The organism is Hymenobacter sp. (assembly GCF_036388155.1).
Lineage (GTDB): Bacteria > Bacteroidota > Bacteroidia > Cytophagales > Hymenobacteraceae > Hymenobacter.
In genome coordinates this window covers 1-51,034 of sequence record NZ_DASVSI010000042.1, presented here as the reverse complement: position 1 = coordinate 51,034, position 51,034 = coordinate 1, and the positions used below count along the sequence as shown (strand labels likewise).

Sequence of the window (51,034 nt, the reverse complement as noted above, 5' to 3'; positions counted from 1 at the left end):
AATAAAATGTCCACGCTACTGCCTGCTATTTACACAAAGCCTGAAACCGCTTTAGTAAGGTCCAATCCGAGCTTCGTGAACTTTGAATTGTAGACGAGTTTCTTAAACTAAACAATAGTCAAAACGTCCAGGTGCTGCTGTATAAAGAAGCGTAACAGCCTCTTAGGTTAGGGTTTAAGAAATAGAGCGTTATTAATCTGTTGAGTAATAATAAGCCAGCTGCTGCTTCACGGCCACTACCCCGCCCTGTTCCAGCAGCCACGTGTCCACCGTCTGCAGCCGGCCCGTTCGCGGGTCCAGCACCCACACTCGCCCGTTGGACCGCACGCAATACGCCCCTAAAGAGGCCGTAAAGAACAGGCGAAACAGCCGCTGCTCGTACTGGGCGATTCTGGGCCCGGGTACACTGTCGCACGCGAAGTAAACGCGGGACGTGTCGGGCGACGTGTGGAAGCGCAAGAGCCCAACGGGCCGGCGGCGCTGATAAGCCACGGCTTGGAAATGCAGCGTGTCCCAGTGCCAGTACTGTCCCAGTTCCTCGCCCGGTTGGTAGCGTTGAAACGGCCCGGCCAGCACGTACGCCACCGGGATAATGCGGCAGGTGCCTTGGCGGCGGTACTGCTTCAGAGAGTTAAACCCTCCCTCGTCGGCGTACGTGAAATTTAGCCAGCCCTCTTCGCGAACAACCCGCTCCACCAAGGCCGCCGCTTTGCGCCAGTAGGACGGGGGGGCGCACGTGTCGGGCGGGGGAAGCAACCGCGCGCGTGTTGGCTTCCAAGCGTATCCCAGCGCATCGGAACTGCCAATAAGAAACAGCAGGAGCAACAAACCGAATAGGGTGCGCACAGAGGTCAGCAAGAAAAGAGAGGCTTTACAAGCGGCAAAGTAATGACTAACCAGTAATACCGTTTTCTTGAAGTTCTGCCAAACGGTCCGAAGGTAAACGCGCTCCGTTCACTTGAAGGAGCATTATTTTAGAATACCATTTTCGTGGCAGAGCCGCTGTAAATTGGATGGCAGTTCGGCGTAATGGGCCCGCAGGAATGCCCGTTTGAAGGGGGAATCGGTATGAAACTGCAGCAGCCGGGCTTCGCGGCGGTTCATGGGCATCCAGTCACCCTTCTCGTTGAGCTTGCGGCCGAAGCCCGTAGAGATTATGTTGTTTATGGCTAAGGTGGAGTCAATCAGTCCGTCGCGCTGGTTCACCCATACCTCTACCAGGGGCCGGAAGCCGCCGTTGGGCGGGCCGTACCGAAAGCAGTTGTTCCATAGGCGCCACAACGGCATCCCCGGCTGTTCAACCGGCTGAAAGCGAAAGGAGGTGGTGCCGGTGCCGCGCTCGAGCTTGACCAGGCGCTGTTCAAGGCTCACCAAGCCCTCGAGTGTACGCCACACCGAATCGCCCGGGGGCTGCCAAAATACGGTGCTGTCCAAGAAGCTGGTGGATACGCTCCAGAGCGCCGTTTTGTAACGTTGCTGCTCGCCGGCTTGTACCACCGCTGGCGGGTAAGCAATGGGCGAGGGTTGCTCTGTGCAGCTCATTAGGCACAGACTCGTGCCGACGGTAACGAGTAGTTTATGATAGGTCAAACGGAGCTGTACAAAGGGCAACATAGAAGCTACTCATTCTAACCAAGCGCTGAATCAGTTCACTTAAACGGTTCGAAGAACAGTCCAGCGGCTGCTTCAGCGACCTCTCCCCTAGTTTTTCGAGGGAATAGGCCGGGGGCGGGTTCGGATGTGGTCGGCGGGGCGTCCGGAACGACGAAAGGCGGCGGTGTCCATTTTCACGGCCGACGCCGTGCGCGCTGGAGCGGCGGCCTTTTTGGGAAGAGGTGCGCCTTTCCCGACGGGGGTTTTGGGGGCAGCAGGTGGCGTTGTTTGAGCGGAAGCAGAACCGAATAGCGCCAAGAGGGCCATGCCAAGGAGGAAAGCAGGGACGGGTTTCATAACCGAGGATAGGGTGAAACGATGAAGATACTGACCATAGGCCACATTGACGTTCAGCGAAATGGTAGAATTCTTAGCCTTATGAAGGCAGCTTGCGGTCCATTTCGCACACTGGTTCACGGCTCAATATAGGAAAGCGAATTAGCAACCGACAAAAAAAGCCCGGTACCTTACGGCACCGGGCTTTTTCTAAGGGTTCAGCCGAAGCTTAAGCAGCGGCCTTCTCGCCGTTCTCACGGTCGTCGATGGCTTTGCGCAGCTTGGCGATGGCCTGCACGGCGCGCTCCTCGTCGAGGCGGTTGATGTTAAGCAGCATCTTGGTCTTCTCCGGACGGGTGATGACCGGGTGGTTGAGCAAGCGGATGATTTCCTCTTTCTGGGCAGCCGTAGCGTATTGTACTGGTGCGGCAGCCTGCTCAGCAGCTACGGCCGGAGCCTCGGCGGGCACTACCTGCATGGCGGGCACGGCCTGGGCCACTGCAGCAGCCGGGGCGGGCGCTGCGGCCGGCGTGTTGGTGTTGTAGTCCATTTCCTCGGCAGGAGTGGGCTCGTAGCCGGCGGCGCGGATAATCCAGGCCAGGCAGTTGCGGTAGGCCTTGCCAATGGCACGGGTCTGCGCCATGCTCATGATGGCAAATTCCTGGTAGAATTTCTTGCCGCTCTCTTTATTCGAGCACACGGCGAAGCCAGCGCCCACGGTGGTCTGGTGGCGCAGGTCAAACAAGGTGACTTTGGCCTGGTACTTCATCTCCTCGGCGCTGCTCACGTTGATGACGTGCTCCACGATGGGCACAATGCCCAGGCGCGAGCCAGCGTACTGCCAGCCCTCCACGTTCACGAACTCCTTGCCCTGCACGTTCGTGGTGAGCTTGTTGTCTTTGATGAACTTAGCGAGGTCCTTCGCCAAGTCCAGCGTTTCGTCGGAGCGACTGATGTCAAAGCTCTCAACTTTTACTTTTTTGGTAATGTCCTTGGTGGTTTTGGTGGCCTCGTTCATGGCGATGTTGTTTGTTAATGTGTCCAACTGATGTTCTTTAATACAACCCAAAGGTAGAAAGAAACGTGCCAAAAAAGCCAAAAATATTGGTAAATTTTGTTACTGTAAATCAATTACTTATTAACAATAAGTAAAAATATAAAAACTAAAGCAGTTGGGAAGCTCAGCTTTTGGACAGAACATCACCCGCTTTGCTAAAATTCCAGCGGTTCAGCCATTGTTCCAAGTCGCCTTAGTAGTCGCTTTCCAGGCCTTATGCAAAAGACCAAGCGGCCGAAGCAACCATTTTGCGATGGCCTCCGAGTAGGAGGTAAAGCCCCTGTCCAGGGCTGGGCCGCCCCACCCGGCCCCATATCCTGGCGCGTCGGCTGGTCCGTGCGCGAGCAGCCGGAAGTCGGCGCCGACTTCTGCTGCCCGCGCACCTGCCAACTGTTCCGCATTTCTTCTTTTAGGCCAAGCGCCGCGCATGGCTCCCGCATCTGCACGTCCGGCCCGGGCGGCGGTTGAAACCTGCTGTGCCCAAAAACTTGGGCAAGGAGGCGGCATTCCACTTTTCAGCTTCATCCAATATCAACCCCACATGGCACAATCAGCACCCTCATTTCTATCCCGTTTCTGGTCCTTTGGCCTAAGCGTAACACTCCTCGTTGCGCTGAGCTTCGGCACCAGCGGCTGCGACAAGGATTCGCCCGAAGAAGACCCGGACGCCGTGGCCACCGTGAAACTGGCCACTTCGGCCACCCTGGGCGAGTACCTCACCGATGCCAGCGGCAATACCCTCTACCTCTTCGCCCGCGACGTAGACGGCGCCAACACCTGCACCAGCGCCACCTGCAACCCGCTGTGGCCAATCTACTACGAAGCCAACCTCAAGGTGCCCAAGGCTCTGAAGGCCGAGGATTTCGCCACCAAAACCACCGCCGACGGCCGCCCGCAGACCACCTACAAAGGCTGGCCGCTCTACTACTACGCCCCAGCGTCGGGCGGGGTGTTCACCCGCGAAGCGCCGGGCGTCACCGGAGGCAACGGCATTGGCACGGTATGGCACGTCGTCAACCCCAACTACGGCGTGGTGCTGGCCAGCAAACTGGTGGAGGATAAGACCACCAAAGTCGTGGCCAACCGTTCCTACCTGGTCGACATGAACGGGCGCACGCTGTACACGTTTGCCAAAGACAACAACGCCACGCCCGCTGCGCAGGCCACCAACTGCGTCAGTGGCTGCGCCGCCATTTGGCCAGCCCTGTTTTTGAGTGCGCCCGCAGTACCATCGTCCTTAAAAGGCAGCGACTTCGGTACCATCACCCGCGACGGTACTCGCCAGCAGCTCACCTATAAAGGCCGCCCGCTCTATTATTTTGCCATCGACGCCGCCACCCGCGGCAAAGTAGAAGGCCACAACCTGGACGACTCAGGCGACAAGTGGTTTGTGGCCGCCCCGTGAGGCACGTTTGCTGTTAATAAGGACGGTGGGCTGGGCTTGGCCTGGCAAACCTCACCCCCAGCCCTGCCGGGTACGACCCCTCTCTCGCGGAGAGGGGAGCCTGACGAATAGTAGCGCGGACTTTTAGTCCGCGAGTTGCCTACGTAAATACAGTTCACGCGCGGACTTAAAAGTCCGCGCTACGTCCACGCCGCCGTAGCTCCCCTCTCCGCGGGAGAGGGGTCGTACCCGGCAGGGCCGGGGGTGAGGTTTGCCAGGCCAAGCCCAGCCCAATACTTATTGATTGCTTACCCGCCTTCCAGAATGTGGCCGTCGCGCATCACAATCTTGCGGTCGGCCATGTCGGCCAACTGCTCGTTGTGCGTCACGATGACGAAGGTTTGGCCCAGTTCTTTGCGCAGCAGGAAGAAAATCTGGTGCAGTTCCTGGGCGTTTTTGGTGTCGAGGTTGCCGCTGGGCTCGTCGGCAAAGATGATTTCGGGCGAGTTGATGAGGGCGCGGGCCACGGACACGCGCTGCTGCTCGCCGCCGCTCATTTCGCTGGGCTTGTGGTCGGCCCGGAATTCCATGTTCAGCATGCCGAGCAGCTCGCGGGCCCGTACGCGCACTTCTTTTTCGGAGCGGCCGGCCAGGTAGGCGGGCAGGCACACGTTTTCGAGGGCCGTGAACTCGGGCAGCAGGTTGTGAAACTGGAAGATGAAGCCGATGTGCCGGTTGCGGAACCGCGCCAAGTCGTTGCGGCCCAGCGTGCTCACCGACTCGCCGTCGAACAACACTTCGCCCGAGTCGGGGCTGTCCAGGGTGCCCAGGATGTGCAGCAGCGTGCTTTTGCCGGCCCCCGAGGACCCTACAATGCTCACGATTTCCGACTTTTCAATCGTCAAATCGATGCCCTTAAGGACGTTCAGGGCATTGTAGCTCTTGTGAATGTTAATAGCTTGCAGCAACGGCGGGCAACGATAGACGTGAATGGTGCAGGGGTAGTGGCAAAGCTACGCACAATCTGAGCGCAGGCGAGCCCGAATGGTTGAGAAGCCAATGGATTGGCGTAGACAATATTTTGGCCTTGGCTGCATTTTCTTTCATGACTCCTCCGCTCGTTTCCTGGCGCCGCCGCTGGCCACTGCTCGCCGTGGGTGCAGCCGTGCTGCTGGCGCTGTGGGCCTGGCCTCGCGTCGTTCAACGCCCCGAACCACGTCGGCAGCCATCCGCTTACCCAACCGACATCGAAGCCGAGTTGGAGGGAACCAGCTACACTGAGCAGCGGCCCGCGGCTTACGACAGCAGCCGCCTGCGGGGCGTGAGCTGGGTGGGTGGCGACTCCGTCACGGCCGCCGAGCTAGCGCCGCTCCTAAAAGCCCACGTGACCTGGATAGCCCAAATGCCCTTCGGCTGGCAAGCCGGAGCCGACGAACCGCTCATTCGGGTGCGAACGGAGCGGCGCCCGGGCCGAGGAAGCTACTGGGGCGAGAGCGACGCCGGCCTGCTGCACACGGCCCAGCTGGCCCACCAACACGGCCTTCGCACCCTCATGAAGCCGCATGTGTGGGTGCGGGGCAACGGCACCTGGCCCGGCGACATCAACATGACCAGCCAGGCCAACTGGGACGCTTGGTTTGCCAGCTACTCCCGCTACCTGCTGCACTACGCTCAAGTAGCGGAGCAGGGCAAATTCGACGGGCTGTGCATTGGCACCGAGCTGCTGCACGCCACCGAGCCGGCCCACGAAAAGGCTTGGCGCCGCCTGATAAAGCAGGTTCGGCGGGTGTACCACGGCCCGCTCACCTACGCCGCCAACTGGAGCGGCGAGTACCAGCAGATTCGCTTTTGGGACGCGCTGGACTACGTGGGCATTCAGGCCTACTTTCCGCTCAGCACCGCGGCCACCCCCCCGCTAGACAGCTTGCTGAGCGGTTGGGAGCCGCACTTGCGCGCCCTGGCCGCCTGGCAGAAAAAGGTGAAAAAGCCCGTGGTCTTTACCGAAGTCGGCTACAAAACCACCCCCGATGCCGCCGCCAGGCCCTGGGAGTGGCCCGAGCGCACGGCCGTGCCCGCAGTGCCTGACGAGGCTACTCAAGCCCGTTGCTACGAGGCCCTATTTCGGGCCTGCTGGGGCCAGCCGTGGCTCAAGGGCATGTTTATTTGGAAGTGGTACCCGGGGCTGGCGCCCGATGGCCCGGCTCGACGTCATGCCGATTTTACGCCCCAGCACAAGCCCGCTGAAGCGGTTTTGGCCCGGTGGTACGGGCAATAGCGAAGTAGCGCGAACTTTGTAGTTCGCGTCCCCGCGCCGTTAAAGCCGTTCGGATATCCGCCGGGGACGCGAACTACAAAGTTCGCGCTACTTCCTGCTGGGTGTCGTAATGACGGCCGGACGCCGTACTTTCGTGCCACCAACCGAGTGTGAGCATAGCTAACCCCACCCCTTACCCGTTTTTATGAACATTCACGAATATCAGGGCAAAGAAATCCTGAAAAAATACGGCGTCCGCGTGCAAGAAGGCATCGTGGCCGACACGCCCGAAGAAGCCGTGGCTGCCGCCGAAAAACTGACCGCCGACACCGGCACCAGTTGGCACGTCATCAAGGCGCAAATTCACGCCGGTGGCCGGGGCAAAGGGGGCGGAGTGAAGCTCGCCAAAAACCTGGAGCAGGTGAAGGAAATTGCCGGCAACATCATCGGCATGCAGCTCATCACCAAGCAAACCGGCCCCGAAGGCCGCTTGGTAAACAAAGTGTTGGTGGCCCAGGACGTGTACTACCCCGGCGCTTCCGAGCCCAAGGAATACTACATGAGCGTGCTGCTGGACCGCGCTTTGGGTAAAAACGTCATCATCTACACCACCGAGGGCGGCATGGACATCGAGGAAGTGGCCGAGGCCCACCCCGAGAAAATCCACCGCGAGCACGTGGACCCCGCCGTAGGCCTGCAGGGCTTCCAGGCGCGCAAAATTGCGTTCAACCTGGGCCTGGAAGGCGACGCGCAGAAGGAAATGGTGAAGTTCGTTACCGCTTTGTACAAAGCCTACGACGAAACCGATTCCAGCATGTTCGAAATCAACCCGGTATTGAAAACGTCGGACAACAAGATTTTGGCCGTTGACGCCAAAGTGACGCTGGACGAAAACGCCCTGTACCGCCACAAGGATTTCGTGGCCCTGCGCGACTTCAACGAGGAGGACCCCTTGGAAGTAGAAGCCAGCCAGAACAACCTGAACTACGTGAAGCTCGACGGTAACGTGGGCTGCATGGTGAACGGCGCCGGCTTGGCCATGGCTACCATGGACATCATCAAGCTGAGCGGCGGCGAGCCTGCCAACTTCCTCGACGTGGGGGGTGGAGCCAACGCCCAGACCGTAGAGGCCGGCTTCCGCATCATCCTGAAGGACCCGAACGTGAAGGCCATCCTGATTAACATCTTCGGCGGCATCGTGCGCTGCGACCGGGTGGCCAATGGCGTGGTAGAAGCCTACAAAGCCATCGGCGACATCCGCGTGCCCATCATCGTGCGCCTGCAAGGCACCAACGCCGAAGAAGGCGCCCGCATCATCGACGAGAGCGGCTTGAAAGTATCGTCGGCTGTGCTGCTGAAAGACGCCGCTGCCCGCGTAAAAGAAGTGCTGGCCACGGCCTAATCACGCCTGCCAGCAACGAAAAGCCCCGGCTGGATGTCCAGCCGGGGCTTTTCGTTGCCAGTAATAACCGGTGACGCTACGAATTAGCTGCGACGCCGGCGTTTTCTTCGGCTTGCACCGGAATGGCTTTGCCTTCCACGCGCAGCTCCACTTCCATGTTGCCGCGGGTGCCCACCGAGTAGGGGCAGATTTTGTGGGCGAAACGAACCATCTCGATGGTTTTGGCTTCGTCAAATTTCTTGAGGTCTACGTCCAGAATGGCGCTGAGGCCGTAGGCTTCGCCTTCTTGAAAAAGCGTAACCGAGCACTTCACCGAGCTTTCCTTGTCGAGCGTGTCGCCGTTGCGGGTAGCAGCTACGAGCAGCGCTTGCTGGAAGCACGAGGCGTACCCGGCGGCGAATAATTCTTCGGGGTTGGTAGCACCTTTTTTGCCGCCCAGCCCTTCAGGAACCGACATTTCCATGTCGATGACACCCGTGGCGGAGCGCACGTGGCCGCTGCGGCCACCGACGGCCGAAGCGTCGGCCGTGTACAGGTTCTTTTTCATAAAATCAGGATAGAGAGTTTGAAGTGTTAAACCAGATAGGTTCGATTGCTTAACTGCTTTTCCGGCCCCTGGGTTGTGCACGCCCGAAGAGGAGCTTAGGAAATTGACCCCACAATTTGGTCGCCTTGGCTTTTGAGGCTACTTTTGCAGTCCTATCCAGACCTGGCCACGTCGTACAACGGATAGTATGAGAGTTTCCGAAGCTCTTGATTTAGGTTCGATTCCTAACGTGGCCACTAAAAACCCCGTTTCCAGGCTGGAAACGGGGTTTGTTTTTTATAGGGGACACTATAGGGGAAAACAGCACAGTTTGCTCTTGTTTTATTCCCTCGGTCGCTTCCTCACTGCAGCATGTTTGGTGCAGTTCGCCACAGACTGCTGTCTTAGCATCACGCTCAGCATCTTGTAGGTGTCATTGAAGTCAGCGCTCAGCAAGGCCATATAGACATCTTTTTGGGTAGCGGTGATTTTGCCAGCGCTGATGGCCGAATTCACCTTCTCCTCGATGTTTCGGGTTTGCTCGGAGGCCTAGCCTGACTTCAACTGCTCCACCTCTTTGCAGAGCTTACCGAGTTCGCTCTTGTCGTCCGATTTCGGTACCGGCTCACTGTCTGCTGCCAGCGGTAGAGCACCTTCGGGCTGATGCCCAACTGCTGCGCGGCCGCCTGCGTGCTGCGGCTCTCGCTGGCCAAGCGCAAGGCCTCGGCCTGAAAGGCCGAGTCGCACTTACGTCGTTTGTCGGGCGACGACCCACAGGTTTTGGTTGCCATAACAGAAGAAATATACGTCCTTCTTCTGTCCGCCTTCCCTAGACCACCTCAGGTTCTCTCTACAGGCAAATTAATGATATCCCCTATACTTGTATTGGTCCTCGCAATAATATAGTTCTTTAAGGACTTGCTTGCTCGTTGTCCTTCTGCTTAGCTTTGCTTCACCTTTCCTCGCGAGTGGACCTTCCCTTTTCCACTTGCACGACACTCTTCTTTACCGTGCAGCATTACTTGTTGCACTTCTCAGTGAATCTGCTCCGCTTTCGAGCTTGGGTTGATTTGCAGTGGTGGTAAGAGCCCGTAATACACCGGCTGCAACCATGTCTACCCTCTGCATTGGCTGTCGGCAATGCGACAGTTGCTATCCTTCGATTACTTCATGTGTCCAGGCCCCCTTTTGCAGTTCGCAACTTCGTTTGCATGGCTCGGCCGTGCGCGGCTGTTAGCACAGCCAAGGCCAGCCACCGTCCTTTCCCAGGTTTGATAAGGAGTGCAAACGCATCGCTAGGCCTCTGAAAAAATACTATACCTACGTCATCGTTGCAAGACACCTCTTGCGCGCCGACGCGCCACTGCTCTCGCCCCACGTCCACTACCACCGCCCCCGCATGGGTACATCTTTACACCGCCTGTTTATTCTAATTGCTTTTGTGACCGGCCTCGGTTCAGCGTCGCGAGCACAAGCGCCCTGCGGCAGTTCTCTTACCGGGGGCTTGGTGACGCGTCTCCCGTTCGACGAGCAAGCCGGCAGCGTGGCATACAACGCCATTGGCCCGCAGTATAATGCTGGAATCACGGCCGGAAGCACGTGGTCACCGACGGCCGGCATACAGGGTTCGGGTGCTGTGAACGTGCCAGACGGAGGACATGTAGCGGTGGAACTGCCAGTAAATTGGCAACCGACTGCTTATACGATATCTTGGTGGATTAGGCCCACGGAGCGTTTTGATTATGGACCAGCGGTTTGGGATAGGTGGGGGACTTTTGCATTTCACTCCACTGCAAGCGGGGAAATCTATGTGGGCACAGATATCCCAACCCGGATTCACTTGACCGGCGACATTTTTCCGCTCAATGTCTGGCAGCAGTACATCTTTACATTCGACCAAGGCGTTGGCAGGCTGTACAAAGACGGCCAATTACTAGAAGAGCGTTTAGGCATGACAATGCCTGGCGTGTGGGGAAGTCATGTGTTCTTGGCAGGAGGAGGCCTCTACGACGAGACCCGAATCTATAATCGGGCTTTGACCAGTGCTGAAGCGCGTTACTTGTACGACTACACATGCCCATTTGCCTGTTTGGTGAGCGTGAGCGTGACCCCACCCAGCGGCACCATTGCAGCAAATACCCCTACGGCGCTGCGTGCCACGAGCAACGTAGCTGGCCATTCGCTGGCCTTCGACGGCGTCGATGACATCGTTGCAGTGAACCCCGTTGCTGGCTCGCCACTCGCCACCACCACCGGTACGTTTACCGTCGAAGCGTGGGTCTGGCCCACGGCCACTCACGAAATTGACCCGGAAGGTGACCTCAATACATTCCAAGGGCTCTACGGAGGCATCGCGGGGCAGCGCTACCTTATTTTCCCTGCTAGCGGCGGTCTAAGCAGCACGGAGGCCGGCATGGGGGTGTCCGTGGGCACGAACGGAATAAGTGTGTATGAACACGCCTCGGATTATATGCCCGCGTCATTGGTGTGGCAGGGAGCGTTGGCCAATAGGTGGACTCACCTAACGGTGGTTTATACTAACGGCCGGCCGAGTTTGTACGTGGACGGCGCGCTCGTTCACACTGGCGTAGCGAGCCCTAGAACCGACGTTCGGCCCTCAGTATACATCGGCGGCGGCCAATATGGTCATTACGAAGGTCGACTTGACGAATTGCGCATCTGGAACCGGGCTCGCAACGCCGCCGAGATTGCTTCGGACTATAACCGAACGGTTGCTAGCACATCCTCGGGGTTGGTGGGCTACTGGCGCTTCGACGAAAACAGCGGAGTTGGAGTGGCAGATGCCGCTCTGACACACCACGTGGGTATTTTATCCAACGGGGCCAGTCGTCTATTATCCGGACCGGCCGCGCCGATTGCTTCCGACGACATTCGCTGGTCACCAACCGCGGGCCTTAGCACCAGCACTGGACCACAGGTTACGGCAACCCCAAGCGCTACGACTACCTACGTCGTCACCGCCGCCGGCCCGGACGGGTGCGGCACGGCTCAGGCGACGGCTACCCTGACCGTTACCTCAACACTTCCGAACAATCCCAGCGAGGATTTAAACCGCAATTGGACCATCGCCCGCACATTTGACGGAAATGGCAACGTCATTGCCGAAAGCAAGCAGTTCACGGACGGCCTGGGCCGGGCTACCCAGGCCCAGGCCCGCAACGTCGCCAATGGACATGTCTTTGCGACGCAAACCATCTACAGCAGCGGGGGACAACCCGTGCTGCAAACCCTGGCGGCGCCCATCAACAACCAAAGCTTCCGCTATCAGGAGCATTTTGTAACAGCCACGACTACTCCTCTCGGGGGAGGAACCCCAACCACTCTGGATTACGGGCCCGACAACTTCGAAGGCGCGAAGGCTAGCAGTCCTGACCCGCTGGATGAGGCCACGCCCGGCACCCTGGGCTACTATTACAGCCAGCAAAATCAGTTGGAGCCCCTCACCCCCGCGGCGCACAATCCGTACAGTTTGGTGGAACAATACGAGGGACCCTGGGGTGGCATCAAGCGCGCCGCCGCGCCGGGTGAACATTTCCGCATGGGGTCGGGCCGGGAAGGACGCAGTCGTGAGTTTCCCCTACGCAAAGAGTTTGACCACTATGCGGGCCTGCGGCCCCAGTTTGTGCCGGGGAGCCCACTGAACACGTTGCAATACCAAGGCAGCAAAACAGTGACGGTGGACGCGGATGGGCGGGAAAACATTGTCGTCACCAACAAGGACGGCCAGACCTTAGTTACTTGCCTAAGCGGCGCGCAGTACCCGACCGTGGACGTGTTTGGCTTCATCAGCACCGACCCGGCCAATACGTACGATGCCAATGCCCCGGCCTTTCAGGACGTGCATATTCCGGCCGCGGGACCCGCCTCAGTTACGTTCACCGTGGGGGATTGGGTGCGCATCAAAAACCTGCAAACCGGCGACAGCACCGACTACGAAATCACGCCTCGTGGTCCTTCGCCGGGCATCCAAGTGACTTTGCAGCCGGGCTTCTACCGCTTTATTTCGCTGGGCGGCACTCAGTATTTCTATTACAAAGCGCACTATGGCAATTTCAGCTACACCTATTACGATGATGCCGGCCGGGTCGTGGCCACCGTGGCGCCCAATGGGTTGGCGCAAGGGAACGTAGTCAAAAATCCAAGTTTTGATTTGGACCCCAGTGGGGCGCAGCCGGCGCAGTTTTGGCAAACCGATGGAAACGCAAACGCTGTTCACACTGAAGCCTATGGCGGGGCCCACTCTGGCACCCTCCACGGCACGCACTACGACGGCCCGGGCACTTATTACGCCTTCACCCATCAACTTATTTCCAACCTGCCCAATGGGCGCTACACGCTACGGGCTTGGGTAAAAGGAAGCGGTGGGCAAGACAAGGCCTTGCTGATAGCTCGCAATTACGGTGGCCCTTTAATGAGTGCAACCATTCCATTCACGCCGAATGGACCTACCGGAGCGTGGACGCAACTGGAAATTTTGGGCATAGAAGTCACCAATGGCCAGTGTGATGTTGGGTTTGAGTCAAATACCATCGGTGCTCGTCAATTCATCTATTTTGATGACGTCGAACTGATGCGGGAAACCGATGCTACCGCTCCGGCTTTCGTGACCCGCAATAGCTATGATACCTTGGGAAAGTTGCTCAGCACGGAGAGCACCGATGAGGGCCGCACGGAGTACGTGTACGCCCGCGACGGCCGCATTCGCTTCTCGCAAAGCGCCTTGCAGCGCCCAGCGGGCCGCTACTCGTACTCTAACTACGACGAGTTGGGCCGCGTGGTGGAATCGGGCGAGTATGTCCCCGGTCAAACCGCGGGCCATGTATTCGAAAACCACCTGACGACCAATGCGACCGGTAATAGCGTCTTGCAGCCAAGCATCCTTGAAGACCGGACCCGGTCGGGTGGGCTAGACCCGGTGAGGTGCACCCAGCGTAGCCAAATCTGGTACGACCTGCCGTTTCAGGATGCTCAGTTGAACGGCCGGACTCAGGAGTTTACCCTGGGTGCAGTGGCCAAAACCAGCAACGACCAGGTCACCACTTGGTACAGCTACGACGAGTTGGGCCGGGTAGCATGGGTCGTGCAGAACATCACCGGTGTGGGCGTCAAAACGCTGGACTATACGTACGACTTCAGCGGCAATGTACTGGAAGTGGCTTACCAGACCGGCCAGCCCGATGCCTTCCGGCACCACTACGAGTACGATGCCGCCCAGCGCCTCTACCAGGTGTATACCAGCCCGGACGGGGTGGCCCGCACCTTGCAGGCCAAGTACTTTTACTACCTGCACGGGCCGCTCAAGCGCGTGGAGTTGGCCAATGGCTTGCAGGGCATGGATTACACGTACACCCTGCAAGGCTGGCTCAAGGGCATCAACCACGTCAACGGCCGCCTCGACCCGGGCGGCGATTCGCCCGCTGGCAACGGCCGGCCCAAGGACCTGTTTGCGTTGACCTTGAATTACTTTAGCGGCGATTACCAGAGCCGCGCCCAAGCTGCTGTGAACCTGGCTAGCCCGAGCACGCTCGTGAACCCTTTCCGTTACGACGGCACCATTCGCACGGCCTCGTGGCGCACGGCCGGCAGCCCGGTCCACCGCCAATCCAGCTACGAGTACGACGCCAAGGGCCAACTGACGCAGTCTAACTTCGGCGCACTCACCATCGCGGGGCCTCTGGCCAGTTCCACGTATGTTGCCAGCCCTTCTCAGGCATATCAGGAAGGTGGCCTGAGCTACGACCAGAACGGCAACATTCAGTCCCTGCGCCGCACCAACCAAGGTGGGGCGGTTACGGACAATTTCACTTACAAGTATGCTGCCAACACCAACAAGCTGACCGAGGTCCACGGCGGGGGAGCCACCGGCCCTACGGTGCTCGACTACGATTACGACGCCCTGGGCCAGATGACCCGGCAGCGTGACGAGCAGGGCCAGCGCTACCTGACCTACAACGTGTCCGGTAAAACTACCGGCGTGTACCTCGATGCCGCGCACCAACAGCCGGTCGTGGAGTTCGCCTACGACGACCGGGGCTTTCGGGTCAGCAAAAAGAGCTACGGAGCGGGCAGCAGTGCCGGGCAGGTCCGCACCACGTACTACGTGCGCGACGTAGCCGGCAATGTGCTGAGTGTGTACGAGCAAGGCCCGCAAACTGGCAATGCCGTGCAGCGAAGCGAAGTGCCGCTTTACGGCTCGGCGCGGGTAGGTACCCTTACCCGCCTCGACGATGGCAGCGAAGACTACCGCTACGAGCTAAACGACAACCTGGGTAATGCCCGCGTGGTATTCCACAAGCCCACCACTGAAACCAAAACGGAGACGATGGAGCTGAGCGGCGTATCCAGCCAGGCAGCGTTCCAAAACAACAACTTGTACCGCGCTGCCTTCTCGGGCGCACCGAGCGGCGGCTACGTGGCCCAGTTCTCAGACAGCCAGGCACCCGGCACGGAGTTGAAACGGACGCTAACCGTGGAAAAAGGGGATACCATTACCTTCTCGGCGCAAGGGTTGTTGCAAGACCTAGGCGCCGCGAACTCGAGTGCCCGGATGCAACCCTACTTGTTGCTCGGAACAGCGGCGAACTCCGACGAAGTGCCTGTACGAGGCATCGACGGCCGGCTAATGGCTACGCGTACAACTCCTGGAAAGTGGTTGGGCCGCGTTGCGGCTGGCTTAAGCTTTGCAATTGGTCAGCGTAAAAAAGACAAAGGTGCTGCGCAGTTCCGAACAACTACTTCATTACAGGGCTGGATAAAATACCGGGTGCTGAATGACCAGGGAGTTGAAGTAGGTACGTACACCAACTACCTAGTAGGTAACGGTTCTTGGGAGTCACTGCGCGTAGGCGTGCGTGCTCAACAAAGCGGTACAGTGGAAGTAATTGCTGGCTCGACTGGACAGGGTTCCGCGGTATATTTCGATAATCTGACGGTGGAACAAACCGGCGGCATGATTGTGCAGGAGCAGCACCAATATGCTTATGGTTCGCCATTAGTTGGGCTAAACTACGCGGTGGGCAATAAGCGTTACCGTTATGGCTACCAAGGGCAGTACGCAGAAACGGATGCAGAAACGGGGTTTGAAAGTTTCGAACTACGTTTATACAATGACCGAATTGGAAGGTGGACAAGCTACGACCCTGAAAATCAGTTCTACTCGCCTTACGTGGGCATGGGAAATAATCCCGTTTCGCGAGTAGATCCAAACGGCGGATTTTCTGACCCAGTTCAACTTGCTGAAGTTGTTGTCACGGGTGCTTCACAAGGGTCCAAATTTTTGTCAACTATTGCTTCTAAATTGATTCTGCCTAGCGCAATGGCCTTGCCACGTGTTCTAGCACCCAGGTCAAGAATAGGTAATTGGATTCCAGATAATGCCCTTTCCACTCCTCAGTTCCGTAAGGAAATAGCTACCGCTAAAGCAAATGAATTGTATAGATGGAATCGGAAATACAATCCTGATTATTTGCCGGGTGGCACTAATTACCCTGGAGATGGAATAGAGCCAAGTTTTTTATTGGAAAGCCTTATAATTCCTGTGCTTGCAGAAGCAAGAGTTGCTAATCTCTCAACTAATATTTACAGAGCTGTTTCACAGGCAGAGTTAGAGGATATAGCACAGGTTGGACTTAGAAATCAGAGTAATTATGAAACAGGGAAATTATTTGCTCCTACAGTTACAGAAGCAGCTACTTATGGTAGAAATAATTGGTTATTTAGCAGAGGGATTTATAAGGTTCCACATACAGTAATGAGAGTAAAAGTGCCAAATAGCGTTTTAAGAAACGCAACTTTCTTTGAAGCGGATGGCATGAACGCGATAAGCATATCAGCAGACCAATTAAAGTTGCTCAAAGCAGTTCCTTTAAAATTTAGCCCTGTTCTTAAGCCCCATATTCCATAACCATGTTTGTGATAAAGGCAAAAATCAGGGTGTATTTAGGCGGACGTAAGACACCGTTTAGCTCAGGTTATGGACCGGTATTTAACTTTATTCCAGAGATGAAAAAGTCAGGCGTGATACACCTGATTTCTAGTGATAAATTATACCCAGGTCAAGAAGGAGAAGCAGAAATTACCTTTTTGAATAGAGAATTTCTAGGTGAGCATTTTAGCATAGGAACAAAATTCACTTTTGGTGAGGGGAGAGAGCCATTAGGCGAAGGAGAGGTACAGAAGATATTATCCTGAAATTAATTGAACTTTAATGCAGAGATTATATTTTAAGTCATGTATTGTTCCTCGTAGCGCGAATAAAATATTTACGTGCTCTGACATATGTTAAAAGATTGCCTATTGTGTAGACTCTAAGCATCGTTTCACGTCTGGGTACGGTATTTATAAAACTCTCATATTAATAAGTGCTTAAACTTAATTTCTTGTTTTGAGAAAAATGTATAATTCATTTTGGCTTGTTTTGCTAATTGCGACATCCTGCACTACTAAATTATCCGCCGTTTACATAAACCCTAATAAGCTCATGCAGGGTTATCACGGCGCAACCGCTCAGCATGAGACATTCCAAAGGAAAGCCAAAGTGTGGCAACAGCGTCTTGACTCATTGACCTCGGAACTTCAAGCACTCAATCTCACTTCTGTCGCCATTCGCAGTAGCAAAGAACAGCAACTTCTGCGTTACCGCGAAGCAGTTCAGCAACAGGCAGAGCAAGAGAATCAGCGCTTGACCAAAGCCGTACTAGCCGAGATAAATGCTTATATCAAACAGTACGGCAAAGCCAAAGGCTACACCTTCATCCTAGGCGCCACCGAAAGCGGCAACATCGTGTACGCCGCTGAGGGTACCGACATCACTAGCGACGTGCTGAAAGGATTGAATGAGCAATACGACCGTCAACATCCGGGTTCAATTGTCAAATGAGCCGGCACATTTTCACTTTCCTACCACATCCTAATTTCAGTGTGCTGTCATTTTTGGCGCTACTTACTACTGGATGTAATTCAGCACTTGAGCAGCCTCAGTATTTGGCCTACCTCAATGACTCCAAGCACGGGTTAACTCAAACGCAGGAAATAAACGGCGCCACGGTCACTTGCAGCTACCGCCCCACCGACTTATTGGTTAGCCAGGAGCTAGCCGGACAAGAGAACGAGGCAACAGCGCCCACGTTGGATGCTGTCCGTCGCACTTACCTCGGGAAGGTGTACTGCACCCTGGCGCTGTCGCGCGACGGCGCCGAAATTGAGAATGGAGTCATTCGCGACGAACTGGCCTTTGGGCAAGCCATTAGCTACCTGAGCAACGGCATTGCCCAAAACGTATTCCTACGGGGGGCCGGCCAGGCTGATTCGGTATCAGCTCTGGCGGCGACCTACCCTCGGCAATACGGAAATACGGGGCGTTCTACGGTGCTGCTCGTGTTTGCAGCTCCCAAACTGGATATCACCCGCGGGTTTACCATTTCCTACCGCGACACCCAGTTCAACTTAGGACCGATGCGATTTGCTTTTTCCGCAAACGACATACAAGACCTGCCCGCACTTCAGTTCTAAGCAGGCCACTGTCTTCCGCCTTTTCAAAGTCAACTAGTTCTCGCTCTTATGAAACAATCCTACTTATTGCTCGTGGGCGCGTTGGTAGCCACCAGCTGCGGTAAATCTGATAAAGAAGACCCCAAACCCACCCCGTCCTTCACGGGAACCATCAAACTGGCCGACGAATTCGGCGCCGCTCAAGCCAACCGCAGCGGGGTATTGGTAACCGTGACCGACGTTTCACCCCAAGTGACTACGCAAACCGCCGCGGATGGGACGTTTACCTTGAGTGGGGTGCCCGCCGGCAACCACCAGATTTCGTATACCAAAACGGGGTATGGCACCTATTGGTGGACGTATGTGCCGACAAGCGGTTCGGGCGGGGCGGTGTTGCCCGAAGTGACGTTGGGGCAAGTATCCACCTCGCTGGTAACGGTGCGAGTCACCAAGGTGGGGAATCAATTCCAAATAAATGGCACCGTCAGCCCGACGCCCACCACGTCCCAACCCCGGTATTACCGCATTTACCTGCAAAACTACGATTTGCCGGCACCTCCTCCCATTGCCAGTGCCTATGCGCTCACGCTAGGCGGGCCCACGCAGGCTGACGGAACGTTCACCGAGCTAGTTAGCCAAACGCAATTGTCCGACGCGGGCCTTACCAGCGCGCAAGGCGCCAACGTGCGGGTCCGGGCCACGGGCGACAATCCCGTTGCGACAACCTATGACGACGGCAGCTCCGGAAAGAAAGTGTATCCCGCGGCTAACCTATTGGCCAACACGCGGTCAGTCATCTTCAATTCCAAATAGTCTGCTTAGGCTGCTAAGCTCACCCCAAAACGCCTGACCCATATCTAAACTTCTACCGTTATGTTTTTCGGGAATCGCCCGCTGGTGCGGGGCATCGCCTGCTTCTTACTGCTCGAAACGTTGACGTCTTTGCTCGCGCCCAGCATTGGTTGGGCCATCATGGGTCCGGGCCAGCCGGAGTTCACCAGCTACGAAGCCAGCAGCTCACCGGACCTGGTTGACCTCACCACGGGCAATCTGACGTACAACATTCCCGTGTTGGATGTCCCCGGACCGGACCGCAGCTTTTCGCTGCCGCTAACGTATCGGGCCGGAATTGAATTAGAGCAAGAAGCCTCCTGGGTAGGACTGGGCTGGTCGTTGAACGCCGGCGCTATTGCACGGTCGTTAAACGGTTATCCGGACGATGCGTCGGGTGAGCTAAGCCAGCACACCTACAACCAGCAAATCACCCGCGGGTGGAACGGAGGGGTACCAGGGGTGCTGGAGCTTGGCTGGGATGCAAATACGGGCCACCATGGTTCCGCCAGTCTGATAGGACTTATTGGACTGGGGTGGAGTGGTGGAAACATAAGCTCTGGGGAATTAGTCGGCATTCATGCGGACAGCAAGGGCGTTAGTGTTGACCCGATAGCCATGGCCAGTGCTGCTGTAACTATCGCGACCCTAGGAGCGGCTAGCTCTGTCTCAGCTGTCGCCGCGGTGGCCGCCAAGCAGATTGGAACGGATGTAGTAAGTGCCGTGGCCACGTCCGTGCTACTTGGCAAAGCCAGCAGCACGGGGGGCGCACTGGGGGAACCTACTGTCAAAGAAAAGAAGGGATTCCTCCACACCAACTACTGGGTGTTCTATAACGACGAACGCAAAGAGTTCATGTACGGCTCGCTCTATTTTGACCGCATGAGCCAAAGCGTTAAAAACCAATCCCCCAGAGATAACCCGAGCCCGAACGTACACCAAGGTAGCCTGGCCACCGGTGGGACCCAATCACCAGAATTCGCTACCTCGGCCACCCGAAACGGCGGCGGCTCTTTCCAGTCATCCCCGGCCGCCGACTTGTATCAATACAACGCACCAGGTAGCGACCATTGGAGCAGCAACAAGAACCCTCTGAGCATCGCCCACGATGACTTCTCGGTGATGGGCGGCAGCGTGTCGGGCAACATCCGCCCGTATCGACTGGAAGTGGGCAGCCTGGCTTTTCCCTACAAGGGGCTGGAGAGACACAACAAGTTCGCGGCGGTGCCTTACTTGTCAGATTACAAAGTGCCGTTTCGCTACGAAAACAGCATTTCGAACGGCTACGACTACCACGAATTCACGCCGTCGGCGGCCACCACCTCGGAGCGCACGGGCGTGGTCGCCGTGGAACAACCCTACCCGTCCAAGGGCGTCCTCGTTCTAAAAGACCCCAAAACGTACGTGTACGGGGGCAACGCCCTCACCGACCGCACCGCCCCGGCCCGCAAAGGCATTGTAAACCAATTTTCCGCAAGCTCTGGCGTGCGAGAGCGCAAGTTCGTGCAAGGCAAAAACGTCCAGTGGTTCAGCAACGATGAGATTTTGAGTATGTACAGTGCCTCCCCTGATGGGCCGGGGGATGGCTCGTTTCTGGAGGCTAATCGGCCGACCCCGGCGTGGGTCGCTGGCGAGCCGGTCTTTACCGGCAATTATACCACCTGTCCGGACGTGCCCTATGACCCCTATTCCCAGGAGCCTGCCTGCCAGCCGGAGCCCATCTATGAGCCCGGACCCGACCAGCAACTCAATAACCCATGGCGCCTGACGCTGCCCGGCAAAGGGGTGGGCGCTTTTGCCGTTACGTCGGAAGACGGTACCACGTACCACTACTCCTTGCCGGTATACCACTACGTCCAATTCAGCCGCTCGCGCCAGTTGGTGGCCCCGGCCGGTGCTCAGACCGCGGGCGTGTCCACGCAAACCATGGGGTCGCGCACTCGCGAACGGGGAGGCTACGCTACCACGTGGCTGCTGACGGCGATTACGTCTTCGGACTACGTGGACCGGGGAGGGGAGCACGGCGGCGGCAACGGCACGGTGGACCCCAGTGACTGGGGCGGCTGGGTCCGCTTTGATTACGGCAAGTTTTCGAGCGCCTATAAATGGCGCCAACCCTACAGCGGCGAAAGCTATTCAGAGGACAGCTTTAACGACGTTTCCTTCGCTGAGGGAATTAAGGAAACCTACTACCTCAACTCCATCACCACGCGCACGCACACGGCCTTGTTTGTCAAAAGCCTTCGCAATGATGGCCGGGGGCATTTTCAAGCCACGGAGCCCTCGAATCTGGGCATTGACGAAACCCATCCCGCTTCCTCTCTGCGGTTGGATGAAATCGTCCTGCTCAACAACGACGACGCGGCCAAGCTGAAAACCGAGGACGGCGTCCGCCTCACTGGCGATTCGGGCCCGGTGATACCGGCTTTGTCCGTGAATACCGCCAACAACAACGCCAACCAGGACTGGAGGGAGCTTGGACGCTACGATTCCTACAAAGAAGTATTGGACCAGCACGACCTGAACGCGGATGGTCGCGTCCGCGCTTTTATCAACCAGCGCGCCCTTAAGCGAGTGGTTTTCAACTACAGTTACCGCTTGTGCAACTACGCCCCCAATTCGTTTGCGGCCACCTTTCCCGTTCCCTCGCTGGACGGCAACAATTTCATCTGCACCCGCACCGGTAAGTTGACCCTCGAAAGTCTCTCCACCTACGGCCCGGCCAATACCAAGCTGACCCCCGACTTCAAATTTGCATACGACCACAATCCCTGGTATGACAAAGCGTCTTGGGACGGGTTCGGCATGTACAAAAGCGGGGTTAGCCTAAACACCAACCAAGCCCCCAAAAAGAGCCATCAAGTCAGCGCGGACTTCGCCACGGCCACCCGAGATGCATCGGCTTGGTCCTTGACCGAAATAACCAATCCACTGGGTGGTAAAACGCGGTTTATGTATGAGCGGGACCAATACGCCAAAGTTTCAGAATATCCTTTGGAGCAAACCGCTAATCTGTCAAATACAGATGGCAGCAACATTTTTACGACCGACGTGCCTAATGCCGCGGATTACCTTCGGGTAGGCCAAACGCTGGTGGTGACGTACAGCTACGCTTACGAATGTACCTATCCCACTAATACTGATGACCGCGGGGAGCCGTGTTCCAATTGTACCACGACTTCTACCTCCACGTGCACAACTTCGGCAAACTTGACCATCACGGACATTAGCGGTAGCGTGGTGACGGTTGACCCGAGTAATATTCCGACGGGACCAGACCCGAGTTGCGGCCCTTCCCAGAACTTGCCTCCCGGTGCGACTTGTAGCGGCGTTGGTTTCATCAACGCTGGGGCTACCTTGTCAAGGCCTTTGAACAAAAACGGCGGAGACCTCCGGGTGGCCGCTATTGCTACGGTTGACGAGATGGGCCGGGCTAACCAGGTGCTGTACCGCTACACCACCTCCTTGCCCACCGGAGCAACCAGTAGCGGCGTTATCTCCAAGGAGCCCGTGTTTGTGGAACGCCAAGCCCGCCCTTTCGACAAATTGTTTGATTACCCAGGCACTTCCGTGCTCTACGGCAAAGTGACGGTGCTGCGGGGCGCTTTCCGGGCGAACGCGGCCACAGACTATGATGTGCGGGAGGAATACACCTTCCAGACTCCTTCCTCGACCATGATACAATCGAGCTCTCAAAACGGAGGAGGCGTGCTTGCGCAAAGTGAAGACTCCAAAGACCCTCACAATGATGATAAAAAAGGCTTCCGGGCTTTGGACACGTACAACAACGTGACCACCGTAAACCTTAGCTCCATCGGTCAGCCAATATCCATCAAGAAATTCAATCGACGGGGCGAACTAGAAGCCCAAACGGCCTTTGAATACAGCAACACCATTCCCAACCCGGACGGCATCGCGGGCCAGGGCGTTTACACGGAAGGCGCCATGACCCATGAACTGTTGGATAACGTTTACTACCGCGTCAACCGGTCCACCAAGAAGTACTTGCCCACGGTGCTGGTGGGCACCACAACGACGACTAACGGCATCAGTTCGCGGGCGCACAAAGACAAGTTTGATTTTTATACCGGCATGGTGGTCGAATCCTCGTTTCGCAATTACCTGAACGAGTTGTACCGGTCGAAGATTGTGCCGGCCTATACCCTGCCCAACTACGCGGCCATGGGCCCGGCCAGTGAAAATCTCAGCAACCGCAACATGCTGGGCCAAGAGGCCGCCTCATATACCTATAAGGTGCGTTCCAACGGCACCCAGGCGGTTGTCGCCGCCAACGTGCAAACGTGGAAAGACACCTGGGCTTCTTATCGGGGCTATAATGCCACCACCGACTCGTACACCGACCAAAGCGACGACCCTCGCCCCATCTGGCGCCTCCACGAGAGTTACGTCTGGTCCTCGCCGCGGCTAAACCCCGACGGGACCTACGCTGATGGAGACTTTACCCCCTTCGACTGGGCCCGCCTGCCGTTGAGCGGTCAGCCCAAGGGCTGGCTGAAAGCCGGGGAATTTACCCGGTACGACCATTACTCCAAACCCGTAGAATCAACGGACGTCAACGGCCAATACTCCTCCTCCAAACTGGGCTACAACCAAGCCCAACGCTTGGTAAACGCCGTGAATGCGCGGTACACCGAAGTGGCTTATTCAGGAGCCGAAGACCAAGTTGACCAAGGCAACGGCGTTGTTCACTTCAGCGGAGAAGTCCGCGACGGGGGACGGCGGTCGGCCCAATACCATCACACGGGGCTGTACAGCACCAAGCTGATGCCCCAAGAATTGGGCTTTACTTACAAGGCCCTGTTGGGCAGCGAGGTGCGCGGCGGACGGAAGTACCGGCTAAGCTGCTGGGTACACAGCAACGACGTCGGACAAGGCGCCCAGCTGTATGCCCAGGCGGACGGCGTCCAATTGGGGTACGCTTTCATCGGCTCTCCCACTACTAAGCAGGCTGGAGCGTGGCGTTTGCTGAATCTGCTGGTGGACGTGCCAGCCACGGGCACTCAGCTCACCTTTGGCTGCCGCAATACCGGTTCGCAACCCGTTTACGTGGATGACTTCCGGTTTCAGCCGGTGGAGGGTCCGGCCACTGCCTACGTCTACGACCCGCACACGGCCCAACTAACCCACGTGCTGGACAACGAGAATCTGTACACGCGCTTTGAATACGACGCCGCAGGCAAAATGATGCGGGCCTACAAGGAAGTGCTGACACCCATCGGGACCGGAAACCCGAGCGCAGAACGCATCGTCAAGGAATACGCGTATAATTACGCTCGCATGACCGAAGCCAATTGGTTGCCCACTGGCGTGACTTCATGGGTGCAAGGCACCGGCGGCCCCACCACGCAACGGCAGCGCGAAGAAAAAGACATCAACCCGCGCAGCGTGACATATAATACCGCAAGAATGGTGGCAGATGGTTTCTATCCCAACTGTGCTCCTAAACCTATTGTTTGTGAGTCACTCTACGACCCGCAAACTGGTCGAGTAGTGGTGATGCGAAGACGTTTAATGAACGGATGCGAAGAAGCCTTGGATTTGGGTTGGTCATGCATTGCCGAAAATTCCAACGGAATTGTGGTGTATAGGATAAAGCACGATTGGGTTTGGGACAGCACGAACGAGAAATTTGATACTGATTCCTTTTACAGCAGCGAGGGGTGTTCATCGTCACGTACCTCCAGTAGTCTTCACTTGCCATCAAAAACCGTCAAATGACCGAGCAGCGAACCTGTTTGCCATGCTGTTATATGGTTGGTTCGGCCTTGTCAATCAAGCTGTTCCAAGCCCTGTTGTCCGCAAAATGCGTTTTGAGCACTCAAATGGTAAGGAACGATTATCCAGAGTTGCTTTGAAACAATCAGCTTTGGTTATGAAGCGCTTGTACGCTATCGAAGGAGCGTTGGTGCCTTTGCAAGGCTGCCAATACGTCGGACCGTTTAAGGTAGGTGCGCCCGCCAAGCTTGTGATACGGGAGCAGACCCCTTTTCCAATCGTGTAGCGTTTGCAGGCAGATGTCTAGCATCTTCGCAGCTTCAGGTACCGACAGCACTTGTGCAGCTTCGAGACCGGGAGGGGGGCGACGCTGTGTACCCTTGGTGTATTTCGTAACGGACTAAGGCACGCAAGTCCTCGAGGAGCTGGGCATATGATACGCCCGTTGTAATAATGGTTTGCATGTGGTGATTGGGACAGATTGCATACGGTCTATGTCTCGGGGTGAGGCGGTCTAGGAATGCCGGGCAGAACGTATACTTCTTCTGTTACGACAGCCAAAAAGAGCGGGTCGTCGCCCGAGCAACGACGCAAATACAACGCGGTGTTTAAGGCCGAGGCCGTGCGCCTGGCTTCGGAAAGCCGGAGCACGCAAGCCGCCGCCCGCGCATTGGGTCATACCCGGTAGGGCATCAGTCCCAAGCGGCTCTCCCGCTGGCAGTAGGCCCGGGCGGTGGCCGAAGTCGGCAGCATGGAAGTGGCCCGCGACCCGGAGATTCGGGCCCTGCGCGCCGCCAACAAGCGGCTGGCGCAGGAACTGGGCATTTTAAAAAAGCCTTGGCCATCTTTGCCCAGCCGACCCCGTGAGCGTGTACCAGCACATTGCCCAGCGGGCCAGCAAGGCACCGGTGCGCCAGCGCTGCCACGTCCTTCAGGCCGCGCCCGGCGCGTACTATGCCTGGCACCCACCGGCAGCAGGGACAACCGGCTCCTGAACCGGGCTGGCAAGTCGCCGTGCGTGCGGCGTTTGCGCGCCACAGCCAGCGGTATGGCCCGCGGCGGCTGCGGGCCGTGGGCGCAGCCGCCGCGCTCGTTTGTGCCGCGCACTACCGGTTCCGACCTGCCCGTGCGCGCCGCCCCAACCGCTTGCTTGGCCAGCCGGCCCCCGCTGCCCCAATCGGATGTGGGTGGGTCGTGCCCGGTAGGGCGGCGTCACGTACTTGCCGCGCCAAGGTGGCGGCGGGCTCTACCTGGCCGTGTGGCTCGCCCGCTGCTCGCGCAAAATTGTGGGCTGGGACGTGCGCGATACCATGCCCGAGGACCTCGTGAGCGAGGCCCTGCGCCGCGCCTTGGCCGTGCGTCAGCCCCGGGCGGGGCTCATCGTGCACTCTGACCGGGGCAGCCAGTACACGGCCACCCGCTTTAAGCAACTGCTCCTCCGCTACGGGGCGCGGCAAAGCATGAGCCGGCGGGGCAACTGCTACGATAATGCCCACGCCAAACCCTTTTGGAGCCGCTTCAAAGCGGAATTGCTTGACGACGGCCACTTCCCCGGCCTGACCGAAGCCAGGCTCGACATTAGCCACCACATCGCCTACTACAACGCCGAACGCCGGCATTCCGCGCTCGGCTAGCAATCACCCAACCGTTACGAATCCCAAATCCAAACCACGTCCTTCTTCTGTCCGGCTTAGCTAGAACACCTCAGTGGCTTGGGCATCCAGGGCGTTCTGCGTTCGGTGTGCTGCTTTCACCTCGTTTCCTGGCCGGGTTATTCAGCACGTAAAGCCGCTGTAGAACCACCGGCAGCGTCAGCGCCACCTGGGCCCGCTACATGAGCACGTACTTGCTCACGAGCCCCAAAATATGGCAGGGCCTGGTCGGTGCCGACGGCCGGCTGACGCTCGAAGCCCACAATGAGTGCGCTCAGCGCCACTGCTTGGCTCCATGCTGTTGGCCCGCACCGCCCACCGTCCCCGTGGTGCTGTGAGCCGCGGAGATTTTGCCGGCTACGACCCCCTGCTCGCGCAGGTGCTGGGGCAGCAGGAGGAAAGAAAACGGGAGAACCCCAGGCATGGTGGGGGAGGGCGCAGCAACTTCGGGATGCCTCTGTTCGGCCGTCACGCCGTATTTTGCCCGCGGGCCTACTGGCCCGTGCGTGTTTTCCCTCTAACCTCTCTCGTCTAATGACCTCGCCTCACCTCTTCGTGCACCACGTCCTGTTTTATATGAAGGCAACCGCCAGCGACGCCGACCGGGCCCGCCTCGCGGCCGGGCTGGAGCGGATGCGGGCCATTCCCGCCATTCAGTGGGCGCACCTGGGCACGCCCGCCGCCACCGACCGGGCGGTCATCGACCGGGCCTACGCCTATTCCTGGCTGTGCGTTTTTGCCAGCGCGGCCGACGAGCAGGACTACCAGGAGCACCCCTTGCACGAGGCCTTTCGCCAAGAATGTGCGGACTGCTGGGAACAAGTTGTGATTTACGACGCCGTGGGGCCAGCAGCCTGACGGTATCGGAGTGGGGCGAGCACCGGCCGGTATGGACGTGACCGGCTCGCGGTTGGTGTTCTTCGAAGTGACGGCTGGTCCCCTTGGAGCAGTGCAGGTGGATGGGGCTCTTCGCGGCCGCAGAAAGCGAGCGCGGAGGTGGCTAGTGCACCGGGGCGCTTCCTCTTGGCCCCGTGCCGCAGGCCGTGGCGTCGGCTTTTACTAGTCAAAGCTTGTGGGCTGCTGGTTTGGTGTGGGCATAGATGACGACCTTGCCGCGGCTATCTTTTTCTTAATGCTGCAACTCACCAATTTTAGCAAGACTTACGGCGGGCGGGCGGTCCTGCGCATCGATTCTTTTGCCTTCGGCCCCGGCATGTACTGGGTGCAGGGGGCCAACGGTGCGGGCAAGAGCACGCTGCTTCAAGCCATTGCCGGCGTGACGCCTTTTGAGGGCGACATTCTGCTGGCGGAGCGGTTGAGCGTGAAGAAGCAGGCGGTGGCGTACCGCCGCTTGGTCAACTTCGCCGAAGCCGAGCCCCTGTTTCCCGAGTTTCTGACCGGCCGCGAGCTCATCAATTTGTTTCGAACGGCCAAGAATGGCCCGCCCCAGCAGGAGGACTTCTACCTGGAAAGCCTGCGCATGACGTCCTACGTGCACGAGCCGGTCGGCACCTACTCGAGTGGGATGCTCAAGAAGCTGTCGCTGGTGCTCGCTTTTCTCGGCCACCCGACTTGTATCGTGCTGGACGAGCCGCTGACCACCCTGGACGCCGAGGCCGTTCCGGTGCTGTGTTCGTGGATGGCCCACCAGCACGCCCAGCAAGGCACGAGCTTCCTGCTGTCGTCCCACCAGGCCTTGGCGGCGGAGGTGCTGCCGGCCCTGCAGCCGCTGCTCCTCGAACACGCCACCCTGCGCTACCCCGAATGAAAAACCCCCTGACGCGCGTCTTGCTCAAGGTCGTGGCCCGAGGCTTTTACCAGGAGCACACGGGCTGGCTGATTGCGTTGTTCCTGGTGGTGTTCGTCAACTTCTTCTGGACCCAAGTGCCCAACCAGAACCACCTGACCGAGCAGCAAATTGTCGAGAATGGTTTCCGGCTGGTGCTCCTGTCGGTGAGCGAGCCCCTCGGCGTGGCCGCGCTGCTCGGCGTTGGCTTGCTCTACAGCCTCAAAAGCTGGCACTACGTGGCGGGCCGGTTGAAAAGCGCCGACGTGCGGTTTCTCGCCTACAGCAGCACGGCCTTGCCGTGGCCCCGGCAGCTGGCGGCGTGGTCGGTGGTGCAAGGGGTTATCCTGTTGCCACCGGTGGTGCTGTGCCTATACGCCATGGTTGTCGGCTTGCTTTTTCACCACTGGCTGGTGCCCGCGCTCCTGCCGGTTTACCTGTTGCTGCTCACGGTGACGGGCGCGGGCTACTACACGCGCCTGCTCAACGACGCGGTGGGGAAGCCAGCCCAGCGAGCGGGCCTTTCCTGGGCGCGCAACTGGCCGAAGCCGCTCTTCAGCCTATTTTTATACGAAGTCATTGCAACGAAGCGCGTCACTTATCTGCTGACCAAGGTCGCGTCAGCGGCGAGCATTGCCTTGTTGCTGCTGGCCTTTTCGGACGCCCGCGCCGACGGCCGGTTAGCGGGCCTGCTGGCGCTTTGCTGCGCGGTTGGGCACGCCGTCCTGGTCTTTCTGGCCAGCGAGTTCGAGTTGGTGTACCTGCCCTTCGCGCGCAACCTGCCCTACGGGCGCGGGCAGGCGTACGGCCAGCAAGTGCTGTTGTACGCCGTGCTGTTGCTGCCCGAGCTGGCGTGGCTGCTGGCGGCGGGCGGGTTCCGCGCCGGCTGGCCGGCGGCCGGGTTGCTGCTGGGCGTCACGCTGCTGTTGCGCGCCGTACTGTACCGAACCGGCCAGCGCATGACCGTCTATCTGCGCATTGTCTGCGGCCTGTTTCTGTTCTTGCTCCTGGCCAACTTGTTTGCCCTGACGGGGCTGCTGGCCGTGGGCAGCGCCTTGGCGGCCGGGGTACTGCTCTACCGGTACCGCTAAGCGTCATTCGAGCGAAGACGCCAGTGGCCACACACGTACCCGCCGGCTGTTGCCGGGCCTACAGTTCTTCCGCTGGCCGCAGCCAGCTCATGGCCTTGCCTTCATCCTCAAACAAGGCAATATCAAAGGGGCGGGCCGGGTCGAGGGCGTAGGCCACTTCCCGTTGATGCCCCGGGTCGCTGACGTACTGTTGCATCATGTACGGCGAGCTCAGCACGGCCAGCCGCAGGCGCTGCGGGGCCATGTGTGCCACCGCCTTCGGGTAGAACACCTGGTTCACCCAGGCGCTGAGCTCGGCCGGCGCCTGGTTCCGCCGGCGCACGTCCAGCAGCCAGTCGCTCAGGTCGTGCGCCGCGGCTACTTCCAGCATTTGCCAGTACTCGGCTTTGACGACGTCCACGTCGGCCTCGGTGTGCCAGCGCACCACCAGGACGCGCAAGTCGGGACGAACGAAAAGGGTGCGGGAGACGAGCGTAATCGGGTCGGGCATGGCTTAAAGATAACGGCTGCTTGTCCTGCGTAGCCTCTGCCGCGGTGCCGAATCAGCAGCGCGTGGCGAGTGTGCATTTTTGCAATTGGGCCCAGTCGGGGCGGCTGCTTCCCCGCGCCGGGTTCCGAGCCGTTCGCCGGCCGCAGCGCCAGCCGTCTCACTTCCGTGCACATTGCCGCGCTCGGTGCATTGGGGTCCGTTCGGTCCTTATCCGTTGCCGCTGGCGGCCGCTGGTTGCGTCGGGGCCGTTGCCTCTTCGGCCGGCAGCACGGCCGCGGCCATCGCCTTGAGGTCGAGGTCGTGCACAAAGCCATCGCACACGGTGAGGACGCCGAAAAGGTACCGCTTCAGCATGGCAGGGTCTGGCTGCTCCCCGCGCAGCGCCGCCTGCACCAAGTGCAGAGATAAATCGGCTAGTACAAACCGTTTGCGCGTTTGAGGGTCGTGGGTCGCCACCGCCGCGGACTCCGCCAGGGCGTGGGCCTGCCGGACGAGGTCTAGAATAGCGTCTTGCATGCTCGAATGGATGGGGAAGAAATTGAGGAATGGCGCCGTGCATTGGCGCCGGCGGGTGGCAAAGCTAGTGCCTGTTCGCCGCCGGTGGGGCAGCCGCCGCAGGGGAGGCCACTGCCTCGCTGTGGCGCGCTTGCCGCAGGCGCTGAGAGGTATAAAGCGCCGCGTCCCTTAGAAGTTGTATGAATTAAAAAACGGTCATGCTCATCTGGCGTCCGCGCAGCCGAAGCATCTCGTCTGTGGTGGTAAACCAATCGGTAGGTTTAGTGACCCAAGCAAGATGCTTCGGCTGCGCGGACGCTAGATGAGCATGACCGTTTTGGTTGGCTTTCAGCTAACTCAAACAGCTTCTTAGCCCGCCGGCTCCGTCCCGAAATGCCTGTTCACCAACTCCTGCGGCTTTTCCTTCCGGTGCTTTTTCACGCCATACCTCTACACGCGCCCGGCCCTTGGCCTCTCCCGGACAGTCGCCCACCGCGCCTCAACCAGCCGCTGAAAACGTCACCAGCCTTTGCTGCAGCTGCTCGTTGTGCCTGGTCTGACCAGGCCGCGTGATGAACTAGTACGGTTGAAAAAGCAATTGCCGGCCGGGCCTGTTTAGCTACTTGCAGCTGCACGAAGCCGCTGCGAAAACCACTAATCGCCTTTTGAAATGAACATTGGAATCATTGGGGCCGGCAACATTGGCAGCGCCCTCGCCGTCCGCCTTACCAGCCTGGGCCATACGGTCTACATTGCCAACTCCCGCGGCCCGGAAACCCTACAGGACCTGGCCCAAAAAACCGGCGCCACGCCCGTCACGCCCCAGGAAGCGGCCCGCCACGGCGACATCATCGTGGTGACCATTCCGCTGAAAAACATCCCCGACCTGCCCAAAGACTTGTTCGAAGGAGTGCCCGCCGACGTGCCGGTTATTGACACCAGCAATTACTACCCCCAGCTGCGCGACGGCCAAATTCCTGAGCTCGAAAGCGGCGCCCTGGCCGAGAGCGAATGGGTGCAGCAGCACTTGGGCCGCCCGGTGGTGAAGGTGTTCAACAACATCTACGCCGACCATTTGGAGAAAGCCGGCAAGCCCGCGGGCGCCCCCGGCCGCTTTGGCCTGCCCGTGGCCGGCGACGATGCCGCGGCCAAGCAAAAAGTAATGGCGCTGGTAGAAGAGCTCGGGTTCGATGCCGTGGACAACGGCACCCTGCGCGAGTCGTGGCGGCAACAGCCCGGCACGCCGGCCTACGGCGCCGACCTGCCGCCTGCCCAGCTCCAACAGCAGCTCGCCAGCCTGGGCACCGTGCGCACCGCGGAGCAGCACCAGCAGTTCGCCGCCAACCACGCCGAGCAGGAAAAGGCCATCATCAAGCAGTACGGGTCACAAAAAGCCGACAACTAGGGGCAGTTGTGGCGTAAACAGTAGCTGAAAAAGGAGCATGCGCCGCGCCGCATACTCCCTCTTTCGAGCAGGAGCTGAAACAACACGGGCGGACCAGCTGGTCCGCCCGTGTTGTTTCAGCTCCTGCTGGGGATGTTTAGCGCTGGGCCACGCCGTCGACCTTCGTAATGGTAGTGAAGGTGAGGGCGAAATTGTCGTCGATGGCCTTGTCGCCGCGGCTGTTGAAGAACGATTTCGAGCGGTGGCGGATGTCGTATTTCGTGCGGTCGATGGTAGCGGTGCCGCTGGCGGCGCAGCGGCGGGGGTGAAAGGAGCTTTGTTAAGCGTGCAAAAAAGAAGGTGAGCCAACGAGTTGCCTGACGCGCGGCCTATGCAAAAGCCCTGTCGCCCCCGGACTCGAATCAGCCGAAACGCTGATGGCGTTACTGCTGGCCGTACGCCTTCACCGTTTGGCGAGAGGTGCCCAGGCCGTCGATGCCCAGCTCCACCACGTCGCCGGGCTTGAGGTACACGGGCGGCTTCATGCCGAGGCCTACCCCGGCGGGCGTGCCCGTCGAGATGATGTCGCCGGGCAGCAGGGTCATGAATTGGCTGAGGTAGGAAATCAGGAAGGGAATCTTGAAAATGAGGTTGGCCGTGGTGCCGTCCTGCATCAGTTGGCCATTCACCGTGAGCCAGAGGCGCAGGTTGTCGACGTCCCCGATTTCGTCGGGCGTGGCCAAGAAGGGGCCCACCGGCGCGAAGGTATCGCAGCCCTTACCTTTGTCCCAGGTGCCGCTGCGCTCCAGCTGAAACTCGCGCTCCGACACGTCGTTGTGCAGGGCATAGCCGGCAATGTAGCCGGCGGCTTCGTGCTCTTCGACGTAGGACGCGCGCTTGCCGATGACCACCGCCAGCTCCACTTCCCAGTCGGTTTTGACGGAGTTTTTGGGAATCACCAAGTCGTCGTTGGGGCCCACGTAGGCCGTGGTCGCCTTCAGGAACAGCACCGGCTCGGGTGGGGGCGTGGCCCCGGTTTCGCGGGCGTGGTCGGCGTAGTTCAGGCCGATGCAGAGCAGCTTCGACGGGCGTGCCACGGGCGGCCCCAGCCGCTCCGCCGCGTCGAGTTGCGGCAGCTGGCCTTCGTGCGCTTGCAGGAACCGGGCGAAGCGCACGAGGCCATCCGTCGCAAAAAATGCCTCGTTGTAGTCCTCGCCAAAAGCGGAGGCGTCGTAGCGCTGGTCGTGGAGGATGACGCCGGGTTTTTCCAAGCCGGGCTGGCCGAAGCGAATGAGTTTCATGAGAGAAATGGAAGGTTGGGGCGTTGGGAACAATGCGGCGGCAAGGTCAGCACGAAGTGACCGATTTCTAGGCGTTTCGTTTGGGGAAGCCGGAACCGGTGGTCGCACTTGGTTGCGAAACTGGTTTTGTTCGAACACAAATGCAGGACCATTGCGGCCATTGACAGCGGTTTTGGCATCGATGTACACCGGCTCTGGTCCGACGCCCTAGGCGTCCGACCGGTCGTTGGTTGGACGAAATCGGTCGGTTATTCGGTTATATCGGGCGCGCTACAACCGGTCGGACGCTTAGGGCGTCGGACCGGAGCCGGTGTACTGTCTCCGAGATTGTTCTGCGGGAGAAGCCCTAGCCACGCCGCCGATGGCTCAGCTGCCAGCGACTCGCTCAACCTCCAGGAAACCGGGGATGTCTACCCGCGCCGGCAACTCGCCGGTGCGCGCAAAGTCGGCCCACAGGTGGCGAATCTGCCGGCCGGCTTCGTGCACTTCTTCCCACGGCGCCTGGCCCAGCAAGGGCGCAAAAGCCCAGCTGGCCCGCGTGCCCAACAGCAGCGGCAAATCGATGGTGTGGGCCGCGCCGAAGTCGCTGCCCGGGGGCTGGTACAACACCCTGAACTGGTAGGCGCGGCCACCGGCCCGGGCGTGCCGCTCGGCAAAAGCCGCCGTGCCTTGCCAGTACACCAGCCGCGAGCTCACGGCCACCAGCGCCCGCGACAGGCGCCGGCCGAGCAGGGGCAGGCGGCCGACCCAGCGAAATCTGGGGTCCAGGACGGCGAAAAAACGGGTTTCTTCGGCGGTGGCGCCAATGAGCACGTCTATGCTCGGGGCCACGGCTTCCCAGGCCTTTGCCGCGTCGGCCTCGGCCGGCAGCGGGTGGGCGCCGTATTGCGTGCCGAACGGCATGCCGCCTTTCAGCCCAAACCGGCGCCCGGCTTTGGTCGCGGCGCTTTCGCGGGCCAGCACCTCGGCCACGGGCAGCTCCGGGCCGAGGGGGCCCCGGGCGGCGGCCATGGCCCGGTACATGGCGTGGCGGTTGCGGGCCAGGCCCAGCGGGGCGCTGTGCATGATGACGCGCCGAAACAAGCCCGGCGCGCCTTCGGCCACCATGAGGTGGGCAATGGCGTCGGCCCCCGACGAATGCCCTAACAACGTCACCAGGGCCGGGTTACCGCCGAAGCCCGCAACGTTGCGCTGCACCCAGCGCAGGGCCGCCAGCAAGTCGAGCAAGCCCAGGTTGGGCGGCGTGCCGCCGTCGTGGCCCAGAAAGCCCAGCAGCCCCAGCCGGTACGTCACTGCCACAAACACCACCCGCTGCTCCGCGACCAGGGCGGCCGGGTCGTACACGGCCAGGTCGCCGGCCCCCGTCACGTAGGAGCCGCCGTGCACCCACACCAGCACGGGCAGTTGCTCATCGGGGCGCCACTCGGCCGGGCGGGTCACCGAGAGCCGCAGGCAGTCTTCGTCGAAGGCGAGGCCGGCAAACAGGCTGCCCAGCGCGGGCGCCAGCAGCGGGTCGGGCAGCTGAGGGCAGGCAGGGGCGGGGGCGGTGGCCAGCACCGGCGCATCGGCGTCGGGCTCGGCCACCGGGGGCTGAAAACGCACCGCCCGGGCATACCGGATGCCCGTGGCCCGCACCACGGGGCCATCTTGCCGCCCGCTGAAGGTGCCGGCCGGGGTCTGGAACTGGGGCGGACTAGGAGGCATGTGGTGGGGAGAAGAGGAGCGCAACAACATGCAGCGCCGCCGGGGGGCTGGCCGCCGGCCGGGACGCGGGCTGATTCCGGCAAAGGCGTTTCAAAATCAAAACCGCAGCACGTAGTATTGGCACAGAAAGGATTGGCCGAACTCGTGAATGGTTTTCTGGTACGTGGGCTCGAAGCCGTACCGTTCGTAGAGGCGCATGAGGGCCGGCCGGGTGGCGTCGGTTTCGAGCTGCAGCTCCCGGATGCCGCGCCGCCGGCACTCGGCTTGGCAAAAGTCCAGCAGCGGTTGGAAAAGGTTCTGGCCGGCAAATGCCCGCCGGATGGCCACCTTGTGAATAAATCCCGCCGTGTGGGCCGGCACGTCGCCGAAGTACAGCGGGTCCTGCCATTGCAGCGTGAAGGTGGCGGCGGGCACCGCCGTAGGGACGGGCTCGGCGCGCGTGGCGACGTAGGAAGTGGCTGCTTCGGGCCCCTCGGGCTGCACGTAGAGCACGTAGGCGTGGTCGCGGGTGTGCTCGTCGAACAGGTTGTCGGCCGTGAGGGTGTCGGGGTTCCACAGGGGTTCGCCGCGGTCCACCAGCCACTGGGCCACCTCGCGCACGATGCCCAGAAACTGCTCGGGCTGGTTGTTGTGAAAGCTAAACGTCATGCCGCTAAAAAAGCAGAAAAAAGCGGAAGAAAGCAGCCCGGAAAGACTGCCGGCTACTGCGCCAGCACGATGCTCAGGGCCTGGAGGCGCCGCTGCACCGGCCGCAGCACCGCAAAGGGCACGGGCACCGCCTGGCCGAAAAGCTTGAGCAGCTCACGCACCCGCCGCTGCAACTCGTGCAGGTCGCGGCTCAGCCGGCCCGCCACGCTGGCCCACAGGTCGGGGCCCAGCTCGGGGGTGGCCCGGCACAGGTGGCGGACGGCCAGCCCGAGGCTGGCCACCTGGGCAATGGCTTCGAGGGCGCCTTCTTCGGCGGGGGAGAAGGGCCGGGACGTCGGCCCCATCAGGCACAGCACGCCAATGCAGTTGCGGTCGGGCATGCGCAGCGGGGCGGCGGCGTAAAAGGCCGCGCCGTCGGCCAGGGCCGCCCGAATGGCCGGGGCGTCGACGCCGTCTTGGGCCGCCGCGGCCAGGTTTTCATAGGCCACGGCGTGGGGGAAGAGAATGGCCGTCGAGCACAGCGCGTGGGCCCGGGGCACGGGCGGCAGGTGGGCGGCTCCGTGCAGGGCGGGGAAGCATACCTCGTGTTCGTCGACGATGGCCATAAAAGCCAGGGGCTGGTTGAAGAGCTGGGCCGCCAGCTTTACTAATTCGTGAAACACGTCGTCGAGCGGGGCGCCCAGCACGTCGTAGTGTCGCAACGTCTGGAGGCGTTCGGCTTCGTCGGGAGGGAGCAAGGAAGCGGGCGTATTCATGGGACTGAAGGGACCAAACAAAGCAATTAATGAGGGTATCAAGAAGCGAGCTGGACCTTACTCTTACGCAAGGTTCAGCTCGATGGCCGCCGTTTGCCCGCACTCCGGCCGAAACCAGGGGCCTTTCCAGGCCATGCGGGACCGTGTCGGGCCGGGCTAAACCGCTTGCACAAGCGCCCAGCCAAGGCGCAAAGTTCGGCCATGGCTTCATCTGTTTAGCTGAGCTTACGTATGCAGGGCGTTGCCTTTTCCTGCCCTCCTTCCATGCCCACCCGAGCCGCCGGCCCCGCCGCTTCTTCTACGCAGCCGACCCCGGCAGTGCCGCCGGCCACCGAGGAAGAACTATTGGTGCACCGCCTGCTGGCCCGCGACGAGCGCGCCCTGCAGCTGCTCAGCGAGCGGTACGGCCACAACTTGCTGACGGTCATCCTGCGGCTGGTGCGGGACCGGGAGCTGGCCGAAGACGTGCTGCAGGAAGGCCTGCTGCGGGTGTGGATGAGCATCGGCAGCTACGACGCCACCCGGGGCGGGCTTTTCACGTGGATGGTGCGCGTGTGCTGCAACCGCGCCATCGACGTGCTGCGCAGCCCGCGGCATCGGTTTCATCGCCACAACAAGCCGCTCGATTCGCCCGGCGTCAGTCAGGCGCCTGCGTCGGTCACGTTCAACCCCGAGCACATTGGCCTGCGCGAGCTCACGCGCATGCTGCAGCCCCGGCAGCGGCAGGTAATTGAGCTGCTGTACTTTGGCGGCTGCACGCAGGCCGAAGCGGCCAAGCAGCTGGGCATCCCGTTGCCCACGTTGAAAACCCGCGCCCGGGCGGGCCTGCGGGTGCTGGCGCAGCTGACCCGCGAAGGCCAAGGCCAACCGCCAACCGCAGCTCCCCAGCCAAGGCCCTGAGCTGCCCACTCCACGCCGCTAATTCGACTTTGGTATGCCGGCGCGTCGATGCTGCCTTGAGCCACTGAAGCCGTCCAGAGAGCCGGCTCCGCCCGGTCCGACGCCCTAGGCGTCCGACCGGTTGTCGGTCCACGGCCGTCGCAGTATCGTGCTTGCGGCAACCGGTCGGACGCCTAGGGCGTCCGACCGGCAAACGACATCCTTTTAAACAGCTGCATCAGTTGCACATGCACTAAAAAGCCGTTGGAGCTGATTGCAGGCCTTGGTAAAACGAGGGAGAGGTGCCTACTTGCGTCTCGTCGTTCGCTTTGCAGCCTTTCGGTTGAACCACTGCACTAGCGGCTCCAGCGGCAAGACGCAAGCCTAGCTCAATCCCATGATTTCACTATTGACCACTTGGGGGAAGTGCCTAACGGGCGTCGTGGCCGGCGTGGCCCTGGCGGCGCCGGTGGCGGCCCAGCAAGTCGGGGCCCCGCGCGACACTTCTTTTACGGTGGCCAGCGCCTTTGCCAAAGCCCGAAAAAACAACCCCGCCATCAGCATTGCCCGGCCGGCTGTTCCGGCCTCCATTCAGTCGCGTCCCAACCAAACCTACTGCGCGCTCGGCCCGCGCGAGTTGAAGCTGGACGTGTTTTACCCCAAGGCCAAGCGCCGGAAAGGCTACCCCGCCGTGCTCCTCGTGCACGGGGGCGGGTGGCGCTCCGGCGACCGGTCGCAACACGTGCCCATGGCCCAGCAGCTCGCCGCCAAAGGCTACGTGACCGCAACGGCCGAATACCGCCTCTCCACCGAAGCCCTGTACCCCGCGGCCGTCACCGACCTGAAGGCCGCCATCCGGTGGCTGCGGGCCAACGCCGCGACGTACGGCATCGACACCGCCCGCATCGCCGTGTGGGGGTTTTCGGCCGGCGGGCAGCTGGCGGCCCTGCTCGGCACCACCAACGGCGACCCGCAGTTTGAGGGCAGCGCCTGCTCCACTGGCCATTCCAGCAGCGTGCAGGCCATCGTGGACGTAGACGGCACCCTGGCCTTCATCCACCCCGAGTCGGGCGAGGGCGACGACAGCAAGGGGATTTCGGCCGCCACGCACTGGTTTGGCGCGCCCAAAACCCAGAAGCCCGAACTGTGGCACCAGGCCGGGGCGCTCAACCACGTCACGGCCCACACCCCGCCCATCCTGTTTCTCAACAGCTCGGTGGACCGCATGCACGCCGGGCGCGACGCCATGACCCGCCAGCTCGACGCCTTTCGCATTTACCACGAAGCCCACACTTTTGAAAGCGCGCCGCACCCTTTTCCCTTGTTCAATCCCTGGTTCGAGCCCACGCTCAAGTACACGGCCGCATTTCTAGACCGCGTTTTCAGTGCTGGCCGATGAAGGGTAGGGCCGCCGAATCCGTGCACCGAATTCGTGCACAAGGGCAGCCACTCCGGCCCGGCACACCACCGTGGCAACCGTGCCGCGCCGGAATCGACCCTGGCCTGCTGCTAATTGACCTGGATTCGGACGATGACGCGGAGGAAGGTGCCTTCAGAAACGACGGCGACGGCGGACGAGCGCCTCAGGAGCCGGGCGCCGCGGCTACGGGCTTGAGGAAACTGTCCAGCACGAAGTAAGTACGGCCTTGGTGCTTAATCTGGTACCACCGGCTTTTGTGCCCGATGACTTCCACTTTTTCGCCGATGCCGAGGCCTGGTTTTCCTACCGAGGACGTGGTGCGCTCATAGAGCAGCGCGGCCGGGGAGGTCACGTAAAAATAAGCCGGGTAGCGTACCCCGCTTTCCGCAGCTGGGGGCAGTTCGGTGGTGGGAGCACAGCTGGAAAGTAGCAGCAGGAAGGCTGCCAGGAGAAGCGTGGGTTTCATGGTTCCAAACTACGAAGAACTTAGCCAACGGTGCAGCTGCCAACTTACGGGCCCCCGACCAGCCGGGCCAAAGCGGTACGGAGCCGCCGCGTTTGCTTTACTTTAGGCCGCTTCATCTTACTCGCCACCTTCCATGCCCTTGAAAACCATACTGACGGCGCTGGTCGCCAGCCTCGGCCTGCTGGCCGCGGCGCCGGTCCTGAACACCACCAAAAGCCTCGAAACGGTCAAAGCGCATTTCACCCGCAGCCTCCAAAACCACCCGGACCCCGCGAAGTACCCGCGCTCGAGCAACGCCGACGGCAGCTTCAGCGCCGTGGCGTCGAGCGACTGGACCAGCGGCTTTTTCCCCGGCAGCCTGTGGTATTTATACGAGTACACCAAGGACAAAAAATGGGAAGCCGAAGCCCGCCGCTGGACGGCCGGTCTCGAAAAAGAACAGTTCAACCGGGGCACGCACGACCTGGGCTTCATGCTCTACTGCTCCTACGGCAACGGCCTGCGCCTCACCAACGACCCCGCCTACCGCGCCGTGCTGCTCGCCGGCGCCAAGTCGCTGATGACGCGCTTCAACCCCCGGGTGGGCGCCATCAAGTCCTGGGACACGAAGCAGTGGCAGTACCCGGTCATCGTCGACAACATGATGAACCTGGAGCTGCTCTTCTGGGCCACCAAAGCCAGCGGCGACTCCAGCTACTACAAAGCCGCCGTGACGCACGCCCTCACCACCATGAAAAACCACTTCCGGCCCGACAACAGCTCGTACCACGTGGTGAACTACGACACGCTGACCGGCCGCGTGCTCGCGCGCGAAACCGCCCAGGGCTTCGCCAACGAGTCGGCCTGGGCCCGGGGGCAGGCGTGGGGGCTGTACGGCTACACCGCCACGTACCGCGCCACCAAAGACCGCCGCTTCCTGGCCCAGGCCCAACGCATTGCCGACTTCTTCCTGCATCATCCCGCGCTGCCGGCCGATAAAGTGCCCTACTGGGATTTCAACGTGCCCACGCCCGGCCCCGCCAACGAGCCGCGCGACGCCTCAGCGGCCGCCATTGCCGCCTCCGGTCTGCTCGAACTGAGCCAGTACGCCGGCAAGCAAGGCGCGGAGTACAAACAAGCCGCGCTGCAGATATTGGAGAGCTTGTCGAGCCCGAATTATTTGGCCAAGCCCGGCACCAACAACGATTTCGTGCTCATGCACAGCACCGGCCACAAGCCCGCCAAAAGCGAAATGGACGTGCCGCTGGTGTACGCCGACTATTACTATATCGAAGGCCTGCTCCGGGCCCGGAAGATGGGCATCAAGTAGGCAGCCTTCTTTTAAACAAATCCATAAGGTCCGTTTCCAGCCAGAAAACGGACCTTATGCTATTAAGTAGTGGACGGTTGACGTACCTAAAGCGTCGCGAACAACGGCTTAACTGCCAGCCAACGTTGTGCTTCTCGTAAGTTTTCCCGAACACTGCCGAGTTCGGTGGCTGGCTTCGTATTTGCTTTGCAGTCTTAAAATCATCTGCTTTTCCCGCATGCATTCTTTATATCTCCGGTTAGCCGCCACGTTGGCGGTGCTTTTCACGCTCCAAGCGCCCGCGGTCGCCCAGGCCCGCAACAACGACGGCTTTCACCGCGTGAACGGGCAAATGCACGTGCTGCGCAACGGCCAACTGCGGCCCATGACGCGCGACGCGCGCCTGCCAACCGGCGTGGTGGTCACCAAGGACGGCTTTTTGGTGGCGGCGGACGGCAGCCGCACGGAACTGCGCGAGGGCCAGGGCTGCGACCTGCGGGGCCGGGTGGTGCCCGTTGCTTCCGTGGCCGGCGGGTTGGCGCTGGGGGCGCCGGCCCCGCAACAGCGCGCGGCAGCCAGGTCAAACTCGGCGCAGGTACGCAGCGTGCTGGAAGAACTGCTGGGTGGCCGCCGGGGCGACGACGAGCGCGACGAGGACCGGTACGAAGGCGACAAGGAGTACGACAAGAAAGTAGCCGAGCAGATGCGGGAACAGCGCAAGAAGGAAGAAGAATGGCTTCGCGAGGAAGGCAAGCGCCAGGAGGAACACGGCCGCGGGCGAGACAAAAAATGGAAGGAGAAGGGGAAAAAAGGCAAGAAATGGGACGATTAGCCCGAGCTTCTGCTTCCCACATCAACAACGCCCGCCAGCTCACGGAGAGCTGGCGGGCGTTGTTGATGTGGGTGGTGAGCGAAATGCGTTGGAAACGAGCTTAGTTGCTGTCGATAACCCGGCCCGAGCCATTTGCCGAACCCATTAGGCCCTAGCGCCGCGGAAATAAGATGTCGAGGATGTCGCGCCCAACCGAGCCGGGCCGGCGGCGCTCTTCTTCGCGCCAGTCGTACTCGGAGTCGTAGGCGCGGTCGCCGTGCAGGACAAAGGCGCCTGGCTCCAGGCGCACGCCCGCGAGGCTGCTGCAGGAGCGGGGCGGCGGTTGCTGTCCGGGGGGGCGGTTGGGGTACCAGAGATGCGGCACTCCCCGGGCGGCGGGTAGTGGCCGCGCGGCACGCCTTCTAGGCGGCGCGGGCCCGCGGTGCCGGCCGGAGGCAGCACCACGCGCCCCAGGATGCCGCCCAACACGCCGCCCGTGCGGGTAGTGCGGCCGTTGCCGTTGTCGTAGCGGCCGTCCCGGTCTTTGTACCGGTCGTCGTCTTTGTAGCGCTCCTTGTCGTCCTTCTTCCTGCCCTTGTATTCTTTATATTTTTTGTCTTTGCCGTATTTGTATTCTTTTTTGTCTTTACCCTTATCCTTATCGTCGCCACGGCCTTGGGCGTACACACAATGGTTAGACAAAGCCAATATACCGACGGCAAGAAGTACGGGTATGGCTTTCATATTGGGCAGGAAAAAGTGAAATTTGCAAGCTGTACGGTAGCCTCCTGGCAAAGTTCGGACCAACGCTGTTGTGTGGTCCGCGTATCAAGCCCCCATTAGCCGTCGCTTCGTTGCCCCCATGGTATACCAATCCCTGTTTTCCCCCTTTCCCGATTCCCAACGCCAGCGCCTCTACGAGCAGGTATGGGCGGCCTTAGAAGCCGAAACCGGCGGCCCGGCCACGCTGTTGCTGGGCAACTTCGCGGTGGAAGAAGGCGGCGAAGCGCTCGACGCCGTGGTCATCCGCCCGCTCAGCATCACGCTGCTGGTGCTGGTGCCCGGCGGGGGGCGGCTCAGCATCCCGGCCCTGACCTACGGCGCGTGGAAATTGAACGAGCAGCCCCTGGCCGGCACCGCGCTAAACGCCGACAACCCCTTTGAGCAGTTTCGGCTGCAAAAACAGGTGCTCACCGGCTGGCTCGAACCCCAGCTCAGTCCCGAGCAGGCCAATCTGCAGTTTATCTCCGGCCTGGTTGTTTTCGGCGGCCCGGTTTCGTTCGGCCCAGAAGTAGAGGAGCAGCTGACCCAGCAGCCCGGCGGGCATTTTCAGCCACTGGCCGATGCCGCTCAACTGCCGCGCCGCCTCAAGCAGCTGGCCCGCCCCGAAATTGACCTTACCGACGAAGAGCTGACCCAATGGGCGCAGGAATTGACCGAGGTTCCGGCCCCGCCGCTGGCCTCGGTTGCGGCAGCCACGAGTTCGGGCACCGAGCTGGCGGAAGCCGCCCCGGCCCCGAGCCCCTGGGGCAAGCTGTGGCGGTGGCTCAACGCCGAAGACATTCCGGAGGACACGCCGTACGGCGGCGCCTCGCCCCAGCAAGTGCAAGCCAGCAACGCGGAAAAGCAGCGCCTGGAGCAACTGCAGCGCCAAGCCCAGGCGCAAGTCGACGCCAAGCTGCAGGCCATGGAAGAGCGCGAGGCCGAGCGCGAGCGCAGCATGGCCGAGCTGCGGGCCCAGCTTGCGCAAGCCCCGCCCGTCACCACGGAGGCCCAGGCCTTGCGCGAGCGGCTGGCCGCCGAAACCCAGGAAAAAGCGGCCCTGGAAGCCGCCATTCAAACCTCCCGCGCCGAGGCCGAGGCCCGCAACCGCGACCTGGACGGCAAAATCAACCAGTTGGGCCAGCTCATCGAGCAGCTCAACGCCCGAGCGGCGGAACCTTTGCCGGCGGGCCCGGCGCCAGCCAGTGCCCCCGCAAGCCCTGCCGCCGTGCGCTCCGCACCCAGCATCCCCAGAAGCGAGACCAACCACCGGCAGCTGCGGATATGGCGCCGGCGCCTGCCGCGGGTGGCGGCGGCGGTGGGCGTAGCGGGCCTGATTGGCGCGGTCGGGTGGGGCCTGAGTCACCTGACCACGGGCCCGCCCAAGCCGTACCAGGAAAACGGCAAGTGGGGGTTGGCCGATGGCAGCGGGAAGCCGGTGGTGGCGCCCAAATACTCTTCGGTAAGCGAATACAAGCAGGAGCGGGCCGTGGTGGAAGACAACGGCGTTTACGGGCTAGTCGACGAAGCCGGCCAGGAAGTGGTGCCGCCAGCCTACGACGCGCTGAACCCCTACGCGGGGGGCTACGCCCGGGTCCGGGTGGGCGACGCCTACACCTTTCTGGACGAGCAGGGCCAGGAATTTGCTGACTACTACTTCAACGCGCTGGATTTTTCCGAAGGCTACGCCGCCGTGCTCGACCACCGGGGCTGGTACTACATCAGCGGGCCCGAGCCGCCGGACCCCGCCAAGGCGCCGGTGCTGTTTCAGGAGGCGTACCCTTTCCGCGAAGGGCTGGCCCGGGTGCGCCTGGCCGACGGCTACACCTTCATCACCAAAGATTACCTGGCCGACCCCAGCAAGGGCACAGAGCCATTCGGGCGCTACGAAACCGCGTCAGACTTCGAAAAAGGCCAAGCCCGGGTGACGCAAAAAGGCCGCAGCTTCATCATCGACACCGACGGAGACCCGGTGGAATAAGGGCAACAGCGTCAGCACCCTCATTGAAAGAAGACCGGCGCGGCTCCCTCCGCCAAAAGCCCCTAGTATAGCACCAGCCGCTGCTGGCTTTCGCCGGCCGCGCTTTGCACGCGCACCACGTACACGCCCGCCGCCAGGCCGCGGGTGGGCAGCTCGGTGCGCACTTCGGGGCGCAGCAGGAGGGTAGGGGCCACCTGCTGGCCCAGCATGTTGCTGACGTAGCATTTCGCTCCCGCCGGGGCATCGTCGCCGGTGAGCACTATCTCGGCCGGGGTTTGCGCGGAAGATGGGTTGGGGAACAGCGTGAAATGCGAGCCCGTTGGGCCGGAGGAGGCCGCCGCGGCGGTTACTTCACCCGTCACAACCAGCGTGTAGTCCTCGGTTTCGCCGTACACCCCGGTGGCGCAGGCATCGGGCAGGGTCGCGTAAAAGTCGCTCTGGGTGCGCACCCGCAGGCGCGTCCAGCCGTTTTTGGCCGTGGCGGGCACCGTGAAGGTGGTCGTCAGCACGTTGTAAGTCGGCCGGATTTGGCACAGCTGCTCGCCGGGGTCGGCAAAGCTGCCGTTGTGGTTAAAATCGGCCCAGGCGTAGATGACCTGGGTGTAAAAAGAACCGTCCGGAAGGGTGGGAACGCGGGTGCGCAGCGTGTAGGTGCCGGCCGGGCGCACCGTTCCGCCGTTGCCGATGAAAGAAGAATACGTGCCACAGCCCGAGCCCACGTTGCTGAGCACCGGGGTGGTGCCCTGCAGCACCTGCACGTCGTCGAGGTAGATGGGCAGGCCCGTTGGCCCGCAGTTGCTGCCGGTGAAGGCCGCCGCGCAATACGTGATTTCGGCCACCCGACTGGCCTCGTTGCTGAACCCCGCCTGTGCGTTGATGGGCTTCACGCGGTAGCGCGCCAGCGCACCGGCCGGAGGCGAGGCGTCGGTGTAGGCCGTCGCGTTGGCGGGCGCGTAGCCCACGGTCACAAAACTGGTCCCGCCGCCCACGGCCCGCTCCACAAAATAGCCCAGCTCGGTGGTGGCGTTGTCGGTCCAGCCCAGGGCAATGCCGCCGCCGTAGGGCACCACCGCGGCCGTGAGCTGAGATGGCGCGGGCGCGGCGGCCACGGCGCAGGTGCGGGCGGCGTGCGCCGTGAGGCGGGTGGCTTCCATGCGGGCAAACTGGCCCGGCGTGAAGGCGTTGCCTCCGCACTGCCAGTAGCTCATGGTGTTCGCCATGAGCGGCGTGAACAAGTCGCCGTTGGCGTCGGTGATGGTGCCGGTGTACGCACAGTTGCTTTGGGTGGCGCCGGGGCGCTCAAACGGGTCGGCGGGGGTGTCGCACAGCTGGTCGCCCTTGGCCGTGCAGTTGGTGCGGCGCACCAGTTCGCGCTCGCTCACCACGGGGTTGTTGCCGTCTTGCTGGGGGTGGGCCAGGCCAAACACGTGGCCAAGTTCGTGGGCCAGCGTGCGGGTGTCGCTGCACGAGAGCAGGGCCCGGCTGCCCGAGATGTAGGAGTAGCCGCACACCACGTTGCCCCCGGTGCTCACCGAATGCGTGTAGTAGACGTTGATGGCGTTGGGGTTGTCGTTGGGGCCGCACATGGCGTTTTCGGTCGGGCCCGAAGCCAGGTCGTACCAGGCCGAATTGTCGAGGTGCTGCACCGGGCCGCACACGTAGAATTGCATGTTGGCGCTGGCCAGCAGCTCGTTGGTGCCCGCTATGGCCCGGAAAATTTCTTCTTCGTTGGTGCCGCCGCTGCCGTCGTTCAGGCGCACCACGTGCAGGCTCAGGGGCACGTACACCATCGGGCCGCCCAGCGTCTTGCGGGCGGCGAGGCGCTGCTCCACCGGCACCACGTCGCGCAGCACGCGGGCTCGGTCGGCGGGGGTGGTGGGGGCCGTGCCGCACCAGGTGGCGGCGGGCTTGCTTTGGGCTTGAATCTGGGGAACACGGTGCAGCAAGGCGGCCAGTAACAAGCCGCCCATCCTGCAAAGGGCACCAATTCGGGTAGAGAATATGGCCATTTGACGATACCAACCCACTCACGTGCTGAACCTCAGCACTTACGAGGATTGTGGATATATACGCCAAATTAAGAATTTGCTGGGAATATTCTTACTAATTACCAAATTAGTTTTATTGACGAGGTTGGCTTCACCGACCGCCCAACCGGCTTAGGGCAAGCGGTAACGGTCGGCCACCACCTGCTGCGGGCCGGTTTTGCGGGCGCTCGTGGGGCTGTCGAAGGCGATGAGCACGTGCGCGTCGTCGAGCAGCGCCATGCCCTCGGCGCGGTCCTTGCCCGCGGTGGGGCCGTGGCCGTGCGGCACGTCGAACAAGCGGCGTAGGTCTTTCGAGCCCACCAGGCTGTCGGTGGCCTGGTCGGTGGCGCGCGTCCAGCAGTACACCGCAATGGTGCCGTCGAGGTCCATGGTGGGGCCGGCCAATAGCAGCAGGTCGGGGCCGTGCAGGCGCAGCTCGCGCAGGCCCATGCCGCCCAGGTCCAGAAAGTGCTTTTTGTAGAGTTTCTCGGTGGCGCCGGGCACTTCGCCCAGGCGCATGCGGCCGTGCTTGTCGTAGCGGGGCAGCAGCTCCAGCACCAGCGCCCAGCCGCGCAGCACCGGCCCGCGCAGGCCCACAAACACGTGCCCGGCCGTGGTCACGGCCAGTCCCTCAATGTCGAAGCCGTTGTCCTTGCCGGGGATGCCGAGGAAGGGTTTCAGGTGCGGGTCGTGGGCGAGGGCTTCCAGCAGCTCGTTGGTCTCGCCGTTGCCGTGGAGCTGCGCGGCGCTCAGGGTCTGGGCGGGGTCGGTGGGGTGGGGGGCTTCTTTGTGCAGCTCGAAGTTGCCGGTGTCGGGGTTGCGCAGCAGCGGAATGCGGGCCAGCAGGTAGCGGTTGCTGTCGGCCTTCACCTTGGCCAGCTTGGCAATTTCCTTGGCGGTGTCGCGTCGGTGCTCGTCGGGCTGCTTGCGCTTGAGGCTGTGCGAGCCCACCAGCCAGAGGTAGTGGCCGGCGTCGGCCAAGCCTTCGATGTCGATTTCGATGGCTTCGTCGCCGGGCAAGTCCAGAAAATCGGCCAGCTGGTAGGAGCAGTGCTCGCCAAAGTCGTGGGGGCCGGTGCGGCGCAGGCGTTCGATGGAGGTGCGCTCGTCGCAGCACACCCACAGGTTGTCGCCGGTGAGCAGCGTCGACGACAGGCCGTCGCGCACGTGTTTCTTCTCGGCGTTCAGGCTGAGTTTGGGGTCGAAGTGCAGCGTGTAGGGCTGGCGGCGCATGGGCGGGGCGGAGTGGGGAGTAGTGGGGCCGCAACGCGGCGCAGCCCCACAAACGGGGCGCGACGCGCGGGGTTGGCGCGCGGCAGGGCAGGAGGCGGTGGTTAGGCTAGTAATAATTTAATAATCAATTTTTTATTAGAATAAAAATTGCTGGGATTCAAGGCCAATGAGCAACCCGGCAAGCAGTTCCCCGGGCGAACCACTTTGGCAGAGCCAGGGCTGGGGGGGCTGTTTCGAACCCATTGCATTGGTTCGGCCGTATAGCCCTTTAGCAAGTTGTTCTTCAACCCTATTTCCCTTTTTTATGAACACGAAACCACTCTTCGCCGCCCTTGCCCTGACCGTAGCGCTGGCCTCGCCCGCTTTCGCGCAGGACGGCATGAAAACCAAGAGCGACGACGAAAAAACTAAAACCAAAGCCGACGGCACGACCACCAAAACCAAGATGGCGGACGACGGCAAAATGAAAGTCAAAGGCAAGTCTGACGCCGGCGACAAGATGAAAGCCAAAACCAAGCCCCGCCAGGATGGCGCCATGGGCAGTAGCACCAGCGGCAGCATGACCACCACCTCGGCCACCACTTCCACTTCGACCACCACCGGGGGCGTGATGGTGGGCGGCGCCATGATGACCCCCGACAAGGACATCGTGGACAACGCCGTGGGCAGTTCCGACCACACCACCCTAGTGGCCGCCGTGAAAGCCGCCAGCCTCGTGGAAACCCTCAAGAGCGCCGGGCCTTTCACCGTGTTTGCCCCCTCCAACTCGGCGTTTGACAAGCTGCCCGCCGGCACCGTAAACTCGCTGGTGACCCCCGAAATGAAGCCCACGCTCACCAAAGTGCTGACCTACCACGTCGTGCCCGGCCGCCTCACCGCCGACCAGCTCACCAATGGCCAGGTGCTCACCACCGTGGAAGGCGAGCAGCTTACGGTGATGAAAAGCGGCAGCAGCGTGATGCTGAAAGACGCCAAGGGCGGCACGGCCACCGTGACCATCCCCAACGTCATTTCCAGCAACGGCGTGACCCACGTGATTGACACCGTGCTGATGCCCGCTAAGTAAACCAACCTGCCCCAGCGGCAACAAAAAAGGCCCGTCGGTACCGACGGGCCTTTTTTTGTGGAACGAGGGTGCTTACTCTATCATCAGGCGGCGGCCTACGGTGCGGCCGTCGGCCAGCACCAGCCGCACGGTGTACACGCCCGGCACCAGGGCCGGCAGGCTCAGCACGGCTTGGCCGGCCTGGGCGTGGGGCTGCTCCCACACCAGCCGTCCCACGGCGTCGAGCACCGAGGCTTGGGCGAAGCGGGGCCCGTCTATCCGCACCGTGCCGCGCGCCGGGTTGGGGTAAATGCTGAAGGCGGCGGCCTCACTGGCCGGTACCGTGGCCGTGGCCACGGTGTTGGTCATCACGGGGCGCATCATCAGCGCGCCGCGCCGCACGCCGCCTTGCAGGGCAAACTCGGCGGTGGCCCAGGTGCCGATGTTGTTGCGGTTCCAGAAGTAGCCCACGGGGAAGGTGCTGTTCAGGTCGAGGCCGTAGTGCAGGTCGCGGCCCGGCGAGGCCGAGGGCTGGGAGTAGCCCACGTAAAAGGTGCCCGACACCCGCACGGGCTGGTCGAAGGTGATTTCGTAGTACTGCCAGCCGGCCGGCAAGGGGTTGGGAATGACGGCCGACTTGGTCGCCACGGCCACGTCGCCGGGCTTGCCGCCATTGTCGGCCCACACGCTGATGGTAACGGGCCGGTTGGCGCGGTCCGACGCCGTAAACACCGGGTACAGGCGCAGCGAGCGCACGTAGTCGGGTTGGTTGAGGTCGAAGCGGTAGGCGAAGGCGGCGGGCTGGCCCGTACTGTAAGCCACCAGGTTGGTGATGTTTTCGGCCGTGCCGTCGTCGTAGGCGTAGTAATTGTTCAGTTCCGCGTCCCGAAAAATGGTGTCGTTGGCCAGCGTCCGCGGGGTAGTTTCTTGCGAATTCAGGGCCATGGTGTAGCGCAGCACCTTGGGCGAGCCGGTAGTGGGCAGGGCCTGGGTAGCCGCCGAAGTGGTAACGGGCGTCTGGCGCGGGTTGCTGCGAATGGCCTGGTTGGTTTGCACCCAGGAGCCCACCACGGGCCCCAGCGGCGCCTCGCGCACCGAGTACTGCACGTCAACCAGCAGCGGAATGGTGCCGCTGAGGTTGGTGAGGTTCACGCCCAGGTTGGGGTTTAGCTCGCTGCTGGGCGGGCTGGCGGCGTTGAACTGCCACACCGGCATGGCCGCGTACTTGGCCAACGGGCTGCGCAGGCCGCCCGAGGGTATCTCGCCCTGCAAGCCCGCCCCGGTGGCCACGTCGGTGAAGGTGGTATCGGTCAGCCCGCGGCTGCGGCCGCGGTCGAGCACCACGTAGTCCACGCTGAAGTTGTCGCTGTTGTCGGACGTGTTGCCGCTGGCCACAAACCGAAACTGGAAGTCGGCGTGCAGGTACTTGGCGTCGTTGAGCGACACCACTTGCTGCCGGAACGGCGTGCGCACCCGCTGGCTTACGTAAAACCACACCCGCTCCCACACGCCCTGGTTGTTGCGGGCGTACAGCTCCAGCCGCACCGGGGTGCTGCCGCTGTTGCCGTTCGGCACCCCAACCAGGCTGCCCGCCTGCCAGGCAAAGCTGAGGTACACCTGGTCGTTGGTCGTGAGGCCGCCCAGGTTGATGGGCTGCGAAGTCAGGGTATCAATGTTGCCGTAGGCATTAGTGACAATGTTGCTGTAGCTCTGGCCGTTGGCTTTCAGGCCGTCGAGGGTGGCCGCGCCGCGCGTGAGCGGGTACACCGCCAGGCGGTTGCTGACCAGCGCGCCGCCTTTGGTCACCCAGTTGGTGGCCTTGGGCGCACCCTCCAACGGCGAGGTGAAATCGTCAAAAAAAGGCAGCGTGAGGGCCGTGGTGCGGCGCAGAATCTGGCCTTTGGGCAAGGCCGCCGGGGCCAAAGCCGCCCGCGCGGGGTCGGCGGGCAGCGGCAGGGCCGGCGCCACCACCTGGGCCGAAGCCGAGCCGGCCAGTACCAGCAGCGCCGGCAGCAGCCAACGATGCGAAGTGCGGAAGAATTTGGTCATAGAAAGGGGCTATGGAAATCTAACGAGGGCAGGTACGGAAAAAGTGCACCGGTACAGTACGGATGCAAGAGGCTTCGCCGATGATAAGTAGTCGTGCAGAAATAAGCGTAACAGTGGGCCGACGTAACAGTGGGCCGAGCCGCCGGTCCGACCGCCCTAGGCGGTCCGACCGGTCGTCGTTGCCCTGATGTGGCCTGCCCACTAACCGGTCGGACCGGAAAATACCCTTACTTCTGCGCGGACGCCAGATGAGCATGACGGGCTATCCCATGCCTTTACGTTGAAGCGGCCTATTTGGCTATCCAAATGTCCACCAGCTGGCCCATCCGAATGGTGGCGTCGGGGCCAGGCACGGGGCGCTGGCGCACCACGGTGCCGGGCACCTGGCCGTCCTCGGCGGGCAGCTCAAACACTTCGCCTTTTTGCAGGCCTTGGCCCACCAGCAGCGTAATGGCTTCGTCTTCGGGCATGTTCACGAGGTTGGGCACGGCAAAGGTTTGGTTGCCTTCGCCGTCGCCCACCACTAGGTCCACTTTGGTGCCTTTGGCAATGGGGGCGCCGGGCACGATTTCCTTGCCGTTCACCAGCTGCTTCAGCACTTCGTTTTGGGCCAGGTCGGGCACCAATTGAATCTGACCCACCGACAAATCATAGCTCTTGAGGATGAGCATGGCGTTTTTGGACGTGCCGCCCGTGAGCTTGGGCATCTTAATCACCGGCGGGTTTTTCATGCTCACCTGCAGGTAGATTTTGCGGCCTTCCTTCACCTTCTCGCCCGGCGCGGGGTCTTGCACCAGCACCGTGAGGGGACGGATGTTGGGACTGTAGCTCGAGTCGTCCACGAAGTAGGCCAGGTTGCGCTCTTCGAGGTAGTTTTCCAGGTCGGCCACGTTCATGCCCGTCACTTTGGGCACCGTAATGGTTTCGCCGTGGTGGGTGCTCATGGGCAGGTACACGTAGAAAAAGCCCAGCACGAGCAACAGCCCCACCACCCCAATGAGGAGCAGGTGCTTGAGAACGTCGAGCGGGGTATCAGCTTTTAAAAAGGCCATCTTTCGGTGAGCTACTTTACGTTGAAATTATGAACGGCCGTCATGCAGCGCGCAGCGCAGCATCTCGCGTGGAGCAGTAACTCAAT

Annotated in this window: 43 protein-coding genes and 1 tRNA gene; 22 read left to right on the top strand and 22 right to left on the bottom strand. The window is 61.1% G+C overall.

All coding sequences use genetic code 11. The features are described from left to right. Positions 1 to 192 precede the first annotated feature (192 nt). The 4 genes from VF629_RS06355 to VF629_RS06340 all read right to left on the bottom strand — a co-directional run bounded on the left by VF629_RS06355 (position 193) and on the right by VF629_RS06340 (position 2,974). On the bottom strand, positions 193 to 846 hold the full coding sequence (locus tag VF629_RS06355; RefSeq protein WP_331057618.1) for a hypothetical protein: 654 nt from the start codon (positions 844 to 846) through the stop codon (positions 193 to 195). Positions 847 to 969: 123 nt separating this feature from the next. Continuing rightward, positions 970 to 1,542: a hypothetical protein gene (locus tag VF629_RS06350; protein ID WP_331057617.1), complete on the bottom strand. Its 573-nt coding sequence runs from the start codon at positions 1,540 to 1,542 to the stop codon at positions 970 to 972. 159 nt (positions 1,543 to 1,701) lie between these two features. Continuing rightward, positions 1,702 to 1,950, bottom strand: coding sequence for a hypothetical protein (locus VF629_RS06345; protein WP_331057616.1), 249 nt, complete (start codon positions 1,948 to 1,950; stop codon positions 1,702 to 1,704). A gap of 208 nt (positions 1,951 to 2,158) precedes the next feature. Further along, positions 2,159 to 2,974, bottom strand: a complete 816-nt coding sequence (locus tag VF629_RS06340) for a hypothetical protein (protein ID WP_331057615.1) — start codon at positions 2,972 to 2,974, stop codon at positions 2,159 to 2,161. Positions 2,975 to 3,527: 553 nt separating this feature from the next. Here VF629_RS06340 and VF629_RS06335 point away from each other — a divergent pair. Then, entirely contained in the window at positions 3,528 to 4,391 is an 864-nt protein-coding gene (locus VF629_RS06335; protein WP_331057614.1) for a hypothetical protein, read from the top strand. A gap of 287 nt (positions 4,392 to 4,678) precedes the next feature. On the opposite strand, the gene VF629_RS06330 is transcribed toward VF629_RS06335, so the two are convergent. Next, positions 4,679 to 5,338, bottom strand: a complete 660-nt coding sequence (locus VF629_RS06330; protein ID WP_331057613.1) for an ABC transporter ATP-binding protein — start codon at positions 5,336 to 5,338, stop codon at positions 4,679 to 4,681. A gap of 137 nt (positions 5,339 to 5,475) precedes the next feature. Here VF629_RS06330 and VF629_RS06325 point away from each other — a divergent pair, with 137 nt between their 5' ends. Continuing rightward, positions 5,476 to 6,645, top strand: a complete 1,170-nt coding sequence (locus VF629_RS06325; RefSeq protein ID WP_331057612.1) for a glycoside hydrolase family 113 — start codon at positions 5,476 to 5,478, stop codon at positions 6,643 to 6,645. A 184-nt stretch (positions 6,646 to 6,829) separates the two neighbouring features. Next, positions 6,830 to 8,026, top strand: a complete 1,197-nt coding sequence (gene sucC, locus VF629_RS06320) for an ADP-forming succinate--CoA ligase subunit beta (protein ID WP_331057611.1) — start codon at positions 6,830 to 6,832, stop codon at positions 8,024 to 8,026. A gap of 76 nt (positions 8,027 to 8,102) precedes the next feature. Here the strand turns inward: sucC and VF629_RS06315 are convergent, their stop codons facing one another. Further along, positions 8,103 to 8,573 carry an Ohr family peroxiredoxin gene (locus VF629_RS06315; protein WP_331057610.1) on the bottom strand — a complete coding sequence of 157 codons (471 nt, stop codon included), beginning with the start codon at positions 8,571 to 8,573 and terminating at the stop codon, positions 8,103 to 8,105. 164 nt (positions 8,574 to 8,737) lie between these two features. Here VF629_RS06315 and VF629_RS06310 point away from each other — a divergent pair. Then, positions 8,738 to 8,809 (top strand) — tRNA-Arg (locus VF629_RS06310). A gap of 303 nt (positions 8,810 to 9,112) precedes the next feature. Here VF629_RS06310 and VF629_RS25780 read toward each other — a convergent pair. Beyond that, the gene (locus VF629_RS25780) at positions 9,113 to 9,343 is read right to left on the bottom strand and encodes a transposase (protein ID WP_414653853.1); all 231 of its coding nucleotides are present in this window, start codon (positions 9,341 to 9,343) and stop codon (positions 9,113 to 9,115) included. 845 nt (positions 9,344 to 10,188) lie between these two features. On the opposite strand from VF629_RS25780, the gene VF629_RS06305 reads away from it, so the two are divergent. The 6 genes from VF629_RS06305 to VF629_RS06280 all read left to right on the top strand — a co-directional run bounded on the left by VF629_RS06305 (position 10,189) and on the right by VF629_RS06280 (position 24,632). Continuing rightward, the gene (locus tag VF629_RS06305) at positions 10,189 to 16,476 is read left to right on the top strand and encodes a LamG-like jellyroll fold domain-containing protein (protein ID WP_331057609.1); all 6,288 of its coding nucleotides are present in this window, start codon (positions 10,189 to 10,191) and stop codon (positions 16,474 to 16,476) included. Between the two features lie 2 nt (positions 16,477 to 16,478). After that, positions 16,479 to 16,763, top strand: a complete 285-nt coding sequence (locus VF629_RS06300) for a hypothetical protein (RefSeq protein WP_331057608.1) — start codon at positions 16,479 to 16,481, stop codon at positions 16,761 to 16,763. 202 nt (positions 16,764 to 16,965) lie between these two features. Further along, positions 16,966 to 17,451, top strand: a complete 486-nt coding sequence (locus VF629_RS06295; protein ID WP_331057607.1) for an OmpH family outer membrane protein — start codon at positions 16,966 to 16,968, stop codon at positions 17,449 to 17,451. 104 nt (positions 17,452 to 17,555) lie between these two features. Then, on the top strand, positions 17,556 to 18,083 hold the full coding sequence (locus VF629_RS06290; protein WP_331057606.1) for a hypothetical protein: 528 nt from the start codon (positions 17,556 to 17,558) through the stop codon (positions 18,081 to 18,083). Between the two features lie 48 nt (positions 18,084 to 18,131). Beyond that, positions 18,132 to 18,875 (top strand): carboxypeptidase-like regulatory domain-containing protein, encoded by a 744-nt coding sequence (locus VF629_RS06285; RefSeq protein ID WP_331057605.1) that lies wholly within the window; start codon positions 18,132 to 18,134, stop codon positions 18,873 to 18,875. Positions 18,876 to 18,935: 60 nt separating this feature from the next. Continuing rightward, positions 18,936 to 24,632 carry a hypothetical protein gene (locus VF629_RS06280; RefSeq protein ID WP_331057604.1) on the top strand — a complete coding sequence of 1,899 codons (5,697 nt, stop codon included), beginning with the start codon at positions 18,936 to 18,938 and terminating at the stop codon, positions 24,630 to 24,632. 142 nt (positions 24,633 to 24,774) lie between these two features. Here the strand turns inward: VF629_RS06280 and VF629_RS25775 are convergent, their stop codons facing one another. Both VF629_RS25775 and VF629_RS06275 read right to left on the bottom strand, forming a co-directional pair. Next, entirely contained in the window at positions 24,775 to 24,966 is a 192-nt protein-coding gene (locus VF629_RS25775; protein ID WP_414653852.1) for a helix-turn-helix domain-containing protein, read from the bottom strand. 338 nt (positions 24,967 to 25,304) lie between these two features. After that, positions 25,305 to 25,454 carry a hypothetical protein gene (locus VF629_RS06275; protein ID WP_331057603.1) on the bottom strand — a complete coding sequence of 50 codons (150 nt, stop codon included), beginning with the start codon at positions 25,452 to 25,454 and terminating at the stop codon, positions 25,305 to 25,307. Positions 25,455 to 25,492: 38 nt separating this feature from the next. Here VF629_RS06275 and VF629_RS06270 point away from each other — a divergent pair, with 38 nt between their 5' ends. Beyond that, on the top strand, positions 25,493 to 25,624 hold the full coding sequence (locus VF629_RS06270) for a hypothetical protein (RefSeq protein WP_331057602.1): 132 nt from the start codon (positions 25,493 to 25,495) through the stop codon (positions 25,622 to 25,624). A 225-nt stretch (positions 25,625 to 25,849) separates the two neighbouring features. Beyond that, positions 25,850 to 26,263, top strand: a complete 414-nt coding sequence (locus tag VF629_RS06265) for a DDE-type integrase/transposase/recombinase (protein ID WP_331057601.1) — start codon at positions 25,850 to 25,852, stop codon at positions 26,261 to 26,263. A 292-nt stretch (positions 26,264 to 26,555) separates the two neighbouring features. Here VF629_RS06265 and VF629_RS06260 read toward each other — a convergent pair whose 3' ends face one another. Further along, positions 26,556 to 26,705, bottom strand: coding sequence for a hypothetical protein (locus VF629_RS06260; protein ID WP_331057600.1), 150 nt, complete (start codon positions 26,703 to 26,705; stop codon positions 26,556 to 26,558). Between the two features lie 110 nt (positions 26,706 to 26,815). Between VF629_RS06260 and VF629_RS06255 the strand changes: the two genes are divergently transcribed. The 3 genes from VF629_RS06255 to VF629_RS06245 all read left to right on the top strand — a co-directional run bounded on the left by VF629_RS06255 (position 26,816) and on the right by VF629_RS06245 (position 29,158). Next, a complete protein-coding gene (locus VF629_RS06255) occupies positions 26,816 to 27,139 on the top strand; it encodes a Dabb family protein (protein WP_331057599.1) in 324 nt (107 codons plus the stop codon). Between the two features lie 274 nt (positions 27,140 to 27,413). Then, positions 27,414 to 28,049: an ABC transporter ATP-binding protein gene (locus VF629_RS06250; protein WP_331057598.1), complete on the top strand. Its 636-nt coding sequence runs from the start codon at positions 27,414 to 27,416 to the stop codon at positions 28,047 to 28,049. Continuing rightward, positions 28,046 to 29,158 (top strand): hypothetical protein, encoded by a 1,113-nt coding sequence (locus VF629_RS06245; RefSeq protein ID WP_331057597.1) that lies wholly within the window; start codon positions 28,046 to 28,048, stop codon positions 29,156 to 29,158. Before VF629_RS06250 ends, VF629_RS06245 begins: the two co-directional genes overlap by 4 nt. 58 nt (positions 29,159 to 29,216) lie before the next feature. Here VF629_RS06245 and VF629_RS06240 read toward each other — a convergent pair whose 3' ends face one another. Both VF629_RS06240 and VF629_RS06235 read right to left on the bottom strand, forming a co-directional pair. Beyond that, the gene (locus VF629_RS06240) at positions 29,217 to 29,648 is read right to left on the bottom strand and encodes a hypothetical protein (protein WP_331057596.1); all 432 of its coding nucleotides are present in this window, start codon (positions 29,646 to 29,648) and stop codon (positions 29,217 to 29,219) included. Between the two features lie 207 nt (positions 29,649 to 29,855). Beyond that, positions 29,856 to 30,164 (bottom strand): hypothetical protein, encoded by a 309-nt coding sequence (locus VF629_RS06235; protein WP_331057595.1) that lies wholly within the window; start codon positions 30,162 to 30,164, stop codon positions 29,856 to 29,858. A gap of 649 nt (positions 30,165 to 30,813) precedes the next feature. Here VF629_RS06235 and VF629_RS06230 point away from each other — a divergent pair. Continuing rightward, positions 30,814 to 31,548: an NADPH-dependent F420 reductase gene (locus VF629_RS06230; RefSeq protein WP_331057594.1), complete on the top strand. Its 735-nt coding sequence runs from the start codon at positions 30,814 to 30,816 to the stop codon at positions 31,546 to 31,548. 422 nt (positions 31,549 to 31,970) lie between these two features. Here VF629_RS06230 and VF629_RS06225 read toward each other — a convergent pair whose 3' ends face one another. From VF629_RS06225 to VF629_RS06210, 4 genes are all read right to left on the bottom strand, one after another. After that, the gene (locus VF629_RS06225) at positions 31,971 to 32,828 is read right to left on the bottom strand and encodes a fumarylacetoacetate hydrolase family protein (RefSeq protein ID WP_331057593.1); all 858 of its coding nucleotides are present in this window, start codon (positions 32,826 to 32,828) and stop codon (positions 31,971 to 31,973) included. A 366-nt stretch (positions 32,829 to 33,194) separates the two neighbouring features. After that, positions 33,195 to 34,532: a carboxylesterase family protein gene (locus VF629_RS06220; RefSeq protein ID WP_331057592.1), complete on the bottom strand. Its 1,338-nt coding sequence runs from the start codon at positions 34,530 to 34,532 to the stop codon at positions 33,195 to 33,197. Between the two features lie 96 nt (positions 34,533 to 34,628). Continuing rightward, a complete protein-coding gene (locus tag VF629_RS06215) occupies positions 34,629 to 35,180 on the bottom strand; it encodes a GNAT family N-acetyltransferase (protein ID WP_331057591.1) in 552 nt (183 codons plus the stop codon). Between the two features lie 53 nt (positions 35,181 to 35,233). Beyond that, positions 35,234 to 35,935, bottom strand: coding sequence for a GAF domain-containing protein (locus tag VF629_RS06210; protein WP_331057590.1), 702 nt, complete (start codon positions 35,933 to 35,935; stop codon positions 35,234 to 35,236). 264 nt (positions 35,936 to 36,199) lie between these two features. On the opposite strand from VF629_RS06210, the gene VF629_RS06205 reads away from it, so the two are divergent. Next, a complete protein-coding gene (locus tag VF629_RS06205; RefSeq protein WP_331057589.1) occupies positions 36,200 to 36,835 on the top strand; it encodes an RNA polymerase sigma factor in 636 nt (211 codons plus the stop codon). A 376-nt stretch (positions 36,836 to 37,211) separates the two neighbouring features. Next, the gene (locus VF629_RS06200) at positions 37,212 to 38,213 is read left to right on the top strand and encodes an alpha/beta hydrolase (RefSeq protein WP_331057588.1); all 1,002 of its coding nucleotides are present in this window, start codon (positions 37,212 to 37,214) and stop codon (positions 38,211 to 38,213) included. A gap of 184 nt (positions 38,214 to 38,397) precedes the next feature. On the opposite strand, the gene VF629_RS06195 is transcribed toward VF629_RS06200, so the two are convergent. Beyond that, positions 38,398 to 38,700, bottom strand: a complete 303-nt coding sequence (locus VF629_RS06195) for a hypothetical protein (protein ID WP_331057587.1) — start codon at positions 38,698 to 38,700, stop codon at positions 38,398 to 38,400. A 133-nt stretch (positions 38,701 to 38,833) separates the two neighbouring features. On the opposite strand from VF629_RS06195, the gene VF629_RS06190 reads away from it, so the two are divergent. Next, on the top strand, positions 38,834 to 40,009 hold the full coding sequence (locus VF629_RS06190; protein ID WP_414653851.1) for a glycoside hydrolase family 88 protein: 1,176 nt from the start codon (positions 38,834 to 38,836) through the stop codon (positions 40,007 to 40,009). A 217-nt stretch (positions 40,010 to 40,226) separates the two neighbouring features. Further along, a complete protein-coding gene (locus VF629_RS06185) occupies positions 40,227 to 40,820 on the top strand; it encodes a DUF6799 domain-containing protein (RefSeq protein WP_331057585.1) in 594 nt (197 codons plus the stop codon). A 144-nt stretch (positions 40,821 to 40,964) separates the two neighbouring features. Here VF629_RS06185 and VF629_RS06180 read toward each other — a convergent pair whose 3' ends face one another. Then, complete coding sequence (locus VF629_RS06180; protein WP_331057584.1) at positions 40,965 to 41,543, bottom strand: hypothetical protein; 579 nt, start codon at positions 41,541 to 41,543, stop codon at positions 40,965 to 40,967. Between the two features lie 118 nt (positions 41,544 to 41,661). Between VF629_RS06180 and VF629_RS06175 the strand changes: the two genes are divergently transcribed. Further along, a complete protein-coding gene (locus tag VF629_RS06175) occupies positions 41,662 to 43,542 on the top strand; it encodes a WG repeat-containing protein (RefSeq protein ID WP_331057583.1) in 1,881 nt (626 codons plus the stop codon). A gap of 62 nt (positions 43,543 to 43,604) precedes the next feature. Here VF629_RS06175 and VF629_RS06170 read toward each other — a convergent pair whose 3' ends face one another. Together VF629_RS06170 and VF629_RS06165 are read right to left on the bottom strand one after the other, a co-directional pair. Continuing rightward, positions 43,605 to 45,512, bottom strand: a complete 1,908-nt coding sequence (locus VF629_RS06170) for a GEVED domain-containing protein (RefSeq protein ID WP_331057582.1) — start codon at positions 45,510 to 45,512, stop codon at positions 43,605 to 43,607. 189 nt (positions 45,513 to 45,701) lie between these two features. Further along, positions 45,702 to 46,802: a DUF3616 domain-containing protein gene (locus VF629_RS06165; protein WP_331057581.1), complete on the bottom strand. Its 1,101-nt coding sequence runs from the start codon at positions 46,800 to 46,802 to the stop codon at positions 45,702 to 45,704. A 559-nt stretch (positions 46,803 to 47,361) separates the two neighbouring features. On the opposite strand from VF629_RS06165, the gene VF629_RS06160 reads away from it, so the two are divergent. Continuing rightward, entirely contained in the window at positions 47,362 to 47,868 is a 507-nt protein-coding gene (locus tag VF629_RS06160; RefSeq protein ID WP_331057619.1) for a fasciclin domain-containing protein, read from the top strand. A gap of 72 nt (positions 47,869 to 47,940) precedes the next feature. On the opposite strand, the gene VF629_RS06155 is transcribed toward VF629_RS06160, so the two are convergent. Together VF629_RS06155 and VF629_RS06150 are read right to left on the bottom strand one after the other, a co-directional pair. Next, a complete protein-coding gene (locus tag VF629_RS06155) occupies positions 47,941 to 49,896 on the bottom strand; it encodes a T9SS type A sorting domain-containing protein (protein WP_331057580.1) in 1,956 nt (651 codons plus the stop codon). A 290-nt stretch (positions 49,897 to 50,186) separates the two neighbouring features. Then, positions 50,187 to 50,948, bottom strand: coding sequence for a PASTA domain-containing protein (locus VF629_RS06150; RefSeq protein ID WP_331057579.1), 762 nt, complete (start codon positions 50,946 to 50,948; stop codon positions 50,187 to 50,189). Between the last annotated feature and the right edge of the window lie 86 nt (positions 50,949 to 51,034).

What these genes read in the sequence shown, in the direction of transcription:
- VF629_RS06350 (WP_331057617.1), bottom strand. Translation starts at nt 1,542, where the DNA reads ATGAGCTGCACAGAGCAACCCTCGCCCATTGCTTACCCGCCAGCGGTG.
- VF629_RS06345 (WP_331057616.1), bottom strand. Translation starts at nt 1,950, where the DNA reads ATGAAACCCGTCCCTGCTTTCCTCCTTGGCATGGCCCTCTTGGCGCTA.
- VF629_RS06335 (WP_331057614.1), top strand. Translation starts at nt 3,528, where the DNA reads ATGGCACAATCAGCACCCTCATTTCTATCCCGTTTCTGGTCCTTTGGC.
- VF629_RS06325 (WP_331057612.1), top strand. Translation starts at nt 5,476, where the DNA reads ATGACTCCTCCGCTCGTTTCCTGGCGCCGCCGCTGGCCACTGCTCGCC.
- sucC (WP_331057611.1), top strand. Translation starts at nt 6,830, where the DNA reads ATGAACATTCACGAATATCAGGGCAAAGAAATCCTGAAAAAATACGGC.
- VF629_RS06315 (WP_331057610.1), bottom strand. Translation starts at nt 8,573, where the DNA reads ATGAAAAAGAACCTGTACACGGCCGACGCTTCGGCCGTCGGTGGCCGC.
- VF629_RS25780 (WP_414653853.1), bottom strand. Translation starts at nt 9,343, where the DNA reads ATGGCAACCAAAACCTGTGGGTCGTCGCCCGACAAACGACGTAAGTGC.
- VF629_RS06300 (WP_331057608.1), top strand. Translation starts at nt 16,479, where the DNA reads ATGTTTGTGATAAAGGCAAAAATCAGGGTGTATTTAGGCGGACGTAAG.
- VF629_RS06295 (WP_331057607.1), top strand. Translation starts at nt 16,966, where the DNA reads ATGTATAATTCATTTTGGCTTGTTTTGCTAATTGCGACATCCTGCACT.
- VF629_RS06285 (WP_331057605.1), top strand. Translation starts at nt 18,132, where the DNA reads ATGAAACAATCCTACTTATTGCTCGTGGGCGCGTTGGTAGCCACCAGC.
- VF629_RS06280 (WP_331057604.1), top strand. Translation starts at nt 18,936, where the DNA reads ATGTTTTTCGGGAATCGCCCGCTGGTGCGGGGCATCGCCTGCTTCTTA.
- VF629_RS06275 (WP_331057603.1), bottom strand. Translation starts at nt 25,454, where the DNA reads ATGCCCAGTTCCTGCGCCAGCCGCTTGTTGGCGGCGCGCAGGGCCCGA.
- VF629_RS06260 (WP_331057600.1), bottom strand. Translation starts at nt 26,705, where the DNA reads ATGCCTGGGGTTCTCCCGTTTTCTTTCCTCCTGCTGCCCCAGCACCTG.
- VF629_RS06255 (WP_331057599.1), top strand. Translation starts at nt 26,816, where the DNA reads ATGACCTCGCCTCACCTCTTCGTGCACCACGTCCTGTTTTATATGAAG.
- VF629_RS06250 (WP_331057598.1), top strand. Translation starts at nt 27,414, where the DNA reads ATGCTGCAACTCACCAATTTTAGCAAGACTTACGGCGGGCGGGCGGTC.
- VF629_RS06245 (WP_331057597.1), top strand. Translation starts at nt 28,046, where the DNA reads ATGAAAAACCCCCTGACGCGCGTCTTGCTCAAGGTCGTGGCCCGAGGC.
- VF629_RS06240 (WP_331057596.1), bottom strand. Translation starts at nt 29,648, where the DNA reads ATGCCCGACCCGATTACGCTCGTCTCCCGCACCCTTTTCGTTCGTCCC.
- VF629_RS06235 (WP_331057595.1), bottom strand. Translation starts at nt 30,164, where the DNA reads ATGCAAGACGCTATTCTAGACCTCGTCCGGCAGGCCCACGCCCTGGCG.
- VF629_RS06230 (WP_331057594.1), top strand. Translation starts at nt 30,814, where the DNA reads ATGAACATTGGAATCATTGGGGCCGGCAACATTGGCAGCGCCCTCGCC.
- VF629_RS06225 (WP_331057593.1), bottom strand. Translation starts at nt 32,828, where the DNA reads ATGAAACTCATTCGCTTCGGCCAGCCCGGCTTGGAAAAACCCGGCGTC.
- VF629_RS06220 (WP_331057592.1), bottom strand. Translation starts at nt 34,532, where the DNA reads ATGCCTCCTAGTCCGCCCCAGTTCCAGACCCCGGCCGGCACCTTCAGC.
- VF629_RS06215 (WP_331057591.1), bottom strand. Translation starts at nt 35,180, where the DNA reads ATGACGTTTAGCTTTCACAACAACCAGCCCGAGCAGTTTCTGGGCATC.
- VF629_RS06210 (WP_331057590.1), bottom strand. Translation starts at nt 35,935, where the DNA reads ATGAATACGCCCGCTTCCTTGCTCCCTCCCGACGAAGCCGAACGCCTC.
- VF629_RS06205 (WP_331057589.1), top strand. Translation starts at nt 36,200, where the DNA reads ATGCCCACCCGAGCCGCCGGCCCCGCCGCTTCTTCTACGCAGCCGACC.
- VF629_RS06200 (WP_331057588.1), top strand. Translation starts at nt 37,212, where the DNA reads ATGATTTCACTATTGACCACTTGGGGGAAGTGCCTAACGGGCGTCGTG.
- VF629_RS06195 (WP_331057587.1), bottom strand. Translation starts at nt 38,700, where the DNA reads ATGAAACCCACGCTTCTCCTGGCAGCCTTCCTGCTGCTACTTTCCAGC.
- VF629_RS06190 (WP_414653851.1), top strand. Translation starts at nt 38,834, where the DNA reads ATGCCCTTGAAAACCATACTGACGGCGCTGGTCGCCAGCCTCGGCCTG.
- VF629_RS06185 (WP_331057585.1), top strand. Translation starts at nt 40,227, where the DNA reads ATGCATTCTTTATATCTCCGGTTAGCCGCCACGTTGGCGGTGCTTTTC.
- VF629_RS06180 (WP_331057584.1), bottom strand. Translation starts at nt 41,543, where the DNA reads ATGAAAGCCATACCCGTACTTCTTGCCGTCGGTATATTGGCTTTGTCT.
- VF629_RS06175 (WP_331057583.1), top strand. Translation starts at nt 41,662, where the DNA reads ATGGTATACCAATCCCTGTTTTCCCCCTTTCCCGATTCCCAACGCCAG.
- VF629_RS06170 (WP_331057582.1), bottom strand. Translation starts at nt 45,512, where the DNA reads ATGGGCGGCTTGTTACTGGCCGCCTTGCTGCACCGTGTTCCCCAGATT.
- VF629_RS06165 (WP_331057581.1), bottom strand. Translation starts at nt 46,802, where the DNA reads ATGCGCCGCCAGCCCTACACGCTGCACTTCGACCCCAAACTCAGCCTG.
- VF629_RS06160 (WP_331057619.1), top strand. Translation starts at nt 47,362, where the DNA reads ATGACCACCACCTCGGCCACCACTTCCACTTCGACCACCACCGGGGGC.
- VF629_RS06155 (WP_331057580.1), bottom strand. Translation starts at nt 49,896, where the DNA reads ATGACCAAATTCTTCCGCACTTCGCATCGTTGGCTGCTGCCGGCGCTG.
- VF629_RS06150 (WP_331057579.1), bottom strand. Translation starts at nt 50,948, where the DNA reads ATGGCCTTTTTAAAAGCTGATACCCCGCTCGACGTTCTCAAGCACCTG.